We start from the raw sequence: 55,573 nt of genomic DNA on the forward strand, positions 1-55,573 counted from the left end.
ATATCGAGAAACTGCACATTACCCCCGCCAATGCCCATGAGTGCAAACACCTGTCGCCTTTGTTGGAAGGACTGCCCGAAGATACGACCGTCTATGCCGACAAAGGCTACGACAGTGAGGAAAACCGGCAACATCTGAAAGAGCATCGGCTGCAGGACGGCATTATGCGCAAAGCCCACCGCAACCGTCCGCTGTCGGAAGTGCAAACCAAACGCAACCGATATTTGTCGAAGACCCGTTATGTGGTTGAACAAAGCTTCGGTACGCTGCACCGTAAATTCCGCTACGCCCGGGCAGCCTATTTCGGGCTGAGCAAAGTGAGTGCGCAAAGCCATCTGAAGGCGATGTGTTTGAACCTTTTGAAAGCCGCCAACAGACTAAGTGTGCCTGTTGCCGCCTAAAAGGCGGCCCGGATGCCTGATTATCGGGTATCCGGGGAGGATTAAGGGGATATTTGGGTAAAATCAGGAGTAATTAGGAGCGGAAATAGACGAAAACCTGTGTTTGGATTTCGGCTGTCGGGGGAAGGGCTTTTTTGCAAAGGTCTCAGGCCGTCTGAAATCCTATTTTCAGACGACCTTTACTTATTCACCTTCAACTTATTGCGGTTTTTTCTGCTCTTCGCGTACTTTGTCCACCAGTTGGTCAATCGTGGTCATGCCGGACTGCCAGTCTTTAAATTCGACTTGGTATTTGCCGCCGACGATAACGGTTGGTGTACCGCTGATTTGGAATTTATTGGTCAACTCTTCCATTTGAGCCGCACGCGCTTGGCTTTCGGGTGCTTCAAATGCAGCCAATACTTTTTTGCCGTCAAACGCCGTTTGCTCGGACAGCCATTTTTTCAGGGTATCGGTATCGGCCAAGTTGATTTTTTGGTTAACCATCGCATCGAAAATATGGCTGTTGGCTTTATCTGATTCTCCGGCCATTTCCACTGCGGCCGCCAAACGTGCCAAAGGTTTCATTTCATCACCCCACACGACATGCTCCCGGCGCATATAGGTATCGTCTTTAAACGTTTTGATGTGCTCGCTCAAGACAGGCTCAAGATGGGCGCAATGCGGGCAGAAGTAGCCGAAAAATTCCAATACTTCGATTTTGCCGGCCTGCTGTTGCGGAATCGGATTGGACAATACGGTGTAATTGACACCTTCGGTCAATTCGGCAGGGGCTGCCGGAGCAGATGCGCTGCTTTGGGCGCTGTCTGCCGGAACGCTGGTTTCCGCCTGTTTGCCGCAAGCGGCCAATGCCAACAGGGTCAATGAAGTCAAAGCTAAGGTTTTCAGTTTCATAGGTATCTCTTTACATTCAAATCAATCGGCCAATTTTATGGCATTTTGTTGAAGGCGTGTTCAATTTGAGTGAAAAAATGTGTTTAGTTTTATTTCAACCTTTATAAAAGGCCGTCTGAAATATGGCTTAGATCATAGCCTTATTTTCAGACGGCCTTTGCCTGATTTCATCAGAAACGGTAATTTACCCGGGCAGTATAGCCGCGCGGATTACCTGGCATGGCATCCGAACGCCAATATTTTTGATTGAGCAGATTGGCCGCGGCAAAGGTAACGTTGACGTTTTTATGGTTCCAGCCAAGCATGGCGTCAACTCGGGCAAAGCCTGGAAGCGTAGTCACTTCTTTATTTCTTGAGTCGTAACCGTAGCGTTTGCCTGTACCGGTTACGCCGATTTCGCCGTAGAGGTTTTCGGTCGGGGTATAACGGAAAAACAGGTTGCCGGTAACGTTGCTGGTGTTATTCAAATGGATGCCCACTCGGTCGGGATTTTCTTTGTCTTCAACGACTTTCGCCTGCATCACGCCCAACGAACCGCGCAGATAGAGTTTTTTGGGAATGATTTGCCCGATGGCGGACAATTCCACGCCGCGCGAACGGTGTTTACCGCTGACTGCCCAAGTGTAGGGATCATTTTGCGCGTCGGGGCGGTAGCGGATATTGAAGCGTTCGATTTGGTAGGCGGACAACGTAGTGCTGAGGCGGTCGTCCAGCCAACTGCTTTTCACGCCGGTTTCGTATTGGCGGGTGTACTCGGGGTCGGCGTTGAACACGGCAGCAGACGACGTGTCGATACTCAAATAGCCGCCGCGTCCGCCATAAGGCGCGAAGCCTTTGTTATACGAGGCGTAAAGTGTGTGGACTGGGTTGATGTTCCACACTACGCCGATGTTGGGGCTGAACGAGTGGCCGCTGTACTGGCGGCTGCTGCCGGTGAGTTTGTTTTCGGAATTAAAGGTGTATTTGTCGTAACGGCCGCCGAGGACGAATTTCAAATCGGGCGTGGCGGAGAAGATGTTTTGCACAAAGATGCCGTAGGAATCGGCCTTGTGTCGGTTTTGAGTGAGAACGGGCTGCAATCTGCCCGAAGCCGGCCAGCTCGCGCGGTCGTAGGGGTCGATGGAGGCGGAAAAGGCGCGGCTGTAACCCAATGTCGGGTTGCGGTGTTCGCGACTGTAGTCCATGCCTACGGTCAGGTGGTTTTCAAAACGGCCGATGTTGTAGTCGCCGTTGAGTGTGAAGTTGGACGACAGGGTTTTGTTGTCGGTCTGCTGCCAAGCATAGTTACGTTTGATTAAGTTGCCATTTTCGCTGCCTGCATAAAAATGGTCGAAATCCTGCGCCGCCGTGCGGTGGGCAAGCTGCCATTGGGCGCGCCATTTGTCGTTGAAGGCGTATTCGAGGTCGGAACGCCAAACTTGCAGCTTGTCTTTGACAAAATCGTTCCGGTGGGCGAACCCCATGCGGTAAGGCAGTCCGAAGCGGTCGTACACGGACTTGGTCGGACTGCGGTCGGGCGTGCGCTCCACATTGTCGTAGGTGTATTGCCCCGTCCATTTCAAGCCGTTGTCGAGTTTGACGGTAATGCTGGGTGAAACCATGACGTTTTTGCTGTCTATGCCGCTGCGGAACGAATTGGCACGCCCGACTTCGCCGGTGAGGCGGATGGCGACGTTTTTGTTCAGCACTTCGTTGATGTCCATATTCAGGCTGCGGTTTGCCCACGAGCCGTAAACCGCACCGATGTTGCGGCTTTGTTTGAAGTTAGCGTATTTGCTGACCATGTTGATGACGCCGCCGCCGTTGGTGCGGCCGTAAAGCACGGAAGACGGGCCTTTCAGGATTTCCACGCGCTCGATGTTGGCGGTGCTGCGGCGCACTTGTCCGCTTTCGCGCACGCCGTCACGGTAAATATCGGATGCATCGGCTTGAAAGCCACGCAGGAAAATGCTTTCGCCGCGCATATCGTAGGCAGCATCAATGCCAGCATTGCCTTCGAGGATGGAACTCAAATCGTTCGTACCGTAATTTTTGTTTTTCTGGATATTGAGCGTATCGACGGTTTGCGGCGTTTCTTTGATGAGCTGGCCGTTGCGGGTAACGGCGGCTTCGTCGTAATTGATGTAGCCTTTGAGTACGCTGGTGTCGGACTGTCCGACCACGGTAACGGTGGGCAGGGTGGCGGTGTAATGTTCACCATTATCCTGCGTATCGGCGGCAGCAACAGGGAAGGAAGCGATAATCAGCGTGGGTAATAAAGCTAAATGAAATGGTATTTGCATTTTTATACTCAATTTAACGGAACAACCGAATTATATTGCTTCATAAAAGAAATGAGAATAGTTTCTTTTAATTATATTTAACATGATATTTGCAAACAAAGGCCGTCTGAAACACATATCGGTTTCAGACGGCCTTTGTTTATTAATAGACATTTCTAAACTACTTACTCAACAGCATTTCCTGCATCAGCTTCATGCCCCATTGCCAGCCGCCGAGTGCGCCGTTTAACCGGCCGGAATGCGGCGATTGAAGCAGGCGTGCATGCCAGCGGTCGGCCTGTTCTTGCGCCCAATCGCGTGGCGTACCGTTTGTTTCGGCGATAACCAACGCCGTACGGCAAGGACAGCGGACGCGTTGGAACGTATGGATTTCGTCTTCAAGAAAAGCTTCTGGACGCGGCGAGACCAAAATAATATTGGTCAGGCGTTTTTGCGTCATGATGTCGGCTTGGTACAGCCATGCCAAAAATGCGGACACGCCGGCACCATGAGCCACGACAGCAATATTTCTGCTGACGATATGGTCAAAGGCCGTCTGAATAGCGTGTTGCCATTCGGAAATGGTTTGCCGACTATCGGCTTCGGCAGTTTGAACAATCGGATAGCTGACCGCCCAGCGGTCTATCCACATTTCCGCTTCATCCGCATCGCGTATCAGAAACAGTACCATTTCTTCGAGTTCGAAGCTCTGCATTTCAGACGGCCTATTTGAGCAAGTCGTTGAGTGTAAATGCAATCAGCAATGCGGCAGGCACGCTGAGGATGGCACAAGTCGCCAGACAAAGTACGATGTTGGCAACCAACCGCCAGCCCTTCCAAGCAAAGCATTTGGCCGCAATCAGCAGACAGGGCAGGGAAAACAGCAGCCATACCAACACCCAAGTCGGATTGGCCTTAGTCGGCGCAACCCAGCCGGACATCCGCGCCAGCATAAACACCGCCCACACCAGCATAGGCAGCACAAATGCCGCCACGACCCACGCCGCGCCTACGCCGGTTTTGCCGTTTATATTCCAATCATATTTACCAAAAACCTTATTCGGCAACATAGTCATACTCCACAACTAAAGGGGCGTGATCCGAGAATTTCTCGTCTTTATAAACATGTGCGGAAACGGCTTTGGCGGCCAACTCCGGCGTAACCATCTGATAATCGATGCGCCACCCGACATCTTTCGCATATGCTTGTCCGCGGTTGCTCCACCAGGTATAGCCCGGCACATCGGGATAAAGTGTGCGCCACATATCCGTCCAACCGAGCTTGTGGATGACTTTGCCTATCCATTCGCGCTCTTCAGGCAAGAAGCCCGAATTTTTCTGATTGCCCTTCCAGTTTTTCAAGTCGATGTTTTGGTGGGCAATATTCCAGTCACCGCAGACAACGATGTCGCGCCCTTCGTTTTTCATGGCTTCGAGCATGGGATAGAACGCGTCCAAAAAGCGGTATTTCACTTGTTGGCGCTCTTCCGCGCTGCTGCCGCTGGGCAGATACAGCGAAATTACCGACAATTTGCCGAAATCGCAACGGACAAAACGGCCTTCCCTGTCAAATTCTTCAATGCCCATGCCGATTTGCACATTGTCAGGTTTGAGTCTGCTGTACACCGCCACGCCGCTATAACCGCGCTTTTCGGCGCAATGCCAGTAGCCGTGCATACCGTGCGGATTCTTCATATCGTCTGACAGATCAGCCTCTTGAGCTTTCAGTTCCTGCACGCAGACGATGTCGGCACCGGAGGCGGCGATGTATTCGTAAAAACCTTTTTTATAGGCGGAGCGGATGCCGTTGACGTTGGCAGAGATGATTTTCAACATAAGATTTGAGTAATTTTTAAAAACGGATAATAGGATTGAGGTTTTCAGACGGCCTGCAAGTCATAAACAAATACTTTGGAATTGCGGCCGTTGGCATTGTATTCCTGCAGACGTTCGGCAGGCAGGTCATCGGCTGAGGCCGTCTGAAAGCCCCGTTCAACAAACCATTCGCCCGTGTGCGTGGATAAGGCGAAAAGCGTTTTGATATTTAAGGCGCGCGCTTTTTGGAACAGATGTTCCAACAGCAATTCACCGTAGCCGCCATCGCGCGCTTCGGGCGACACCACCAGACAGGCCAATTCGCCGCAGCCTGGTTCGGAAAAGGTTTTCAACGCCACGCAGCCGTAAATGTTTTGATCGTGTTCCAATACGGAAAAACTGGAAATATGGTTTTCCAAATACTCGCGGCTGCGGTGTAACAAGATGCCTTGTTCTTCCAACGGACGGATTAAGGCGATGATGTGCGGAATGTCGTTGCTGCGTGCCTGACGGATGGAAACAAACGGCTCACGGGCAATAGATGTACCGCTGCCCTCGCGGGTAAACAGCTCGCGCAACAGGCTGCCGTCTTCACGGCCGTTGAGAATCTGCACCCGCGATACGCCGTTTTCCAACGCGCCTACCGCCGCATGCAGCAAATCGGCCGGCGCATCGGGATTGTCGTGTATCAGCTCCCGCACTTCGCCGACAGACAAAGTATTGGCCAAAGAGCCGTCGGCACGACGAATACCGGCTTCTTCGGTCAAGAAAACCAGCTTCTCCGCCTGCAAAGCCATGGCCACTTCCTGAGCGGTTTCGCACATACTCAGATTGAAGGTTTTGCCGCTGTACGAATGTCCCAAAGGGCTGATAAGCACCACCGCGCCGCTATCCAAACGCAAACGGATTTCTTCCGCGTCGATTTTGCGGACGGTACCTGTATAGCCCATGTCCACGCCGTCGATAACGCCCAACGGACGGGCGGTAATAAAGTTGCCGCACGCAATAACCGGCGGCTTGCTCCGTTGCTGCGCAGATACGCTGCTGAACAAGGCGGCTTCGACATCGCTGCGGATAATTCCCGCCACCTGCTTCACTTCCATCAAAGTCGCTTCATCGGTAATCCGTCGGCTACCGCTGTATTTCGGAACAAAATTCCGACCCGAAGCCAATTTATCGAGCAAATGCCGCGAACCGTGCACCAAGACCAAACGCAAGCCCAAGCTGGCCAACAGGTTCAAATCTGCGGCCAAACGAATCAAGGTTTCGCCTTCTAACAAGCTGTCGGTCACGCCGACCACCATGGTTTTGCCGCGCAAATATTGTATATAGGGCGCGGCCTCACGAAAGCTGGCAACAAAATGGGCGATGGCACTCATAGCAGGGCAAGATAAAAGAGTTGCATAATCAAAACCGTCAGCGCAATCAACGATGCCAAAGTCCAGTTGAAACCGTCCTTGCGCGTTTTGACTGCCGTCTGCTCTTCCGCCTTAGGCTCTTCCTTGAGCGCGCTATTGAGCAAATCGGAAATTTCTTTGCGCGAGAGTTTGGAATGCTTGAGAATTTGCGCACCGATGTTATGCACGAGGCGCACATCCGTTACCGCCACAGGCAGATGGGCCGGATCGGCCGGCAGGTTGCCCGACAGATAATCCTTGGCCTTAAACATCCCCGAACAACGCGTGCAGACCACGAAACCCTGCGCCACGTTCAACTGGGCATCTTTCACCCAATGCGGTGTTTTACAATGAGGACAAGAACAAGCAGGCATGAGTATTTTCCGTAAGTGTATTGAATCAAAAATATATTTTAGCCAATGCTTCATGCCGTCTGAAAACAGTTTCAGACGACCTGAGCATGATGTTATGGTTTAAACCGCGCCGTAACGTTCGCGATAGGCTTTGACCGGCTCGAAGAAGCCGCCAAATTCGGCATTGTTTTGCAAGAGCGTGAACAAGTCGTTCAGGTTGGCAATCGAAACCACCGGCAGGCCGTATTGTTTTTCGACTTCCTGCACCGCCGACAATTCGCCCGTGCCTTTTTCCATACGGTCGAGCGCAATGGCCACTGCGGCAGGCGTTGCGCCTTCGGCCTCAATCAGTTTGACCGACTCGCGCACGGATGTACCGGCGGAAATCACATCATCGATAATCAGCACGCGGCCTTTCAAAGGTGCGCCCACCAACACGCCGCCCTCGCCGTGGTCTTTGGCTTCTTTGCGGTTGTAGGCAAACGGTACGTTTACGCCTTTTTCCGCCAACATCATCGCTGTTGCCGCCGCCAAAATAATGCCTTTATAGGCTGGGCCGAACAGCATATCGAACTTCACGCCGCTGGCAATAATGGCTTCGGCGTAAAACTTCGCCAGCTGCAAAGTCGATGCGCCGTCATTGAACAAACCGGCATTGAAAAAATAAGGCGACTGACGGCCGGCCTTGGTCGTAAATTCGCCGAATTTCAACACGTTTTGTGCCAAAGCGAATTTGAGGAAGTCTTGACGGAAATCGGACATTTGGGTTCTCCCGAAAGATGTTGATTTATCAAAGAAACGATTATAAAGGATTCATGCGGAAAAATCAGGCCGTCTGAAAGCAGGTTCAACCCCGCTTTAAACCGACTTGCCCTATTCCCTTTCAAACCGACAAGGCGGCATTGCCGTCTTATCCCGGCAATCAAAACAGATTATTCCCGATGATACGGATGATTGTGCAAAATCGAAACGGCGCGATAAAGCTGCTCGGTCAGCAAAACGCGCACCATGCCGTGCGGCAAGGTCAGGCTGGAAAGGCGCATCATCATGTTTGCCTGCTGTTTCAATCGGTCGGTCATGCCGTCTGCGCCGCCGATAATAAAGCAGACGTGTTCGCCGTTTTGCTGCCAGCCTTTCAAATGTTGCGCCAATTCGACCGAAGTCGGCGCTTTGCCGCGCTCATCCAATACCACCAAAAACGCGCCCTGCGGTATGGCTTCCAACAGGCGTTTTTCTTCAGCCGCCATGCCCTGAGCCGCATTCACACCCGCACCGCGTTTCTCTGGCTTGATTTCTTTCAGCGCATAATTGACATCGCGCCCGAAGCGTTTGGCGTACTCGCCGACGGCTTCATCCACCCAACGCGGCATTTTCGTGCCGACAGCCAAGACGGTGATATTCATGGAGTATCCTTTGTTATCGAATTGTCGGTTGGGCATTATGGTCAAGCAAGTTCTCAACCTGTTCAAGCCATGGGAAACTGCCCGCGCAACCGACTGAAAATAAAAGGCCGTCTGAAAGCCGAATGTATCCCGTTCGGCTGTTTCAGACGGCCTTTCAATGATTAGCAGTGAACCAGTGTACCTTCGTTTTCGCCGGTTACCACGCGTTTGAGCGAGCCTTCTTTAGCAATGCCGAATACTACAATATTGAGCTTGCGTTCGCGGCAGAGGGCGAAAGCGGTGGCATCCATCACTTTGAGGTTTTTCAACAAGGCTTCGTCAAAAGTAATGGTTTCGTAGCGTGTTGCAGATGGATCTTTTTTCGGGTCTGCGGTGTACACGCCGTCAACGTTGGTGGCTTTGAGCATCACGTCGCAGTTCATTTCCGCACCGCGCAATGCAGCGGCAGTGTCGGTCGTGAAGAACGGGTTACCAGTACCGGCGGCGAAAATCACGACTTTGCCTTCTTCCAAATATTGAATGGCTTTAGGACGGGCGTAAGTTTCAGCGATTTGCTGCATGGAAAGTGCGGATTGTACGCGCGCTTTGATGCCCAAAGTTTCAAATGCGTCTTTGAGTGCCAACGCGTTCATCACGGTTGCCATCATGCCCATGTAGTCGGCAGTGGCGCGGTCCATGCTGCCTGCTTGTGCAGATACGCCGCGGAAAATGTTACCGCCGCCGACAACGATACCGACTTGCACGCCCATTCTCACGATTTCGGCAATTTCGCCGACAGTTTGAACGATGGTATCGTGATTGATGCCGAATGGATCAGAGCCCATCAGGGATTCACCGGAGAGTTTCAGTAATACGCGTTTGTATTTGATTTGCTGTGTCATGGGATACCTTGCTTTCTTGAATGTCGTCGGTCGGGGGTCGGGCCGTCTGAATTTTCAAACGGTCGGAATATTAATGATAGAGTGTGTCGGTTTATTATTGTTTTGGTTTTCAGACGGCCTGAATATTCGGCTGTCTTAAATTAGGTACCGTAAACGGTTTTCTCAAAAAAAAGCACCCTGATTCGTTTGGAATCTAGGTGCTTTCTTTTTCATAAGTGCCTTACACTTTAGCAGCGGCAGCAACTTCGGCCGCGTAGTCAACAACGGCTTTCTCGATACCGTCGCCTACTTTGTAGCGTACGAAGCTGATCACTTCAGTGCCGTTTTCTTTAGCGAATTGGGCAACAGTTTGGTCAGGGTTCATCACGAACGCTTGGCCGTTCAGAGTGATTTCAGCCAAGAATTTGCGGATACGGCCTTCAACCATTTTAGCGGCGATGTCGGCAGGTTTGCCTGAAGCGATAGCTTGTTCGGTGTAGATGTGGCGTTCTTTTTCAACGGTTTCAGCATCTACTTCGGCTTCGCTTACGCATTGTGGTTTAGCGGCAACGATGTGCATACCGATTTTGCGTGCTACGTCTTCAGAGCCTTTGTACTCAACCAATACACCTTCGGTAGCCAAAGCACCGTGGATGTAGGCAACCAGTTGGTTGGCGGTGTCGATCACTTGGAAGCGGCGAACAGACATATTCTCGCCCAATTTAGCGATGATGGCTTTGCGTTCTGCTTCAACCAGTTCGCTCAGTTCTTCAACGGTAGCCGGTTTTTTCTCGGCAGCAGTTTTCGCAACGAAGTTGGCAAATTCTACGAAGCCAGCGTCTTTAGCAACGAAGTCGGTTTCGCAGTTTACTTCAACCAATGCACCAACATTACCGTTGATTGCATAAGCCAATACGCCTTCGGCAGCAGTACGGCCAGCCAGTTTACCGGCTTTCGCACCAGATTTAATACGCAGGATTTCTTCGGCTTTGTCGAAGTTGCCTTCAGCTTCAACCAAGGCTTTTTTGCATTCCATCATGCCCAGGCCGGTAGCGGCGCGCAGGTCGGCAACCATTTTTGCAGTAATTTCTGCCATTTTGAATCTCCTAGATTTTTGGGAACACGGCCATTGCCGTGTTTGGAAATAGTGGCCGTCTGAAACAGAATTTCAGAACGGGATTTGAGAAAAGGGGCGTAACGCCCCTCTTCTGTGTACCGAATTACTCGGCAGCAGCTTCTTGGGCAGCGGCTACAGTTTCTTGCAGCGCTTGGTTTTTGCCTTCCAAAACTGCGTCAGCGATGCCGCGGCAGTACAGGCGGATAGCTTTAGCGGAGTCATCGTTACCAGGGATAACGTATTTCACGCCGTCAGGGCTGTTGTTGGTATCGACTACGGCGATAACAGGGATGCCCAGTTTTTCAGCTTCAACCAGAGTACCTTTTTGGTAGCCGGTATCGATAACGAAAATCGCGTCAGGCAGGCCTTTCATGTTTTTGATACCACCCAAAGAACGTTCCAGTTTTTCAACGTCGCGTTGCATTTCCAGAATTTCTTTTTTGTTGAAACCGCCTTCAGCAGCGTTTTCCAGAGCAGCAGTTTTTTCTTCCAGGCGTTTGATGGATTGCTTAACGGTTTTGTAGTTAGTCAGCATACCACCCAACCAGCGGTAATCAACGAAAGGCATACCGGCACGGGTAGCTTCTTCGCGGATGATGTCGCGGGCTTGGCGTTTGGTACCTACGAACAATACTGTACCTTTGTTGGCAACCAGACGACGTACGGCTTCTTGCGCCTCTTGGAACATCGGCAGGGTTTTTTCCAAGTTTATGATATGGATTTTGTTGCGCGCACCGAAAATGTATTGAGCCATTTTCGGGTTCCAGAAACGGGTTTGGTGACCGAAGTGAACACCGGCTTCAATCATCTGACGCATAGTAATTTGAGACATGTTATTTCCTTGAAAGGGTTAAAGAGCACACATTCAATCGCATAGAACTTGATAGGCGGCGCCTATTGTCAAGCACCCTTCGGCGAAAGTGGGCATAAGTTTTAAAAAATAAAAGAGTGTTTCCGAAATGGAAAACTTATGGATTATAGCGGATAAGAGGCCGTCTGAAAAGGGATTTTATACCTTTCCGTCCTGTTTTTCATCCGCCTGTACCGCCTTTTGGCGGGCCGCTTCAAACTCCGCCTGCTCCTGCCGTTTCATCAGGCGGTTGCGGCGGCGGATGGTCACAATGAATACCGTGAACACAGTGGGCAACACCGCCCAAAAAACCAAATAAATCAACGCGCGCGCAATACTCGGCTGCGCGGCGGAAAACATCACGGCAACAAAAAGATAGCCGATGGCGACAATGTGCCACATTGTGTGCGTCCTGTTTGAATGTTAACAAAATCGTTATAATCACAACATTCTACCGCAATCCCGAAAGGCCGTCTGAAAATGAGGAATCCCGACAAATCGGCATTACGCAAACAGTTCCGCCGCGCACGCGCCCAAATGAGCGCAGACGAGCGCAACGCCGCCACCGAAACCATCAGCCGCCTGCTCAAACCCTACATCAAAAAAGGACGGAAAATCGGAGTGTATTGGCCGATAGGCAAAGAATTGCGTTTGGACGGCTTTATCCGTACCGCACAAAAACGCGGCGCAAAACTCTACCTGCCCTATATCGAACCGAACACGCGGCGGATGTGGTTCACCCCCTATCCTGCCGACGGCGCAAAACAAGAACGCAAACGCGGCCGCGCCAAATTGAGCGTTCCCCAATTTACCGGCAAAAAAATCCGCGTCTACCAACTCAGCCTGCTGCTGGTCCCCATCGTCGGCATCGACAAACGCGGCTACCGCCTCGGACAGGCCGGCGGCTATTACGACGCCACCCTCTCCGCCACGAAATACCGCCTGCAAACCCAAACCCTAGGCGTAGGCTTCGGCTGCCAGCTGACCGACACCCTGCCGACCGAACCCCATGATATCCCCCTAAACGGCTTTGTCTCCGAACTTGGTGTATTGAAATTTAGAAAGCCTTGAGCGTGACAATCTATAGTAGCTTAGAGATTATCCCATCTCAAAATCATCAATTTATTAACAATACATATGCAGATAAATAGTCTTTTTCAAATTAACTTTACATTATAAAAAATAAATTTATGTATATGAAAATGATTGTTGCTCCTGTTCAGCTTAATCAATTTAAGAGCAACACCTTCTCATAATGAGAAGGTTGGATCTTTGCTTCTCCACCACAAGATTTAATAAACAAGGCAGTCTAAACATTTTTAGGTTATTTTCAATCTTGCTCCCACAGGCTTATCTACTCATGCCATAGGATTGTGATTGATCCAACTGCCTTTGCAGCACTTCATATTCAAACTTCTGTTCCGTTTGTCGAATGTTTTTAATACTCTCTTCAATCGATGTGGATCCAGCACTATTTACGTCCATAGTAGCCTTTATCAAAATAGGAGTAAGTTCGCCGATTAAATAGTGTCCATCCTTAATATTGAACAGTAGTTCTGCATTCCCTTTACCCATTGTTTTAGAATACCCCAAAGCAGCTAACGACATTGCAGCATTATTCATTGCCTCCTCATTCTTCGTTGGAAGGCCATGTTTTTCATGATATTCACCAAGTCGCTCTTTAATAGAATGGAAAAGTTTTTGTGCTGGCAGAGGCAAATCTTCAATTCTTGACAAACTCCCTTCGGCAACTGCCATCCGCTCCATCTCAAAATCCCGGCGGTTCTGCGACATTTTGTTCCAATCTCTATCTATGTTCTCCCTTGTCTTTTGGTACATCTCCATTATCGATACACCACTGCCAGACATATTTTTTTTCGGCTCCTCCAAACGGATGCCCAAATCGCCGTTTTTGAAGTTTTCGATTTTTAGACCGTTAACATCCAAAGTCCCCGTTTTTTTATTCCAGTCGTAAACTGTATTGCCGTCTCGGAAAATCGTACGGTCGTGTTCGGACAAATCGCGCACACCACCGTGCAACCTACGTCCGTCCAAAAACACTTCTCCTTTGCCGTCTTCATCACGGATAGTATCGTATCTGTCGGCACGGTAGGTGTCGTAACCTCTGCCCCCGTACAGCTCGTCTTTACCCTCATTACCAGCCAAAAGGTCATTGCCGTCCCCACCTTTAAGCTTATCGTCCCCACTGCCGCCCAGCATCCTGTCGTTCGATTTTGTCCCCGTCATCACATCATTACCCGCATCACCGTACATAGACGCACCGCCGTTCAGACGGGTAGTTGGTTTGCCGTGCAGTAGGCTTTGACGGTCGACCGCGCCGTTTGCATTGACGCTGTTGCCTCTACTATCGCCGAAAGTATCGTAATTTGCCATATGCTTGACGAAACCGACCATGTCTCTTTGCCTTAATCCTGCCTCGGCAAAATCTTTTTCAAAAGCGGTCCGGCGGTGCATAAAGAAGAGAATGTCGTTTTCGTAGTAAGACAACCTGACCGACCCGTTCGTACTCGGATACATCCCATACATATTTTCACGGGCAAGCAAATCTTTGACCTGCTCATAACTTTTACCTTTGACTTGGGGATAAAGACCGCCGCTGATATGGGTGTTGTACGCTCTGCCGTTGCGCCGCTCTTCGTAAGCGACCATACGCGCCTCGTTGTAAATCGCTTCGGCTTCGCCGTAGCCTCGGGCTTGGGCGTAGGATTTGGCAGTAAGGTAGTAATCAACCGATTTGGCTTGATTTTTACCTAATGCATGTCCAACTTCATGGGCTAAAATTCGGGCAGTAATGTATTGAGAATTTGGCTCAAAATAGATATTTCCTTTTTTAGGGCTGTAATAGGCACCTGAGCCTTTATTAGGAATTTCAAGAAAACTTTTCCCTTTCCCAATAAATTCATTGATTTGCGCAACCAATTCTTCATCAGCTTTTATCCTGTCCAACTCCGTCATGGTAGAATTAGGCATTCTTTTATTATGGAAACCAAGTTTCTTTAATTCAGCTTCTGCCTGTTGATTTAATATTATATTTGCCATAAAAACTCCTTAATTCATCGGACTCATTTCAAGATTGCTATAAAAAGAAAGAGCTAAAATAGCACCAGTACCTGAATTTGTAGCAATCATCTCTCTACCATTTTCTCTCCAATAATAATGAAACCGTTCTTTAATTGAATCACTTTCTTTTCTATCCACAAAGATTGTGTCCGTATAATAGGAATCTGGCATTTCATCTTCTGTAGGAACAGGAAGAAAAGCAGGAAAGGTATTCTCAGGAAAAATACTTCCTTTTTTTTCTCGATATTTTTTTGTCATTGATATGTATATATTTGTTTTATAAGACGTATGCTCGATAACAACATACATTCCAATTGGTGACTCTATATCTAAATACTTTGGCATCTCAGGGTAGCTGTCTATTACTGGAACTTTCCATATTTCTTTCAATTCTTCGGCATGCATCACATACAGACAGTCATCTTTAAACGCTGTTTCGTACATCTGTTTAATCAAATCATCACGACTTTCCACTTTATGCAACATTCTGCGGCAGCGATTTCGTACCTGTTCCATCATCGTTTCTTTCTTTACAGTTTGGGTATTTGGGGAATGTTCTTTGTTCCTACTACTACTTACTTGTTGAGTGCAGGAACTCAATAAAAAAACAGTTAATACGGCAGTTGACGACAGTTTCATGCATAGTCTCCTTTTTAGACTGTATATTTAAATAAATTTCTTCCGAGAAGTTTAGACAACTTTGATTTCTATTGCGCATCTTTAAACCCGCGTTTCAAATGCACCATCAGCAATGCGACGGCGGCAGGGGTCACGCCAGAAATACGGCTGGCTTGGCCGACGGTTTCGGGTTTGTGCTGGTTGAGCTTTTGCTGCACTTCGGCCGACAAACCTTTGACTTTGCTGTAATCGATATCCTCGGGCAGCTTTAAGGTTTCGATGTCGCGGCGGCTGTCGATTTCTTCGTTTTGGCGGTCGATATAGCCTTGGTATTTGACTTGGATTTCGACTTGTTCGACCACGCTGTCGGCAAGCGCGGCTTCAGGTTGTGCGTCGGGCAGGGTCATCAGCGCGGCATAGTCGAGGTTCGGGCGGCGCAGGAGGTCGTGCAGGTTGGCTTCTCGGCTGAGTTTTTGGCCGAATACGCGCAGTTGCTCTTCTTCGGCGAGTTTTTGCGGCGTGTACCACGTTGTTTTCAAACGTTGGATTTCGCGTTCGATGGCTTCGCGTTTTTCGTTGAACATGCGCCATTGTTCTTCACCCACCAAGCCGATTTTGTAGCCGTCTTCGGTCAGGCGCATGTCGGCGTTGTCTTCCCTGAGTTGCAGGCGGTATTCGGCGCGACTGGTGAACATTCGGTAGGGTTCGTTCACGCCTTTGGTGATGAGGTCGTCCACCAATACGCCGAGGTAGGCTTGTTCGCGGCGCAGCAGGAGCGGATCTTGTTCGCGGATGTATTGCACGGCGTTCGCGCCTGCGAGCAGGCCTTGTGCGGCGGCTTCTTCGTAGCCGGTCGTGCCGTTGATTTGTCCGGCGAAAAAGAGGCCTTGGATGGTTTTGGTTTCGAGGCTGGCTTTGAGGTTGCGCGGGTTGAAGTAGTCGTATTCGATGGCGTAGCCGGGGCGCAGGATATGGGCGCTTTCGAGACCTTTCATGCTGCGCACGAGCGCGATTTGAATGTCGAACGGCAGGCTGGTGGAAATACCGTTAGGATAGTATTCGTGGGTGGTCAGACCTTCGGGTTCGAGGAAAATCTGGTGGCTGTCTTTGTCGGCGAAGCGGTTGATTTTGTCTTCGATAGACGGGCAGTAGCGCGGGCCGACGCCTTCGATTTTGCCGGTAAACATGGGGCTGCGGTCGAAGCCTGAACGGATGATGTCGTGGGTTTGCGTGTTGGTATGCGTAATCCAGCAGGACACTTGGCGAGGGTGCATATCGGCGCTGCCGCGTACGGACATTACGGGAACGGGCGTGTCGCCGGGCTGTTCGGTCAGTTGGGAGAAGTCAATCGTGCGCCCGTCGATGCGCGGCGGCGTGCCGGTTTTCAGACGGCCTTGAGGCAGGTTCAATTCGCGTAAACGGCCGCCCAAGGATTTGGCAGCGGGGTCGCCTGCGCGGCCGCCTTCGTAGTTTTCCAAACCGATGTGGATTTTGCCGGACAAAAACGTGCCTGCGGTCAACACGACGGCGCGTGCTTTAAACTCCACGCCCATCGCGGTAACCACGCCGCTGATGCATTCGCCGTCGAGCGTGACGTCTTCGACGGCTTGTTGGAAAAGATCGAGGTTTTCTTGGTTTTCCAACATCTCGCGGATGGCGGCTTTATATAGGATACGGTCGGCCTGCGCACGCGTGGCTCGCACTGCCGCGCCTTTACTGGCATTCAAGCGGCGGAACTGGATACCGGATTTGTCGGTAGCCAACGCCATTGCGCCGCCCAATGCGTCGAGTTCGCGCACGAGGTGGCCTTTGCCGATACCGCCGATGGAGGGATTGCACGACATTTGACCGAGGGTTTCGATGTTGTGTGAGAGCAGCAGGGTTTGCGCACCCATGCGTGCGGCGGCAAGCGCGGCTTCGGTACCGGCATGGCCGCCACCGACGACAATCACGTCGTAGGTTTTGGGGTAAATCATGTAAGTCATTTTTATGTGTTCTGTAAAGGTTTCAGACGGCCTTTTGTTGATCAGGCCGTCTGAAAAATGGAATCAAATCTTAAAAAACCAAGCTTAAAAGGTATAGCCTGTTTCCAATTCGTCATCGCCGACCAATTCGACCAGCAACGCATAAAGCGGCGCCAAATCATTGTAACGGCGGGATACGCGACGCAGGTAGTTCAAGAAGCGCGGGATTTCAGGACGATATTTGTCTTTGCCGTCGCGGTAGTACAGGCGGGCAAAAATACCGGCTACTTTCAAATGGCGTTGTACGCCCATCCATTCAAACCAGCGGTAGAACTCGTCAAACTCGGCAGGCACGGGCAACTCGGCAGCGCGTGCTTTTTCCCAGTAACGGATGACCAAGTCCAATACAAATTCTTCTTCCCATTCGATAAACGCATCGCGCAGCAGCGACACCAAATCATAGGAAATCGGGCCGTAAAGCGCGTCTTGGAAATCCAATACGCCCGGACGACCTTTTGCCAGCATCAGGTTGCGGACGATAAAGTCGCGGTGGACATATACTTTGGGCTGAGCCAACAGGGGCGGCAGCAGCGTATCGACGGTTTGCTGCCACAACTGGCGTTGCTTGAAGGTCAGCTCGCGGCCTAATTCTTTGGCCACAAACCATTCGGGGAACAAATTAATCTCGCGCAGCATGACTTCGCGGTCGTATTCCGGCAATTTGCCGGGTTGGCTGGCTTTTTGCAGCTCGATCAGTTCGTCGATGGCTTCGAGCAGCAGGGCTTTATGGGCGGTTTCGCTGTTTTCCTGATTCATGGCGGTCAGGAATGTGGTATTGCCCAGATCGTTCAACACCATAAAGCCCAACGCTTCATCCACATGAAGCACCTGCGGCACATTGACCATGTTAAACAGTTTTTGCACTTTCAAATAAGGCGCAACACTCATCTTCTCAGGAGGCGCGTCCATACAGATAACGGTCTGGCCGTCTGAAAACGTTGCGCGGAAATAACGGCGGAAGTCGGCATCGGCTGCCGCAAAGCTCAATTCGAACGGCTGGTTCGGGTAAACAGACTCCAGCCAGTTTTGTAATTCGGTTTGTCGTTGCATAGCGGTATCGCAGAATTTCAGGTTACAATAACCGCTATTCTAACTGGCAAACCGATTTAAGGGGCGATTTTGGCTCGTTTATTTTCACTCAAACCCTTGGTACTCGCCTTAATTATGGGCTTTGGCGCAACAGCCGTGCGCGCGGAAGATGCTTCTGTTCCGCAGGCGGAAGACTATACCCCTGCCCACGCCGCCTCATCCAAACCGGCAAAAACCAGCCAAAGCGAAGCCGATCCGCTTTCCTTGGGCAGCACTTGCCTGTTTTGCGACCACGAAGATACCAAGCCGGCCGAAACTGCCGAAATAAAACGCAGCGGCGAGCCTGCCCTGCCCGCCGACTACACCCGCGTTAACGCCGATAAAATAGAAGGTCAGACCCAGGTCGGCGTCCGTGCCGAAGGCGACGTTATTGTCGAGCGCAATGCCGACGTTCTCAACGCCGATTGGGCGCAATACGACCAAGCCACCGATACCATTACCGCCGGCGACCGTTTTACCCTGTATCAAAACGGTTCGACCGTATCCGGCGACCAATTGGTTTACAACCTCAAAGACCAAACCGGTTCCGGCACTGCCGTACGCCTCAATACCGAACAAGGCGGCCGCCGCCTTCAAAGTGTCAGCGAAAAAGCCGAACTCAAAGGCAAAGGCCTCTACAAGCTCATCAATACCAAATTCAACACCTGTTCGCCCGGCGATGCCAGCTGGTATATCCAAGCGCAAAGCATCGAAGCCGATGAATCGACAGGCATCGGCGTGGCCAAACACGCTTCGCTGGTATTCGGCGGCGTCCCCGTCCTCTACACGCCTTGGGCGGACTTTCCCATCAACGGCAACCGCAAAAGCGGCCTGCTCGTTCCGACCATTGCCACAGGTTCAGACGGCCTTGAGCTGAGCCTGCCCTACTACTTCAACCTTGCCCCAAATTTGGATGCCACCATCCGCCCGGGCATTATCAGTAAACGCGGCGTGCAATTGGGTGGCCAAGTCCGTTATCTGCAACCGAATTACAGCGGCGAAGTCGATGGCGACTGGATGCCCAACGACCAAAAAAGCGTCCACAACAACCGCTACCAGTTCAAATGGAAACACCAGCAGCAGCTGAACAGCAAAATCAGCGGCGGCATCAACTACAACCAAGTTTCCGACGACGATTACTACCGCGACTTCTACGGCCGCGAAGACATCGCGCGCAACGTCAACCTTGACCGTCAGGCATGGCTTAATTACAGCGACAAACTGTTGGGCGGCAGCTTCGACGGCTCGTTGCGCGTACAAAAATACCAAACGCTTGCCAACCAAGACGGTTATAAAGACGAGCCTTATGCCATCATGCCCCGCCTGACCGGTCGTTGGCAAAGCCATCTCGGCAAAGCGCAACTCAACGTGTTCGGCCAATTTACCCGCTTTGACCACGACACCAAGCAAGACGGTAGCCGCGTGGTACTCTACCCGAGCATCAAATGGGACTTCCACAACCAATGGGGCTACATTCGACCTAAAGTCGGCGTGCATGCCACTTATTACAGCCTCAACAGCTTCAACGGCCAAAGCAGCCGCAATGTCAGCCGCGTCCTGCCGATTATCAACGTCGACAGCGGCCTGACTTTCGAGCGCAGGGCCCGGCTCTTCGGCGGGGAATACCTGCAAACGCTTGAACCGCGCCTGTTTTACAACTACATTCCGACCAAGTCCCAAAACGACCTGCCTAATTTCGACAGCTCCGAAAACAGCTTTACCTATTCGCAGCTGTTCCGCGAAAACCTGTATTCGGGCAACGACCGCATCAATTCGGCCAACAGCCTGACGCTAGCCACACAAAGCCGTATCCTCGACCCCAATACCGGTGCGGAACTCTTCCGTGCAGGTATCGGCCAGAAGTTTTATTTCAAAAAAGACAACGTCCTGCCTGACGGCAATGTCAGCAATTATCCGCGCAGCCAATCCGACTGGGTAGCCTTTGCACACGGCAACCTTACTCCGAGTACACGCATTGATTTGGACATCCACTACAACCAAAACCTAAGCCGTGCCGAGAGCTACGCCGCAGGGATTACCTACAACCCCGAACCCGGCAAAGTCTTAAGCGCGCGCTACAAATACGGACGCAACGAGCGCATTTATCTGCAAGCCAACGGCGACTATTTCTACGACAGGCTCAGCCAAATCGACCTTGCCGCCCAATGGCCGTTGAGTAAAAACCTGTATGCCGTTGCCCGTTACAACTACGAAATCGAAGCCAAAAAACCGCTGGAAATGCTCATCGGTGCAGAATACAAAAGCAACTGCGGCTGCTGGAGCGCAAGCTTGGTCGGCCAACGCTATGTTACCGGCGAAAACAGCCACAAAAACGCCGTATTCTTCAACCTCCAACTCAAAGACTTGAGCAATATCAGCAACAACCCATTCGAAAAACTCCGCTTAGCCATCCCCGGTTACAGCAAAACCAACGAGGTAGTCAAACAATGAACTTCAAACCCCTGATTCTCGTCGCCGCACTCACTCTCGCAGTAGGCGCACACGCCGCCCCTAAAGCCAAAGCAAGCAAAGCGCGTGCAGCCAAAGCAGCTGCCGTCAGCGCAACCACCATGCCTGCCGTACAAAGCGGCGTACATCTTTCAGACGGCATTGCCGCGGTTGTCGACAACGAAGTCATTACCCACCGTCAAGTAGAACAAGCCGTGGCACAAGCGCGTCAAACCATGCCTAAAGGCACACAAATGGACGCCAACGAGCTGCGCCAACAAGTTTTGGCACAAATGATCAACCAATCCCTGATCCTCCAAGCCGGCAAACGCCGTAATATCCAAGCAACCGATAGCGAAATCGAAGCCGTTATCGCGCACAACCCCAACATCAAAAATCCGTCTGCCGCCGTCCGTCAAGACATCGCCGACAGCATTATTGTTGAAAAAGTGCGCCAACAAGCCATCATGCAAAACAGCCGCGTGAGCGACTCCGAAGTGGCACGCTACATCGAGCAGGCCAAACAACAAGGCGTAACCCTGCCTGAAGCAGACCCTGTGCGCCAATACCATGCCCAACACATCCTCATTAAAGCCGACAACGACAATGCCGCCGTCGGCGCAGAAAGCACCATCCGCAAAATCTACTCACAGGCCCGCAGCGGCGCAGATTTCGGCGGTTTGGCACGCCAATACTCGCAAGACAGCAGCGCCGGCAATGGCGGTGATTTGGGCTGGTTTGCCGACGGCATGATGGTTGCCCCATTTGAAGAAGCCGTCCACAAACTCAAACCCGGCCAAATCAGCGCCCCTGTCCGCACCCAATTCGGCTGGCACATCATCAAGCTGAACGACGTCCGCGAAGCAGGTACACCTGAAGAGCGCCAACAAAACGCCGTCCGCCAATACCTGTCCCAACAAAAAGCACAACAGGCGACCACCAACCTCCTGCGCGAACTGCACAGCAGCTCATACGTTGACGTACGCTAATCGCGCGTATTGTTAAAAAGGCAGAAATCCGTACAATAAGGCCGTCTGAAATCCATTGTTCAGACGGCCTTTTCTCCTTTTACTTAAGCAACCCATTGATTAAAGCACCCCATCATGCCCATCCGTCCCAACTGGCAAACCGCTACCCTGCTGCAAGCCGAAGAAACCTCCATTACCTCCGCCCACACCGGCCGCACCTACCGCATTCAAGCCGCGACACTCGGCGAGCGTCCGGCAGGCGGCTATCCCGTGCTGTATATCCTTGACGGGGATGCCTTTTTCCCCGCCATCCTCAATATGGCGCAATCCCTGCTCATCAACCCCATCACCAAAAGCCATGCAGCCTGCCTGATTGTCGGTATCGGCTACACCGGCGGCACCATCCGCGACTTAAACCAACGCGCCCTCGACTACACGCCGCCGCTGCCCGACAACGCGCCCGAATCCGAACGCAAACAATACGGCCAAGCCGACCGCTTCAGCCGCTTTATCGATGACGAACTCTCCGCCCTGCTCAACAGCAAATACCGCATCGATACCCAAAACCAAGCCGTCTTCGGCCATTCGTTCGGCGCCTTGTACGGCCTCTATTCCCTGTTCACCCGCCCCGAACGATTCCGCCATTATTTGCTGGTTTCGCCGTCTATCTGGTGGCAAGACCGCCGCGTGCTCGATTGGCTGCCCGGCACATTGCCGCAAGGAATCGGCATCCGCCTCGGTGCAGGCGAACATGAAGGCAGAAACAACCGCCCCGACCAAACCAGCCGCGGCATGGTTGCACAAGCAAAAATCCTTGCCGGCACTTTGCACCACCTCGGCGCGGATGTCCGCTTCACCCTCTACCCCAACGCCAATCACGGCAACGCCCCGTTTTACGCCCTGACCGACTGCATCGAATATTTGCGCAGCGCATGGCAGCGTTAAAACAGGTTTGCCAAACATTGAGGCCGTCTGAAACGCAAACACCAAAGCGTATTGAACCTATTGGGTCAATTTAAAACCTCTAAAGTCCAATCAAAAAAGGCCGTCTGAAATCTATTGTTCAGACGGCCTTTGATATACGGTTTGCCAATCAGCCATTATCCCTGCTTTTTCCATTCCAAAGCCAAATCATACAGCACCTTTTTATTCTCGCCGGTAATCTTGGCGGCAAGCTCGGCAGCCTGTTTGGTTGGCAACTCGGCCGCAAGGATTTTCATGGTATTTTGTGCTGCCTCGGGCAAATCGCTGTGCTTCTCTTTCACGGCAGGGTGCAACACCAGCACCATCTCGCCGCGCGTTTGGTTGCTGTCGTTTTTGAGGGCGGCTTGGATTTCGGCAACCGTACCGCTGAGAAAGGTTTCAAACGTTTTGGTGATTTCGCGCGCCAAAGTCAAACGGCGTTCGGGGAACTGTGCAGCCATATCCGCAAGACTTGCTTCGATACGGTGCGGCGTTTCAAACATCACAATCGGAAAATCGGCTTCTGCCCATTTGGCCAGCAGCTTTTGGCGTTCGCCGGCCTTAGGCGGCAGGAAACCATTGAAGTAAAAATCGGATTCCGTCACACCAGCCACGCTCAACGCCCCCATGACCGCGCTTGCGCCGACCACAGGCACCACTTTAAATCCGGCTTCGCGCACGCGGGCGGCAAGTTTCGCACCGGGATCGCAAACCGCAGGGGTACCCGCATCCGAAACTTGGGCGACGCTCAGGCCGTCTGAAAGATGGGCGATGATTTTATCGGCCATTTGCTGCTCGTTGTGTTCACGAACGCTCACGAGTTTGCCCTGAATACCGTACGCACTCAAAAGCTGGGCGGTAACACGGGTATCCTCGGCGCAGATAATGTCGGCCTTTTGCAGAACGGCCAGCGCGCGCAGCGTTATGTCGGCTAAATTGCCGATGGGTGTGGCGACAACGTATAATGTCTGTTTTTCGATGCTGTCGACGGCTTTTTGCAGGTGTTTTGTGTACATAGATTCAAGGCCGTCTGAAACGGCGTCTCTTTAAAAACAATGATTATATAACGGGTAAACTTTTCATGCGCTTAAACCACAAACAGGGGGCGGCGGCCGAAGATGCGGCGCTGGCATTCCTGCTGGACAAAGGCTGCTCGCTGTTGGCGCGGAACTGGCATTGTGCCTACGGCGAAATCGATTTAATCGTCAAAAACGGCGGTACGATTGTGTTTGTTGAAGTAAAATACCGCAAAAACCGAGGTTTCGGTGGTGCCGCATACAGCATCTCGCCGTCCAAATTATTGAAATTGCAACGAAGTGTAGAGTATTATCTGCAAAAGCACGGGTTAAACCATGCGCCCTGCCGCCTAGACGCGGTACTGATCGAGGGCGACGGCCCGCCCGAATGGATTCAAAATATTACAGGTTAACCTCATGAAAACATTACAAGAACGCGTTTCCGCACATTTTGCCGAGAGCATCCGCGCCAAGCAGGAAGCTGAAAAAGTACTAGTCGAGCCGACTGCACAGGCTGCCGAGCTGATGCTGCAATGCCTGATGAACGACGGCAAAATCCTGGCCTGCGGCAACGGCGGTTCGGCTGCCGACGCGCAGCACTTCGCCGCCGAAATGACCGGCCGTTTTGAAAAAGAACGCATGGAATTGGCTGCTGTCGCGCTGACGACGGACACTTCCGCCCTGACCGCCATCGGCAACGACTACGGTTTCGACCACGTATTCAGCAAACAAGTGCGCGCGCTCGGACGTGCCGGCGACGTATTGGTCGGCATCTCCACCTCCGGCAATTCCGCCAACGTCATCGAAGCCATCAAAGCGGCACACGAACGCGACATGCACGTCATTGCCATGACCGGCCGCGACGGCGGAAAAATCGCCGCCATGCTCAAAGATACCGACGTTTTGCTCAACGTCCCTTATCCGCGCACTGCCCGCATTCAGGAAAACCATATTTTGCTGATTCACGCCATGTGCGACTGCATCGACTCCGTCCTGCTTGAAGGCATGTAACCCTTTCTTTTCAGACGACCCCCTTAAAGGCCGTCTGAACACCCAACCGTCCATACCCAAGGAAAAGGATATGAAGAATATCAAACGCTACGCCCTCCCCGTTCTGACTGCGACCCTCTTGAGCCTGAGTCTGAGTGGCTGCGTCGGCGCACTGATCGGCGGTGCAGCCGTCGGCACCAAATCTGCCGTCGACCGCCGCACCACCGGTGCGCAAACCGACGACAACGTTATGGCCCTGCGCGTCGAAACCACCGCACGCTCCTACCTGCGCCAAAACAACCAAGTTCAAGGCTACAAGCCCAAACTGAACGTTGTCGGCTACAACCGCCACCTGCTCCTGCTCGGCCAAGTGGCTACCGAAGGCGAAAAACAATTTGTTGAACGCATCGCCCGTTCCGAACAAGCCGCAGAAGGCGTGTACAACTACATCACCGTTGCCTCACAAGCGCGTTCGCTCGGCGATGTGACTAACGATACCTGGGGCACATCCAAAGTCCGCGCCACCCTGTTGGGCCTCAGCCCGGCCACCCAAGCACGCGTCAAAATCGTGACTTACGGCAACGTAACCTATGTGATGGGCATCCTCACGCCTGACGAGCAAGCCCGCGTGACCCAAAAAGTCAGCACGACCGTTGGTGTACAAAAAGTCGTGACCCTCTATCAAAACTACGTTGCCAACTGATTCACAGGCAACTCAGGCCGTCTGAACATTCAGACGGCCATTCCTCCAATAATTACCTGCCACATCATGTCCAAGAATAATAAAACCCCTTTCCAACTTAAGCCCAAACACCTAATCCGCGCTTTATTCCTTGTCAGCTTTATCGCCGTCGCTGCCCTTGTCGCCGGTGTATTCAGTACCCTAAACTCCGGCAAAACCGACGTACCCGAAAAAAGCCCTACCGAACAAACCGACACACGCATTGAAGTTTGGCGCCCCAACGGCACTGTCGAACCTGAAACCGTTCAGCCTACCAAAGACAGCGACGCAAAAACCGCCTCCGGCAATCCTGTCGTCCCACAGAACGAAAAAAGCGACAACGCCGAAGAAGGTGCAAAAAACGACCGTCCTGCCGCACACCGCGGCAAACGCACAGAAAACAAACGCGCCGAAACCGACAAATCAGAAAAAACACAATCCGACAACAGCAGCCCTGCCGCTCAAAACACACCTCAAGCAGACAGCCAGCCGGTAGCAAACAAAGCCGCAGACAGCAAACCGGCCACACAAGCAGTAGAAAACAAACCGGAAAAAGCCAAAGCCCCCGAGTCCAAACCGACTCCGAAAGCCGAGCCTGAGGCCAAACCACAAGCCAAACCGCGCAATAAAGACAATCTCGACAACCTGTTTTAAACAGACGGCACACCCGTCCCGTTCAGACGGCCTCCATGCCGTCTGAAACAAGAAGGAAACCTCATGGACAAAGTCATCATCAAAACCCCCGAAGAAATCGAAAAAATGCGCGAACTCGGCCGCTTGGTCGCCGAAGCCCTCGATTACATCGGCCAATTCGTCAAACCCGGCGTAACCACCAACGAAATCGACAAACTCGTTTACGACTACCACGTCAACGTTCAAGGCGGTTATCCGGCCCCCCTCAACTACGGCAACCCGCCCTACCCGAAATCCTGCTGCACTTCCGTCAACCACGTCATCTGCCACGGTATTCCCGATGACAAGCCACTGAAAGAAGGCGACATCGTCAACATCGACCTGACCATCAAAAAAGACGGCTTCCACGGCGACTCCAGCCGTATGTTTACCGTCGGCAAAGTCTCCCCGATTGCCCAACGCCTGATCGACGTGACCCACGCCTCCATGATGGCGGGTATCGAAGCGGTCAAACCCGGCGCCACCCTCGGCGACGTCGGCTATGCCTGCCAACAGGTTGCCGAAAATGCCGGCTACTCCGTCGTACAGGAATTCTGCGGACACGGCATCGGCCGCGGTTTCCACGAAGCGCCGCAAGTGGTCCACTACGGCCGCAAAGGCGAGGGCCTCGTCCTCAAACCAGGCATGATTTTCACCATCGAGCCGATGATCAACCAAGGCAAACGCCATCTGCGCATCCTGAACGACGGTTGGACAGTGGTCACCAAAGACCGCTCCCTCTCCGCCCAATGGGAACACGAAGTTTTGGTTACCGAAACCGGCTACGAAATCCTCACCATCAGCCCTGCCAGCGGTAAGCCTTAACCTTGAAAAAACCTTCAGGCCGTCTGAAAATACAGATTCAGACGGCCTGAAATTTATTCGCATTCTCAACTTAGGAAACCGAATAAAAACTCGAAATTAAGTTTTTATCCAAATTGAATTGTTTAATTATGTAAAAATTTGCTTACGCCATATTTAAGATAAACGCATAATTTGATGATTTATATAATGAAAATTTACCGAAATAATGAATTAAGAAATATTTACACAAATTATGGCAGACAGCGGAAAACTTCTTTCGAATATACTGTCTAATTATCTAGATCAGTCATTTGCAATACGCCCACATATCACCCCAAAAGCCTACAGGAAAGGGATGCCGGCATTCTTGCAGACCTATTTTTATGCCTAGAGGCATGCAACAAATACCACAATAAGGAAGATTCATGAAATCGTTCGAAAAAATTGAAAACATCCGCGATATCCGTAAAAAACTCGGCCTGAACCAAATGGACTTCTGGAGCCGCATTGGTGTGACTCAATCCGGTGGTTCCCGTTACGAATCCGGCCGCAATATGCCTAAACCTGTACGCGAATTGCTGCGTTTGGTACACATCGAGCGCGTAGATTTGGCTAAAGTAAACCGTGACGACTTGGCCGTTGCGTCCCTGCTGAAAAACCGCGATCCTGAGTTGTACGCTTCTCTGAAAAAAGAAGCCAAAGCCGACAACAAAGGCAAATAATCAAACCATTCAAAAAGGCCGTCTGAAATTCGTTTTCAGACGGCCTTTTTACTTTCTACACTCTAAGGGCGTGTCGCATATATGCCCTTTTTCATTTACGGCTGATACTGTTTGAAATAGTCCAACACTGTTTGCGGCAGCCATTGCAGATTCAGACGGCCCCGATCGCGGCTAACGAAGCCGACATGACCGCCGTATGCCGGTTGCAGCAGCGTAACGGCCGAGGACACGTCCCGCCCGGTCGGCAGGGCTTCCGGCGGCAGGAAAGGGTCATTGACGGCATTGAGCAGCAGCAGCGGCGTCTCCACGCCTTTCAGAAACGGTTTGCAAGAATTGCGGCGGTAGTAATCGTGGCGGTCGGCAAAACCGTGTAACGGCGCGGTAAAGCGGTCGTCAAAATCGCCAAGCGTTTTGCAGTTTTGCTGGCTTAAGGCCGCCTGAAACCGGGGAATCGCCTGGGCTTTCGGCAACAGCGAATTTAAAAAATAGCGCGTGTAAATCAAGCGCGTCATGCCCTGATCAAAACGCGTACCTGCCGCTACCGCATCAACCGGTGCGGAAACGACGGCAGAAGAGCGCGGAACGGCATTGCTGCCCTGCTCGCCCAAATATTTGGCCAGGGCATTGCCCCCCAAAGAAACGCCGACGGCATAGATGGTTGAATAGCGTTGTGCCAGCGTGTTGAGCATAAAGGCGATTTCGGGCGTATCGCCTAGGTGGTAGAACACGGGCGCGGTGTTTTCTATGCCGCCGCAACTGCGGAAATGGGCAACCACGCCGTTCCAACCGCGCTGCTGTACGGCTTTCATCAACTCGACCGCGTAATGGCTCTCGCTGCTGCCTTCCAGTCCGTGGAACAAAACCACCAACGGCGCATCGGGGTCGGCACTGTCGACAAAATCGTAGGCAACTTGGGTTTTGCCGGTACTGTCGGGCAGAAGCTCGCGGCGGTAGTCGGGCGCCTTGCCTTGCAGCAACTTGGCAAATAGAGTGTCGGCATGGCCGTTTCTGAGCCAATAAGGCGTGTTGGGTGAACGTGTATTCATAATTCGTTTCTTCTATTTTTCAGACGGCCTGAAGATGAGCATATACACCAACAAGGCAGTCAGCGTGCCGTTGGTCCAGCCTGCCCAAACGTCGGTGGGATAATGCACGCCCAAATAAATGCGCGAAAACCCGGTCAACAGGGCAAAGGAAATACCGCCTATCCAAGCGGCGCGGCGGTAGCGCGTGCGGCGGCAAAGCAATATCAGCATGACGGCAATGGCGGCGGAAAACGTACTGTGGCCGCTGGGGAAGGAAAAATTGCTCTCTTCAATCAGGCGCGGCCAAAGCAGCGGACGTTCGCGGGCAAACCAAACCTTCACAATCAGCATGTTCAAAGTCGGCACCAATGCCGCCAACACGCAAAACAGTGCTTCGCGCTTCTTATCGGCAAAATACAGGGCTGCAGCGACTGCACCGATCAGCGGCACGGCAATCGCGGTTTTGCCCAGATAGTGCAACACGGTGGCAATCGGGTCAAACCATGTTCCTGCGTGGGCATGGACGGCGTGCATCAGCGGCGGCTCAAAAGCAAAGCCGCCATATTGCGCCAGCCAAATGCCGATGATGAGGGTCGGCGGCAAAAACAGCAAAGAGACAAAAGTCAGTGCGCGTCTGGATTGGGCTGGGGATAAGTGCATTATTCCACCGTTTCTTTCAAAGTCGCGCCAATCGCCTGCAAACCCTGCAACGCATCTTCCCACGCAGCATCCAACAAGCGGCAGGCCTCGCCTTCCGCTTTGATGCCGAATTCGATATGCGGCGGAGTATAACGGCCGTCTGAATCGGTACGGCCCACGGTGGGCAGACTGTACGAACGAACACCGGCGTAGGTACGCTCAAGATGTTCCATAATCGGCGTAATGCGCGATTCGGGTTGGTCGAACACATACACGCTACGGCTGCCGCGTTCGGTTTGGTTGAAGCGGTCGGCGTAATAAGTTTCCAATACCCACTCCGCCATCGGGTGCGCCATCACGGGGAAACCGGGGAAGAAATAATGCTCGCGGATGGAAAATCCGGCGATGTTGTTAAACGGATTGGGCACCAATTCCGCGCCCTCGGGAAAATCCGCCATCTTCAGGCGTTGGGCGTGTTCCGGCGAATCAAGCGGCTCGCCGCGTTTCCGGGTCACGCCTTCGATAAACTTGGCGGCTTCAGGATGGCGGACGACAGGCAAATCCAAAGCGGCCGCTGCGGCTTGGCGTGTGTGGTCGTCAGGCGTAGAACCGATACCGCCGGTCACAAAAGTCGGCAGGCCGTCTGAAAAACTGCGGCGCAGTTGTTTGACCAGCAAATCGGGCTCGTCAGGCAGATATTGCACCTGATTGAGCTTCAGCCCGTGCGATTCCAATAAGGATTTGAAAAAGGCGAAATGCTTGTCTTGACGGCTGCCATGCAGGATTTCGTCGCCGATGATGATGAGGTTAAAAGCGTTCATGATGAGGTTTCTTTAATACGGCCCTCCGAACATTCAGACGGCCTAATTGCTGACAATGTATTCCATTTATAAGATAATGGTTTCAACTTTTCAAGTCTGGAGGAATCCCAATGAGCCAAAACCATACCATTTTACAAAATCTCCCCGTCGGTCAAAAAGTCGGCATCGCCTTCTCCGGCGGTCTTGATACCTCTGCCGCACTGTTGTGGATGAAACTCAAAGGCGCGCTGCCTTACGCCTACACCGCCAACCTCGGCCAACCTGACGAAGACGATTACAACGCCATTCCTAAAAAAGCGATGGAATACGGTGCAGAAAACGCCCGCCTGATCGACTGCCGCGCGCAGTTGGCACACGAAGGCATCGCTGCCATCCAATGCGGCGCGTTCCACGTTTCCACCGGTGGCATCGCCTACTTCAACACCACGCCTCTGGGCCGCGCCGTTACCGGCACCATGCTCGTTTCCGCCATGAAAGAAGACGATGTAAATATCTGGGGCGACGGCAGTACCTACAAAGGCAACGACATCGAGCGTTTCTACCGCTACGGCCTATTGACCAATCCGGCGTTGAAAATCTACAAACCTTGGCTCGACCAACAATTTATCGACGAACTCGGCGGCCGTCACGAAATGAGCGAATTTCTGATTGCCAACGGCTTCAACTACAAAATGTCGGTTGAAAAAGCCTACTCTACCGACTCCAATATGCTGGGTGCCACCCACGAAGCCAAAGACTTGGAATTCCTCAACAGCGGCATCAAAATCGTTAAGCCCATCATGGGCGTTGCCTTCTGGGACGAAAGCGTCGAAGTCAAACCCGAAGAAGTCAGCGTACGCTTTGAAGAGGGCGTGCCGGTTGCATTGAACGGCAAAGAATACGCCGACCCCGTCGAACTCTTCCTCGAAGCCAACCGCATCGGCGGCCGCCACGGCTTGGGCATGAGCGATCAAATCGAAAACCGCATTATCGAAGCCAAATCGCGCGGCATCTACGAAGCCCCGGGCATGGCATTGTTCCACATCGCCTACGAACGTTTGGTGACCGGCATCCACAACGAAGACACCATCGAACAATACCGCATCAACGGTCTGCGCCTCGGCCGCCTGCTCTACCAAGGCCGCTGGTTTGACAGCCAAGCCCTCATGTTGCGCGAAACCGCCCAACGCTGGGTTGCCAAAGCCATTACCGGCGAAGTTACCCTCGAGCTGCGCCGCGGCAACGACTACTCGATTCTGAACACCGAATCGCCCAACCTGACCTACCAACCGGAACGTCTAAGCATGGAAAAAGTCGAAGACGCAGCGTTCACACCGCTCGACCGCATCGGCCAACTGACCATGCGCAACCTCGACATCACCGACACCCGCGCCAAACTGGGTATTTACTCGCAAAGCGGTTTGTTGTCCTTGGGCGAAGGCTCCGTATTACCGCAATTGAATAATAAGGAGTAGAATAAGGGGGCTTTAAAGCCCCCTTATTTTCAAGGAATAAAATGAAAGAATATAAAGCCGTCATTTATCAAGAGAACCTGCTGTCCAGTTTGGTTTTCGGCAGCGCCAAAATCAATCCGGTCAAATTCAGCGATTTCCTCAACAGCCACGCTTCGCAAGGCTGGAAGGTCGTTACCATGGAAAAAGACCAGCGCCGCATGCTGCTGTTTTTCGTGCGTGAAGCCTACGTCGTCATTTTGGAAAAAGAACGTGTTTAAACTCGGCGTCTATGCCTGTCTCGGATTGTTCGTCGGCTGGGTGTTGCTCTTGATTTTGCAACTTTGGTTTTCCTTCGTCGATGCCGATTTGTTTCTCAAAATCACCCTGACCATGGCAGGTCTTTTCATTATCATTCTGGCCAGCTTACTGGTCATCAGCCAGTATTTTGCCGAAAAGAAAATGAAAGACGACGGATTTATCAACTGATACCGCTTTAAAAACACCTTATTTTGAAAACTTAACGCAACATCCTTGTTTCATAGACAAGGCCGTCTGAACTGTAAGTTTCAGACGGCCTTATTACCCTCCTTAAAGCTAACGAATATCATGAAATTCTTTTCCCACTTTTATCTTGAAAATCATATGTATTTCAACGACTACTTGAAATACGTCCTGATTTTCGCCGCCCTCGTCATCCTCTTGCTCGCCGTATCGCAATACCTGCGCCACCGCATGGACACCAAATACCGCGACCTGAGCATTATTGCGCTGCTGTTGCTTATCCTCATCTGCGGCACGCAATATCTTTCATACAGCGAGCGTCAAAACTTTGCCGCCGATACTTCGCGCATGGTGGGTTTTCTCAATGCCTTGATTGAAAACCAAAAAGTTGAAAAACAAGATATCATCGTCAACAGCACGCGCCTGTTCAACGGCATGATTATCGGCATCAAAAACCAATACTACGAAGTACATTTCAATCAAGACTTCTCCGCCTACACGCTGACGCCCATCAATTTGGTCAACAACAATATCGAACTCATCGATAAAGAATAACAGGATACACACATGGAAGCATACTCCCTGCTCGCCCTCAAACTACTGATGGGTATTTTAGGTTTGATTTTGCAAATCAACCTCTTAGGTAAAGGTAACCTCGCGCCGACCTCCGCCATGGACCAAGTGCAAAACTATGTACTCGGCGGCATCATCGGCGGCGTGATTTACAGCGACAGCGTCGGCCTGTTGCAATTTTTCCTCGTGCTGATTTTGTGGACGCTGTTGGTCTTGAGCCTGAAATTCATCAAAAACCACAACCGCTGGGTCAAATCCGTAATTGACGGCAAATCCGTCTGGGTTATCGTCAACGGCAAAATCCAAACCGATGAATGTATGAAAAACGGCATCAGCGCACACGACCTCATGTTCAAACTCCGCGCCGCCGGCATCTACGAAATCTCTGCCGTCAAACGCGCCGTGATGGAACAAAACGGCCAGCTCGCCGTCATTAAGTACGGCGACGAAAGCCTGCGCTATCCGCTGATTACAGACGGCCAAGTCGACCCCGACATCCTCGAAATCATTAAGCGTGACGAAGAGTGGCTGCAACAAGAACTCGACCGCCTCCACCTTGAAGCCTCGCAAGTCTATATCGGCGAATACATAGACGGAAAATTGGTGGCACACCGTTATCCTTCTTGATTTGAAAATAGCAGGCCGTCTGAAACCTTGTTTTCAGACGGCCTTTTTGTATCCGGTGCAAATACTGTTTTTTAATCGCGATATTCAAACGTTGTGCCCAAAAATTGAGCCAGTGCGGAGACGTGGGAATGTCGGGGGTCTTTGACGGCGGTCAGCAACAAGATATTGCCATGCTGTTTTTCCAAATCCAGCAGCCGCTTGATGGCGGCCTGCTCGGCATCGCCTTGCAGCTCTTCGTGATAACGGCTGACAAAACCGTCAAAATTTTGAGCCGGATTTTCATGATACCAGCGGCGCAGGTTTGCGCTGGGTGTAATGTCTTTCAGCCAAAGCGTAGTGGCGAAAACTTCTTTATGGACGCCGCGCGGATAGAGGCGGTCAATAAAGACGGCGGTTTGTTTAGAATCGGGTTGATAGGCGTAAATGCGCTGTACGGTAAACATTTTTTCTCGTCTCCAATGGATTCAGGCCGTCTGAAAATTCAGACGGCCTGATGTTTTTTAGGGTTTAGAACAGTTTTTTAACTTCGGCTTCGATGTCGTCGGCACGCATAAAGGTTTCGCCGATCAGGAAAGTATGCACGCCGTGGCCGCGCATGAAATCGACGTCTTCTTTGTTGCGGATGCCGCTTTCGGTGACAACGGTTTTGCCGTTTAATTCGGGCAAGAGGTCGAGGGTTTGTTGCAGGCTTACTTCAAACGTACGCAGGTTGCGGTTGTTGACGCCCCACAACGGCGTGGTCATGTTGCGGCATTTTTCCAGCTCGGACGCATCATGCAATTCCAACAATACGGTCATGCCCAATTCGTGGGCAACGGCTTCAAAACGCTCAAGCTGCCCGGCTTCCAGTGCGGCGGCAATCAGGAGAATTGCATCCGCACCCCACGCGCGCGCCTGATAGATTTGGTATTCGTCGATGATGAAATCTTTACGCAAGACCGGCAACGCCACAGCCGCACGCGCCTGTTTCAAATATTCGGGCGAGCCTTGGAAGTAAGGTTCGTCCGTCAACACGGACAAGCAGGCCGCGCCGGCTTTTTCATAGGCGGCGGCGATTTCGGCAGGATGAAAATCAGGGCGGATCAGGCCTTTGCTCGGGCTGGCTTTTTTGACTTCGGCAATAATGGCAGGCAGATTCTGCGCGTGTTTTGCACGGATCGAGCCGATAAAGCTGCGAACCGGCGCGGCTGCCTGCGCTTGGGCTTTGATGTCTTCCAAGGAAACGGCGGCTTTTTGGGCGGCCACTTCTTCTGCTTTGGTGGCAAGGATTTTGTTGAGAATATCGGTCATGGCGTTTTTCTACTGAGCTGATTTTCGGGTTTGAATCGTGCAACATGCCGTTGCCGATTAGGTTTCAGACGGCCTGAATGCCGTTATTTTAATGGTTTGAAAAAAGGCGGGCAAGAATGCCCGCCTTTGTGCTTGCTTCAATTAGTGGTGGATGCCCAAAACGGTCGCGTTGTGGCTGATGATTTCGTCTGCCAAAGACGGATTGTCGTTCAGCTTGATGCCGTAACCGGGCACCAATTCTTTCAGACGGCCTGACCATGATTCGGCATGATCGGGGAAGCATTGGTGAACAAGTCTGATCATCAGCGGAACTGCTGTCGATGCACCGGGAGACGCGCCCAGCAATGCGGCCAGCGAGCCGTCGGCATGGGCGACGATTTCGGTACCGAATTGGAGTACACCGCCTTTTTTCGGGTCTTTTTTGATGATTTGTACGCGTTGACCGGCGGTAATCAGTTCCCAATCGTCAGGATTGGCTTCCGGATAATACTCTAAGAGCGAAGTGAAGCGTTCTTCTTTGGTTTTGCGCAATTCGCCCAAGAGGTATTTGGTCAGCGGCATATTAGCCCAACCGGCGCGGAGCATAGGATAAAGGTTGTCCATGTGGATGGACATCGGCAAATCCATGAGCGAGCCTTGTTTGAGGAAGTTGGGGCGGAAGCCTGCATACGGGCCGAACATCAAATGGCGTTGACCGTCCACGTTGCGGGTATCCAAATGCGGAACGGACATTGGGGGTGCGCCGACGGAGGCTTGGCCGTACACTTTGGCGTTGTGTTGCGCGGCCGTTTCGGGATTGCTGTTGCGGAAGAAGAGGCCGGAAACCGGAAAGCCGCCGTAGCCTTTGCCTTCGGGGATACCGGATTTTTGCAGCAGGGTCAGTGCGCCGCCGCCTGCGCCGAGGAAGACGAAACGGGTGCGGAGTGTCAACGGGTCGTCATCGTCTTTGGTGCTGCTGGTTTTCAGCACCCATGCGCCGTCCGATTCGCGGTTGAGGTCGTCGACATGACGGTTGAATTTGATTTTTACGCCTTTGTCGCTCAAGTATTTGACCATCTGGCGGGTCAGGCTGCCGAAATCGACGTCTGTGCCTTCGGCGGAGTAGTTGGCGGCGATGGATTGGTTTTCATCACGGCCGTTGACAACCAGCGGCGCCCATTCGGCAATTTTGGAGCGGTCGGTAGAAAACTCCATTTTTTCAAAGAGTTTTTGGTTTTTGAACACGTCGAAACGTTTTTGCAGATAACTGCAATGGTCGGCGTTCATCACCAGCGACATATGGGGGACGGAATTGATGAAAGTGCGGTCGGTCAGTTTGCCTTCTTCGACCAAAGTCGCCCAAAATTGGCGGCTGATATGGAATTGTTCGGCAATATTGAGGGCGCGGGTCGGATCGATCGTGCCGTCGGCAGTCAGGGGCGCATAGTTCAATTCACACAGCGCAGAGTGTCCCGTACCGGCATTGTTCCATGCATTTGATGATTCCAACGCTACATCTTCCAAGCGTTCGATCAGGGTGATTTCCCAAGATGGTTCGAGTTCTTTGAGCAATACGCCCAAAGTGGCGCTCATAATGCCGCCGCCTACTAATACGACATCGGTTGCTTCAGCCATGGTTTTACTCCTACTAAAGTCAGGCATGGTTTGCCTTGTGGTTATCTATCATTATAAACAACTGATTTCATAGGAATTATTTTGTATTTTTGTTGTGTGTGAAACTTTTTTGCCTGCTGAGTTTCCGAGCGTAAATGGCGGAAGGCAGTTTCGGTTTGGGTTCCAGATTTCAGGTCTTTATAATATGTTATTGAGAATTTAGTAGATTTTACGGAGAAATGCAAAGATTTTCTGTTCGGTTCATATAAAAATAAGAGATTATGCCGTCTGAAAACGTTTTCTTAACCTTTATCTGCCAACGTTTGCCAAGAAAAAAGAATTTTTCATTTCTTTTTTAATTGACCGTTTTTGTCAGCAATTTCAGCGCTAACAAACGTGAATCAACCGCCAATCTGCTATCATTTCGACTTATCCCACAACAAGGCAAGCCGCCATGTACCTGACTCAAGAAAAGCCCTACCGCCCCCTATTGGTCGCACTGATGTTCCTCACCCTGCCGCTGGCGATGATATTGCACAATATCGTGCAAATCGCCTTTTCAGACGGCCAAGGCCTGCTGGTCACGGTCAAAGACGGCTCGTGGGCATGGCAAAGCGGCTGGCAGGATTCCGTTACATGGTTTGTCTGCGGCATGTTTGCCTTCCTCAACCTGCCAATTGCCGGTGGACTGACCAAGCTGGCGTATAAAAAAATGATGCGCCGGTATTCGCGTTACGCCATCTTCCTTGCCGGTGTAGCAGCGTGTGCCTCGGCGGCGGCAGGCTTGATTTTTGAAGCCATCTTAGGCAATGCCGCATTGGCCGGTATGCGCGGACAAGGCGTGTTCTACTACACCCTCTCCGTGTGGATTATCGCCATGCTGACCCTGCCCAAACAGCTCACGCGCGCTCCGGAGCAGCCCATCGTCTTTCACAAGATGAAACGTTGATTCAACAGGCACAAACATTTTCAGACGGCATGCTTTCCGTTACCATTACATCCAACGCGTTTTAACCAATAAGGAATAACAAATGAATCAGGCGCAACAGCTCCGCGACGGCATACAGGCACTGGGTTTGGACATCGACGAAGCCAAACAAGCCAAACTGCTAGACTATGCCGCCCTGCTGCAAAAGTGGAACAAAACCTACAACCTGACCGCCCTGCGCGATCCCGCCCAAACCGTCAGCCATCATCTGCTCGACAGCCTGACCCTCTTGCCCTACATCGAACACGCCCAAACCATGCTCGACGTCGGCTCCGGCGGCGGACAGCCCGGCATACCCACCGCCATCTGCCGCCCCGACCTCGACATCACCCTCCTCGATGCCAACACCAAAAAAACCGCCTTTCTGCAGCAAGCCGTCATCGAACTCGGCCTTAAAAACGTCCGCGTCATCAGCGGCCGCGTAGAAGTCGCCGCCGACTGCCGAGCCGACGTCATCACCAGCCGCGCCTTTGCCGAACTCGCCGACTTCGTCAACTGGACAGAGCACCTCATCAAAGACAGCGGCTACTGGGCGGCCATGAAAGGCGTATATCCGCAAGAAGAAATCGACAAACTGCCCGAAAGCGTCGCCGTCGAAAAAGTCGAAGCATTGCACGTCCCCCAACTCAATGCCGAACGCCATATCGTCATCATCCGCAAAAAGGCCGTCTGAAAATAACCCAAGCATACCGAATAACGGTACAATCCAGCCATCCACACTTAACACGACAGCAAAGCACATGAGCGCACAAATCCTCGCCGTCGCCAACCAAAAAGGCGGAGTCGGCAAAACCACCACCACCGTCAACCTAGCCGCCTCCCTAGCCTCAAAAGGCCGCCGCGTCCTCGTCGTCGACCTCGACCCCCAAGGCAACGCCACCACAGGCAGCGGCATCAACAAAGCCACCATCGAAAACGGCGTTTACCAAGTTGTCCTCGGCGAAACCGACATCCCCAACACCGTCGTCCGCAGCAAAGAAGGCGGCTACGACGTATTGGGCGCCAACCGCACACTGGCCGGCGCAGAAGTCGAACTCGTCCAAGAAATCGCACGCGAAATCCGCCTCAAAAACGCCCTGCAGCTCGTTGCCGACAACTACGACTACGTCCTCATCGACTGCCCCCCATCCCTGACCCTGCTCACCCTCAACGGCCTTGTCGCCGCCAACGGTGTTATCGTCCCCATGCTTTGCGAATACTACGCCCTCGAAGGCATTTCCGACTTAGTAGCCACCGTCCGCAAAATCCGCCAAGCCATCAACCCCGACCTCGACGTAACCGGCATCGTCCGCACCATGTACGACAGCCGCAGCCGCCTCGTCGTCGAAGTCAGCGAACAGCTCAAACAACACTTCGGCAACCTGCTCTTCGACACCGTCATCCCCCGCAACATCCGCCTCGCCGAAGCCCCCAGCCACGGCCTCCCCGCCCTCGCCTACGACGCCCATGCCAAAGGCACACAGGCTTATTTGGACTTGGCCGATGAACTGATTGCACGGTTGGAAAAATAAACAGAAATATGAATATAAAAAGGCCGTCTGAAAGGTAGAAAGTACTTTCAGACGGCCTTTGGTTTGATGGGAAAGAACTTTTTTAAAAAGATCGCGTGCGTGCGTACCGCACACACCCTACGCATAAATTTCAAACTCTTTATGATTCATAGGTAGGGTGTGTGCCCAAAGGCACGCACGCGGTTTGATGTAGGCTACAGCTTGCTAAAGGTACACACAGATAGAGTATTTGAAACGGTTTGTTACTGTTTGCTTGCATGTTATGAGGACTTGGGGTAAAGTGAATAAAATCCATTTTTCGGAAAATATATCATGATTATTACTCGACTTAATATTGATAATCTATATGGCTTCTCAAATATTGAAATAGATCTAAGCTATAAACGGAAAAATCCAAAATCCAGCATTCCGAATGAGTTTTTACCTAAGCGACCTAATTTTAATTTTAAACGAGTCTGTATTATTTCAGGTACAAATGCTAGCGGTAAAACTTCACTAGGTAAAATAATTTGTGGATTAGAAAATTTTATAAAAAGGAAGAATATCATCAAATATCTTAACGCTATTTGTGATAGAACACGTCCTGCAACTATCTTAATAGAGTTCGTGACCCCATCTACCAATGAAATGCATCAATTAGAATTAGAGTTTGTAGATAGTGGCATGGCGATTCGCAAATTAAAATATATAACGACTCCAATTGGCATGAAAGATAGCTGTACTAATGTAAGGAAACGATTACAAACAATCAAAGAAAAGCAGAAGAATCCAAATGGCAAATATATCGATAGTGATATTTCTGGAGTTTCTCAAGCATTTGATGATTTTTCCGAAATCGAGATTGATGATTTAGGTTGGATGTTTATGTTCTCAGAAAATAAAAGTGAAGATAAAGCAAATTCAACGCATCATGCATCCCAAGATTTGGTCTTTAGAATTCTAAATAGTTTCGATTCATCCATAAAATCAGTAGATGCCGTTATTCCACAATCTGAAACCAAAAAATCAGCTAAATCAAGGAATAAAGATATTACAGGTTATATTATAAAATTCCATAATGATGATTCTGTTTTGATCAATGCATCAGGTGAAATTGCGGGCTCTCAAGAATCTGCAAATAGATTCTCCAAAGGTACTTATGATGCAATTAAATTAACCAATTTTATTGGTCGCATTATTGCAGAGGGCAAGGCTAAAAATAGTTGCACCCATTTTCTTGATGAGCAAATGGCATATAGCCATTCCTATCTGGAGCAACATATATTAAATTTAATTATTGAGAAATTGAGTCCTACTGCGCAGTTCTTTTATACAACTCATAATTATGATGTATTAGATATGGGCTTTCCTTCACATTCCTTTTTATTCATGAGGAAAGAGGGTAACTACACTTCTATTGTTCAGCCAGAAAATAGTTTCAGCAAAAATGACAGAAGCTTAATAAATTATGTTAAAAATAACTATTTTAATACATTGCCTGATACTTCTAACTTAGATAAATTGATGTGGGAAGATTAATAATGCAGTATATTTTTTTAGTTGAAGGAGAAACGGAAGAAAAACTTGTTAATAGTTTGTTTGTTGGGCAAATTAAAAAGGTCAATTTATGGAGTTTATCTCATAAGAAAATAGGTACAATAATTCGACAAATTCCTCAAAATAATACAAAAGTGATTATTATATGCGACACTGATCAGACAGTTTGTCATGAAAATTTCATTAAAAATTTTCATGTAATTAAAGGGCATGTAGGAAAGAATAATATTTTTTTACTTCCACAAACACAAAATTTTGAACATGAAATGCTCTTTTGTTTAAACACAAAGCGCAAAGATTTGCAGGAAATGTTTAACAAAGCTTCAGGTGAGCAGCAATTAAAAAAACATTTCATTGAGGAAAAAAGATTGCTCGAAAAGCTGGAGAGTCAAGGATTCAATTTATCAAAACTTTGGTCTAGAGAATTATGTTCTGTATTGTCTGAATTAAAAGACTTTAGAAAAGAATTAAGAAACTGTTGCCGTCTACGTCCTGAAATTTCAGAAAAAAAATTTCCTAATTTGTATTCAACATTTAGAAATTCTTAAAAATGGACACCGTTTGTAAAGTTTCAAACGGTGTCTATGGTTATCTTAACCCCTCCCACTCCTTCATCAACCTCTTCACCGACACCGGATACGGTGTCTTCAATTCCTGTGCAAACAGCGACACTCTCAATTCTTCAATCATCCATTTAAACGCGGCAAGGTCGTCTGAAACGGGTAGTCCTTGTTTTACTAAGCCGTCGGTTTTTTCCTGCCACATTTGTTCCAGCTCTTGAATATCGGCTTCGCGGGCTGCGTCGCGGGCGGGGTTGCCGCTGTATTTTTCAAGGCGCAGGGTCATGGCTTTGAGGTAGATGGGGAGGCGCGGCCATTGTGCCCATGGGGTATGGCTGGCGAAGCCGGGTGCAAGCAGGGTTTGCAGGCGTTGGCGTATGAGGTGGGTGAGCGGGTGTTTGCCGAGTTTGCCGTTCAGTTCGGCGTAGGCGGCAGCGGTTTCCTGTAAGTAGCGGCTGAGGGCTTCTTTGACGGCGGGCAGGCGGCTGCGGGCGCGTTTGATTTGTTCTTTGAAGGCTTTTTCGTTGCGCGGCAGCTCGTCTTCGCCGATAAAGGCGCGGTCGCAGACGGCCTGTGTGAGGTCGTCGCGCAGGGTGTCGGCGTTGATGTGTTTGAGCAGCATGGCGGCTTGGGTGAAGCCTTGGATGCCTTTGTTCAAATCTTTTACCTGCTCTTTTAATTGCAGTTTCATCAATTCGATTACGCCTTGACGGTGTGCCTGTTCGGCGGCTTCTGTGGTGTCAAACAGGCGCAGGGCGATGCGGCCGTCTTTTTCTTTTTGCAGGCCGAGGTAGCCGGTGAGCTGTTGTTTGCCGCGGGCGAACTTGATGGATTCGGGCAGGGTGCCGATGTCCCATGCGGTAACGTTGTCACGCTCGAATTCTTGGGTGTTGTCGCGGAAGGTAACGGCGGCGGCTTGGCCGAGTTGTTGTTGCAATTCGTGTAGTTTGCGGCCGCCGGCAAGCTCTTGTCCGCCGTCGTCGATAATGCGCAGATTCAGATAGCAGTGTTCGGGCAATTCTTGCGCCGCCCATGCGTCTTGGTCGATTTGCTCGAGAATCCGCATATCGCCGGCACTTTTGGCAATAAAGTGCGCCAACTGGGGAATGATGGCTGCTTGGCGGTCAGGATTGCTTTCGAGAAATTTGGTGATGAAATCAGGGACGGGCACGCAAATGCGGCGGATTTGCTTCGGCAGTGCTTTAATCAGCAGCTGGATTTTTTCACGCAACATACCGGGCACCAGCCATTCAAGCGACGGCGCGTGCAGGCGGTTGAGGACGGTCAGCGGCACGGTCATGGTCACGCCGTCGAGCGGATGGTGCGGCTCGAAGCGGTAGGAAAGTTTGAACTTGCCGTCTGCGGTTTGCCAGAATTTGGGGAATTGCTCTTCGGTAATGTGCGCGGCGGCGTGTTGCATCAGATCGTCACGACTGAGGAACAGCAGGCGCGGATTGTCGCGTTCGGCGGTTTTGAGCCAGGCTTCAAAGGTGCGGATATCGGCAAGGGGCAAAGGTTTCAGACGGCCTTTTTGGGATACGGGCTGCTTTTGGGGTTTGGGGTCGTCTGAAACATTTTGTCGGTTGTGTACACTCAGTTCACGCTCACGGTTGTTCTCATCTTTGGAATCTGCGTGCGCGGTTTGCACCACACGCCCTGCGTTGCGCTGGTTTGCTTGTCCGTTTTGTCCGACTGTCTTGTCCGACTGGGTTTGTCCGCCCTCTTCGCTTCCCCAAACGCCGCCTTTCGCATCTTTCCACACCAGCTCGGGCAGGCGTTCGTTATAAAACGCAAACAGAGCTTCGTCATCGACCAATACGTCTTGCTTGCGCGATTTGTGTTCGAGTTCGGTAATTTCTTTAATCAGCTTTTTATTGTGGACAAAAAAGGCCGTCTGAAGATTGCTTTCCTGCGCCACCAATGCGCCGCGGATAAAGATTTCGCGCGCTTCTTCGGGCGCAACTTTGCCGTAAGACACGGGGCGGCGCGGCAATACGGTCAGGCCGTAAAGCGTCACGCGTTCGCTGGCGACGACTTCGCCGCGTTTTTGCTCCCAGTGCGGCTCGAAATAGTGGTAGCGGACAAGGTGCGGCGCTTCCTGCTCGACCCATTCGGGCTGGATAACGGCGACATCGCGCGCGTAAAGGCGCGTTGTCTCAACCAATTCTGCCGCCATCACCCATTTGGGTTTGGCTTTGAACAGGGCTGAGGCGGGGAAAAGGTGGAAGCGGCTGCCGCGCGCGCCGGTGTAGTCGTTGCCGTCGGACGATTTTATGCCGACGTTGGCGATAAGGCCGGTCAGCAGGGCGCGGTGGATTTGTTCGTAGCCGGCTTCTTTGGCGGCGCGGATTTGGGCGCGGCGTTGCTTTTTATCCAGTTGTTTTTGTTTGAGTTTGGCCGCCAAATCTTGGTCGCCTTGGCTTTCAGACGGCCTTAATTGTTCTTGGGAAGGAGGTTGTCTAAACGCAGCTTCTTTGGTGGTCAAACCCATTTCAATCGCGGTTTGGGCAAGCTGGTGGTGCAGCTCGCGCCATTCGCGCATACGCAGGTGCGACAGGAAATATTGGCGGCACCATTGCACCAGCTGCTTGTTGGACAAACCTTTATCGCGCTCGCGCTGGAAGCTGTCCCAAATGTTCAGGTAGGCAAGGAAGTCAGATTGTTTGTCGGTAAAACGCTCGTGCGCCTTGGCCGCGGCATCGCGCGCTTCCAACGGCCGCTCGCGCGGGTCTTGAATCGACAGCGCGGACGCGATTACCAATATTTCCGCCATGCAGTCGTGCTTCTTCGCCGCCAGCAAAATGCGCGCGATTTTCGGGTCGATGGGCAGGCGCGCCATTTGTTCGCCGAGCTTGGTCAGGCGGTAGCGCGTGTTGGCACCGATATGGCCCGAACTGTTTTGCAGGCCGTCTGAAACATTGGCTGGGTTGGATCGGACATCCGTGCCTGATCCGCGTACTTGGTTTTTCATATTTTGCATAGTCTTGTCGGTCGGGCATCTTCCCCGACATCATCTAAATTTGTCTTTATTGGTTTCACGCCGCTTATTGCGGATAAACATATTCCGCCTTGCCGTCGCGAATGTTCAAGCTGCCTGCATCGCCTGTAATCAGGTTGCCCGTTACCGAGCCTTCGCTACAACCTGAAACCTTCATATCGTAGCCCAGCGTGTGAATCAGAAACGTTGAAAGCTGCTGATGGAAGGCAATCTCGCAAGGCGCAAAAGCTTGGTTGGCAGCCTGTTGCACGGCCTTATCCGGGCTGTACAACACCAGCGGCACGAGATAGCTGTCGGGCTGCACCGTGCCTTGATTGTAGGTATCTTGGCGCACATACTGGCCATGATCGGAGGTATAGGCAAACAGCCAGTTGCCGTCAGGCTGCTTTTGCAGCTGCTCGAATACGGTTTGAATCATTTTGTCGGTTTTATGGATGGTGTTGTCGTACTTATCCACAATATTGGCTTCGCCGAATACTTTATCTTGAGGCTGCAACAATGCGCCGTATGGGACGTGCGAACCGCGTTGGTGCAACACAATAAAATGCTTGCCCTGCTGCAAGTTGATTTTGTCGAACAGCGGCAGCAGCTTCTCATCGGGCATATTGTCGCCGTTGCCGTAGCCAAGCTGCGTCGGCTGAATCAGATGGTCTATCCATTTCTTACCGATTAAGTTCAAAATCGCCATCTCGTTTTCAGCCTGCGCGCTGTAAAAATACGTTTCGTAACCCTGCTCTTTGGCAAGGCGGAACATATTGGTATCGCCGCTGCTGATTTGTTCGTAGCCGTTGGCATGCGGTATCGCATTGAAAAAGCTGGGCAGGGACACAGCCGTCATCAAAGCGGCAGAATAGCTTTGTTTCACAATCGGCTTAAAGTCGGCTTGCGAAAGCTGGGTTAAAAACGGCGAAGTCTCGCGCCCATAACCAAACAGTTTCAGATGCGCCGCGCTTTCGCTTTCGCCCATAATCAGGATAATATTTTGAACACTGCCCTGCCCGATTTTGCTTGGCGCTGGCTGTTTGAACACAGGAATCTTGCTTAAATCAAACAACTGATACGGCAACACGCGCCCGATAAAATAGCCAAAGCTGAAATAATTGGCTTTAATGCGGCTGTATGTCGGTTTGGGAGAAATACCGTGTTCCTGTGTCGTACCGAATGAGCGTCCAAAAATCAGCAACATCGCCACAATAAACAAAATATCGGCAGCAAAATGCGTCTTACGGCGGAACTTGGCAAGGCTGCAAAACAACACGACTTCCGCCACGCCCCACAACGCAGGCAACCACAACTTATCCAACATCGACGCGCCCGCACTGCCGACTTCGGTAACCTCTTTCAGCATCAGCCAATAATTAATGCCCGTCATCCAACTTTGATAAACCGCGTAATGCACATTGTTGGCAATAATACTGAGCGCGAAAAACACCGCAATCAACAAACGCGTCACCTTATAACGCGCAAACAGATACAGCGCTGCAATTACAAATGTCAGCGCAAACGTTTCTGCCATTTTTGCCGCCGGGAGGGTTTCAATCCCGAATACAAAGCGATAGGCAATTTCGCTGGCAGTAAGTAAAGATGAATAGATAAAGAGAACGAAAAGGGATTTTTTCATAATGGGAAATTTCACAATAAAAGTTGCAGGCCGGGTTTAGGGATTCGGCAACGGTATTCTTCAGCAGCTATCTGTTTACAGATTGTTTCTCAAAAAACGAGAAGTAAATCTTAAATCCATAGAATGTCTATCTTTAAACCATTAAATATCAATGAATTACAAAGTATCATAAAATATCAAAATTTATCAAATTTTTATCAATGGAACTTTTGCTACGAATTTTTTATGATGCTACCTATCGTCATGGGGGTAATCATGAAAAAATTTAGCACCAATTCAAAAATCAATTCTTTTATTCATTCACTACTAAATAGGGGGGTGGAAAATACAAAATAGGAAAAAGCACAATATTTTGGTAGCACCAAATAACCGTAGAATTGCAATCCCATCAACACCGAGCGATTGCAAAGCAATTCACAGTTTCACCAAGCAGATTAAATATCTTTTTCAGGAGTAGAACTAAAATGAGTAATAAACAAGCCAATCATCAATCAAACATGAGCAATGCTAATAAAGGCACGTCAGGAACAAATAAAACGTATTCACAAAATCAGGGAAATCGTGGCTGGCAAATGAATCCACAAAATCCTGCGAATAGCGGTAAAGGCAAAAAATAGCCTTTGCCTTGCCTATTAATGGCGATATTATACTTGGTATCGCCATTTTAATTGGCATATTGGGGGTATTATGGAAAACAAACAAACCAAAAAGACAGAAACACAATCTGAAAAGACAAAGAAAAAACCATTTAAGCAGACGAGAGAACTCGTCAGGTTGGCATTGAATAATGGTTGGACGCAAACTGAAATTGCTAAAACTTGCCGAACACAACAATCAGTTGTGAGTGCATGGAGCAAGGGCGAAAAATTGGCAACAGAGCAGCAGCTCAAACCTTTATTGGATTTATTCGGATACAAGTTACGCAGGAACACATTCAAACTGTATTGGCGCAAAAATGCAGAGACATCTAAAATTGAATTTATTAAAGTAGAAGGAAAAATAATTTTTAGTCTTCTTATTGGTAAAAAAGATGGCTATAATAAATTTGTACCAAAATATAAATTTATCATTCATTATCAAGGGAATGAACAATTTTATGTAATCTTAAAAGAGAAAATTTATGACGATTATGATAAAAGTTTAGAAGCAGCGACATGGCAAACTATTTTAAATCAATCAATAGGAATTAGCGAGTTACTTCGATTTTTTGATAAATTAAGCAGTAAAGATATTGAAAATATAGATGAGTTTTGGTTGTACTTTTGTCATAAATTCCCTGAATATACTCAATCTTTACCTTTTCTCATTCGGCAAGCCTTGTTAAATCATGGATTCTCTGTAAACGATATTATTGAATATCAGGCTTCATGGTAAAATACCTTAAACCCCCAAGGCAGGAAAGCAGCCTTAAATAAAATGCTATCCATTGGGCAATATTAAGCCTGACGATTTATCATCATGATTATTGATTAAGCCCTATGAAATGCCTGTTTGCATTCATAGCGCAAAGGTAAATCAAAATCTCGGCTTACAACTGTTGCTGTGAATACAGCTAGGAGAAAGGGAAACCGAATACCTGAAATACCGTTGTAAGAATTAGGGTCAGGGGTGGGTCAAAAACCAAGCCGTCAGTCAGCTGACCGCTTGGTTTTCTACATTTAAGTCACCTGAACTTTACTCAATCTAATCAAAAAGTGCAGGTCTCTTGCATATTTTCGGGTAGCCTGACCCTCAACCTACTTCTCCTCCACCGCCCCCAACTCCAGCAACACCTGAAAACCGTCATTGATATACCGTGAATCGGGCATTTCTAAAAACGGGAATGCTGCTACGTCGCCCAGTTTCAACGCTGCCATGCGCAGGATGACGGCGGCGAGGTTGCTGCGGACGATTTCTGGGTCGGTAAATTCGGGGCGGCTGTTGAAATCTTCTTCTGAAAACAGTCGGATACACACGCCTGCGGAGACGCGGCCGCAGCGGCCGGAGCGTTGGCGGGCGGCGGCTTGGGAGATTTTTTCGACATGAAGCTGCTCCACTTTTGCCCGCGCGGAATAGCGTTTGACGCGCGCGAGACCGGTGTCGATGACGTATTTGATGCCCGGCACGGTGAGCGAGGTTTCGGCGACGTTGGTTGCCAGTACGATGCGGCGTTTTGCGCCTGTGGGGTGGAAGATTTTGTGCTGTTCGGCGTGCGACAGGCGTGCGAATAGGGGCAGGATTTCGTCGTTGCGGCGCAGCGTGGATTTGCGTAGGGCTTCTGCGGCTTCGCGGATTTCGCGTTCGCCCGGCAGGAACACCAAAATATCGCCTTCGCCATAGCGTGCCAATTCGTCGGCTGCATCGACAATCGCGTCGGTCAGCTCGACTTCTGCATCGTCTTCATCTTTGCTGGTCAGCGGTCGATAGAGGATTTCAACAGGATACGTCCGTCCGCTTACTTCCAGCACAGGCGCGCCGTTGAAGTGTTGGGAAAAGCGTTCTGCGTCTATCGTTGCCGAGGTGATGATGACTTTCAAATCGGGGCGGCGCGGCAGCAGTTGTTTCAAATAGCCCAAGAGGAAGTCGATGTTTAGGCTGCGTTCGTGCGCTTCGTCAATGATAATCGTGTCGTAGGCGGCGAGATAACGGTCAGTCTGGGTTTCTGCCAACAAGATGCCGTCGGTCATCAGCTTGACGCAGGCATCGCGCGAGGTGTGGTCGGTAAAGCGCACTTTATAGCCGACCGCGCTGCCGATTTCGGATTTCAGCTCTTCGGCAATACGCTCTGCCACGGAACGCGCGGCCAAACGGCGCGGCTGGGTGTGCCCGATTAGCCCCACTGCCCCGCGTCCGAGTTCCAAACAAATCTTGGGCAACTGCGTGGTTTTGCCCGAACCGGTTTCGCCGCAGATAATCGTAACCTGATTTTCGGCAATGGCTTTTTTAATTTCATCGAGCTTCTCGTGAACGGGCAGCGTGTTGTCGAATTCGGGCTTGGGCAGTTTGGACAGGCGTTGCAGATAGAGGTCGTGCGATTTTTTGTATTTTTCCTCAACCTTGGCCAAGCCGCCGTATTTATTGGGGTTTTTAAAGGCAGATCGCAGAAAATGGCGGTCTTTGGAGAGGGTTTGGGCGAAATCGGGTTGCGGCATGATGGTGCAATAAATTAAATAATGTGAAAAGAATGGAATTATAGCAAAAGGCCGTCTGAAACTTGCTTGCTTTCAAGTTTCAGACGGCCTTTGTATGGGTAAACCGTTTTAGTCGGCGGCGTGCCAAGGTTTTTGCATACCGGCGTGGAAACTCGGTTTTTCTCCGCCCCACAAGGTGTCGATGTCGTAGAAGTCGCGCACGGCAGGGAGCATGACGTGGACAACGAGGTCGCCTGCGTCGACAAGCGTCCATTCGCCGGTGTCGCCTTCGGTGCTGAGGATTTCAAAACCGGCTTCTTTCAAATCGACGGCAACGTTGTTTGCCAGTGCTTTGACTTGGCGTGTGCTGTCGCCGCTGGCAATAATCATACGGGCGAACAGGGAGGTTTTGTCTTGGGTTTCCAAAACAGAGATGTCTTTGGCTTTAATGTCTTCGAGGGCGTTTACGGCCACTTCGACCATTTTTTGCAGGTCTTGCAATTCTTGTTCGTTCATTGTTTTCCTAGTTGAAATGTTTTCAGACGGCATTATAGCTTATCTGCCTGAATAAACGCTATTTTTCATAGAGTTTGTGTTGGCGGATGTATTGGGCGACTGGTTGTGGCAGGCCGTCTGAATGGTGCGTTTTGGCGAGATTGGCGCGGATTTGGGTGGAGCTGGTGTTGTGCAGCGGCGCGTTGAGGATGCGGACACTGCCGTTTTGCAGGGCTTCGCCGAGCCATGCGTGCAATTCACGCGGGGTTTTGTTGAGGTTGTCGCCCTGTCGCATGGCGATGGCGATATGGGTCTGGCGCACGAGGGTTTGCCATTTTTTCCATGTGTGCAGCTGCATCAGGCTGTCACTGCCCATCAGCCACCACAGTTGCGCGCCGGGAAATTGCTGGCGGAAGATTTGGACGGTGTCAAACGTATAGGTCGCACCATCGCGGACGATGTCGCAGTCGCTGGTAGCGAATTTCGGCTCGTCGGCGATGGCGAGTTCGACCATATTGAGGCGCTCTTGTGCCGGCGTGCGCGTGCTGTCTTTGTGGTACGGATCCCCTGCCGGCAGGAAGACGACGAGATCCAAACCAATTTCGTCGGCGAAGGCGCGGGCGATGTGGAGGTGGCCGTTGTGGATGGGGTCAAACGTGCCGCCGAATAATCCGATGTTTTTCATTTCGTGGTGGGGTCTGCGTTAGATGTTTTGGCCGTCTGAAACAGGCAGGCTGCCGTCAACAATCAGGTTGAGCTTGCCTGTGGTCGGGTGGATGACCAGGCCGTGGATGGCGATGTTGTCGGGCATCAGCGGATGTTTGCGAATCAGCTCGACGGTATGGCGCACGCTGTCTTCGACGTTGTCAAAACCGGTCAGCCAGCCGTCCAAATCAATACCGGCATTGCGCAGGGTTTCGATGCGGTCGTCGGGGATATTGCTGTCGTGTACGCGTTGGAGGAACTCTTCGGCGTGCAATCCGCGCATACCGCAGTCGTGGTGGGCAATGACCATGATTTCTTTGACTTTGAGTTCAAATACGGCCACCAACAAACTGCGCATCACCGAACCCCAAGGGTGGGTCACCAGCGCGCCGGCGTTTTTGATGAGCTTGGCGTCACCGTTTTTCAAGCCTAACGCATTGGGCAGCAATTCGATAATGCGTGCGTCCATGCAGGAGAGGATGGCCAGCTCGCGGCCGGGGTATTTGTTGGTAAAGTATTTTTCGTATTCGCCCGTTTCGACGAAATGTTGGTTATAGGCGAGGATTTCGCTCAATTCGCTCATGATGTGCTCGTTTCGGATGGTTTACTCTATTATAGCGGTTTTCGGGTAGTGCGGTTGTTTTGCAAATTCGCCGTAAACGGCTAAAATCGACGTATCTTTAGTTCTTTTGGAGGATGCGCCGTGTCTCAGTCTTTCCGTTTTGAACAGGTATTCGCGTCCGATGTCCACGACGCATTGTGGGATTGGGCGCAAACCAGCTATGGCGCATCCGACGATTGGTGCATTCTGTATCTCAACGGCCTGCCTTTAGGCCGTCTGAACCCGTTATGGCGCGAACGCCTCGGGCAAGATTGGACAGGCAGGCAGTCGACCCTTTCAGACGGCCTGAACTTGAAAACCGACGGCTGGGCAGAAATGGGCGACAGTTTGCAAACGCTGGCGCGACAATGGCGCGAGTGTGGTTGGCTCAAAGGTTGGCGCGGTGAAAAGTTCGACATCTGCGACCAGTCGGGCAAGCCTTTATGCGCACTCGAACGCGCCGCCTTCCGTCCGTTCGGCCTGATGAGTCAGGCAGTGCATTTGAACGGATTGGTCGAAACAGAAGACAGTCTGCGCTTTTGGATAGGCCGCCGCAGTCCGCACAAAGCCGTTGATCCGAACAAACTCGACAACCTGACCGGCGGCGGTATCAGCAGCGGCGAGAGACCGTCTGAAGCCGTCTGCCGCGAAGGCGAAGAAGAAGCTGGTATTCCCGCTTCTCTGACACCCCATATCCGACCGACTGCCCAAATATATAGTTTGCGCCCCGTTAATCGCGGTGTCCACAACGAAATCCTGTATATTTTCGACATCGTCCTGCCCGAAGGCTTCCAACCCGCCAACCAAGACGGCGAAGTCGCCGGTTTTGAACTGATGGACATCCCCACCCTGCTCGATGCCATGTTGGGCGGGCACATGATGCACGATGCCCAGCTGGTCACGATCGAAGCCTGCCGGCGATACGGCCTGATCGACCCCAAACATCCGCTGTCCGCATGGCTCGACAGCATCCGTTGCCGACCCCATTTTTAAAGGCCGTCTGAAACCATGTTGCAACTCAAAAACATCAACAAACGCTTCGGCAGCAAAACCGTTGCCCAAGACATCAACCTAAACGTCGAAGCAGGCGAAATCCTCGCCGTACTCGGCCGCTCCGGCTGCGGTAAATCCACCCTGCTCAAAACCATCGTCGGCCTGGTGCGTCCCGACAGCGGCGAAGTCTGGCTCAACGGCGACAACATCACCGATATGCCGTCTGAAAAGCGCAATATCTCGCTGATGTTTCAAGACTACGCCCTTTTGCCGCATTTAACCGCCCTCGACAACGTCGGCTTCGGCCTCAAAATGCGCCGTCTGCCCCAAGCCGAAATCGAAGAACAATCCATGCAGGCCTTGCGCGACATCGGCTTGGAACACGAAGCGCAACGCAAACCCGAAAGCCTCTCCGGCGGTGAACAGCAACGCCTCGCCCTCGCACGCGCCCTCATCACGCGCCCGTCGCTGTTGCTCTTGGACGAAGCCTTCTCCAGCCTCGACACCCACCTGCGTCACCACCTGCGCACCCTGACCGCCGAACGCATCCGCAGTCAAAACATCCCCGCCATCCTCGTGACCCACTCCGCCGAAGAAGCCTGCACCATGGCCGACACCATCGCCATCATGCACGAAGGCCGCATCCTCCAACACGGCACGCCGGAAACCCTTATCCGCCGCCCCGTCAACGCCCAAGCCGCCCTGCTGCTCGGTTTGGCCAACACTAACGACACACGCTACATCCCCCAACACGCCATCCGATTCGACCCGGACGGCACGTCCATCCGCATCAGCGAAGCCGTCCCCCTCGCCGAAGGCATACGCCTCACCCTCACCCATCCGCAATACGGCGATTTAATTTGGTATCCCCACGCCGACCACGATACGGACAAACCGCAAACCGGACAGGAAATCCGCATCAGCGTGGATGAAAGTCAGATTGTTTGGTTTGACTCAAATTGTTTGGTTTGATTGTAAATTACTGTTGAAAATACTTTCAAAAAGCAGTTATATTCTTCTTGAAGTTTTCTATAAGGTTTGATATATATTGCAACTTCATCTATACATTTTTTAGGAAAATTGGAATGAGTGTTCTAAAAACAGCCTTCGGCTTGGTTAAACAGGTTGTTAACCCTAAAAATTATACAGCTCTTGATGATGCTAAAAATCGTACTACAATGCCGGACACATTGACTCTAGATGCCAGTGGGCGAGTAAAGGTAGATTACCGTAATGAAAAAGTACGCCGTAGAGTGCGTACAGTGTTTTCTGATTTACAAAAATTCCAACCGATAGATTCTTCTACCACCCGGCATACTAGATAGGAATGGGAAATAATGGCTGTTCTATTTACTATGTTGGTGTTAGTGATTGGCTATCACTATGCTCGTAATCTCCCCTCAGAAAAAGTAAATTTAAAACGAAGCGCAGGCTGGGAGACCTATGTCTATTTGGGGTTTCATGGCCTGCGTTTTCTTATTTTAGCGCTTTTTAGCTCAATTATCTTATGGGTATTAGCTTTCATTGTTTTGAGCACCATTGACTGTATTTTCAATTCTTCAATACAAATTTATCTACAAAGACAAATAACACGTATACTTTTTGATGATATTCAGGTCTATCACGTCCTTATTGCAGCGTTTTCATGGGCTATTTGCCAAAGTGAAATCCAAGATAAAACCAAAAAACGCAATACGCTGATTATTGAAAATATCAAAAATTACGACGGACTACTTCGTCTAGTTATTGAGGCAGCAGCCAAGCAAAAGCCTATACGTTTATCCTTAAAATCCCGAAAGATATATGTCGGGCTAGTTATGGAAGAACAGTTTGAATCAGGTGATTTGGATTATGTACTGATTGTTCCCTTGGTCAGTGGATATCGTGATAAGGATACGCTGGATATTTTCTTTGATTGTAGCTACTTGAGTGTTTATGAAAAACATGAGTTACTCTCTGGAGATGAAGAACTAAGCGAGGAGAAACTATTGAAACTCGATGATTTTCGATTGGCAATTAAGGCCAGCGAAATCGAAAGTGTAGCGTTTTTTGAATTTAGCGTGCTTAACGAATTTGAAAGATACAAAAAGCCTCCTGAAGTGCTAGAGAAATAATTTATAAATAGAAAGGCCGTCTGAAAAAACATTTTTCAGACGGCCTTTCTATTCAATCAAAATCAGTCTTTCAACTTAGCCAACTGAGTTTGAACTTTCGCCATTTTGTCTTCCAATTCCGCCAAATCGGCTTTGTCTTTTTCCACCAAATGCGCCGGGGCTTTTTCGGTGTAGCCGGGTTTGGAGAGTTTGGCATTGAGTTTGTCCAAGGCTTTTTGCAGCTTCTCGGCTTCTTTGCTCAAACGGGCGGTTTCGGCGGCTTTGTCGATTTCGACTTTCAGCATCAGGCGCGCGCCGTTGCAGACGGCGACAGGTGCGTCTTCCGCTTCCGGCAAGCTGTCCACCAGCTTGGCTTCGGTCAGTCGGGTCAGCGACGGCAGGTATTTGAGCAGGCCTTCGAGTTCTGCGTTGCCTTCGACAAAGAGCGGCGCTTTGACGTTTGGCGCGATACCCATTTCGCCGCGCAGTTTGCGCACTTCTTCCACCAAGTCTTTCAATGCGGCCATTTTATCGAAGGCCGTCTGAACGATTTTTTCTTTATCGGCTTGCGGATAGGCGGCCAACATGATGCTGTCGGCGGTTTTGGCATTCGCCAGAGGCGCAACGACCTGCCACAACTCTTCGGTAATGAAAGGCATGATTGGGTGCAGCAGGCGCAGGATGGTTTCGAGTACGCGCACGAGGGTGCGGCGTGTGGTGCGTTGGGTTGTCGGGCAACCGGTTTGGATTTGCACTTTTGCCAGCTCGATGTACCAGTCGCAATATTCGTTCCACACGAATTCGTACAGCGTTTGCGCGGCAAGGTCGAAGCGGTAGGTTTCAAAGGCTTCGGCAACGGCGGCTTCGGCCTGTTGCAGTTTGCCGATAATCCATTGATCGGCAAAGGTAAACGCCAACGGCTGCATTTCGTCTTGACCGCAGTCTTTGTCTTCGGTGTTCATCAACACGAAATTGGTGGCGTTCCACAATTTATTGCAGAAGTTGCGGTAGCCTTCGGCGCGTTTGAAGTCGAAGTTGACGCTGCGTCCGAGGCTGGCGTAGCTTGCCATGGTGAAGCGCAATGCGTCCGCGCCCATGCTCGGAATGCCTTCGGGGAAGAGTTTTTTGGTCGCTTCTTCCACTTTCGGCGCGGTTTCGGGTTTGCGCAGGCCGGTCGTGCGTTTTACCAGCAGTTTTTCCAAGTCGATGCCGTCGATCAAATCCACTGGGTCGATGACGTTGCCTTCGGATTTGGACATTTTTTTGCCTTCGTGGTCGCGCACGATGCCGTGGATGTACACGTCTTTAAACGGTACTTTGCCGGTAAAGTGGGTGGTCATCATAATCATGCGCGCCACCCAGAAGAAGATGATTTCGTAGCCGGTGACCAAGACGTTGGACGGCAGGAAGGCTTTGAGTTCGTCGGTTTCAGACGGCCAGCCGAGCGTGGAGAACGGCACGAGCGCGGAGGAGAACCATGTATCCAATACGTCTTCTTCGCGGGTCAAACCGGTTTTGCCGGCTTGTTTTTCGGCTTCCGCCTGATTGCGGGCGACGTACACATTGCCTTCGTTGTCATACCACGCGGGGATTTGATGGCCCCACCACAGTTGGCGCGAAATACACCAGTCTTGGATGTTGTTCATCCATTGGTTGTAGGTATTGACCCAGTTTTCAGGGATAAAACGTACCGCGCCGCTATCAACGGCTTTTTTGGCTTTGTCGGCGAGGCTCAAGCCTTTGAATTCGCTGTCAGGCTCGCCGCCGTTTGGTGTGGCGGACATGGCGACAAACCATTGGCTGGTCAGCATCGGCTCAATTACCGAACCGGTACGGTCGCCTTTCGGCGTCATCAGCGTGTGCGGTTTGATTTCGACCAAAAAGCCTTGTTCCTGCAAATCGGCAACCATTTGTTTACGCGCGGCAAAGCGGTCTAAGCCTGCGTATTTTTCAGGCAGGGCAAAGCCTTGTTGCGCTTCGCCTTTAAAGTTGAACACTTCGGCGTTTGCCAGCACTTTGGCTTCTAAATCGAACACATTAATCAGGCGCGTGTCGTGGCGTTTGCCGACTTCGTAGTCGTTGAAGTCGTGCGCAGGCGTGATTTTCACGCAGCCGGTGCCAAAATCTTTTTCAACGTATTCGTCGGCGATAACAGGAATGGTGCGGCCGGTCAGCGGCAGGATTAATTCTTTGCCGATTAAGTGGGTATAACGTTCGTCTTCGGGATTGACGGCAACAGCCACGTCGCCCAGCAGCGTTTCAGGACGGGTGGTCGCCACGATAACGGCTTCAGCAGGATTGTCGGCCAGCGGATAGCGGATGTGCCACATGGAACCTTGTTCTTCCACGCTTTCTACTTCCAGATCAGACACTGCCGTACCCAAAACCGGATCCCAGTTCACCAAGCGTTTGCC

The 55,573-nt window shown here is 51.0% G+C and carries 58 protein-coding genes (1 of these 58 cut by a window edge); 27 read left to right on the forward strand and 31 right to left on the reverse strand.

Features of this window, described 5'->3' with window-relative positions:
• A partial coding sequence (locus tag ACTHS4_RS05880; protein ID WP_440365590.1) for a transposase occupies positions 1-401 on the forward strand: 401 nt, incomplete at its 5' end.
• Positions 402-599: 198 nt separating this feature from the next.
• On the opposite strand, the gene ACTHS4_RS05885 is transcribed toward ACTHS4_RS05880, so the two are convergent.
• The 13 genes from ACTHS4_RS05885 to ACTHS4_RS05945 all read right to left on the reverse strand — a co-directional run bounded on the left by ACTHS4_RS05885 (position 600) and on the right by ACTHS4_RS05945 (position 11,753).
• On the reverse strand, positions 600-1,295 hold the full coding sequence (locus ACTHS4_RS05885; RefSeq protein WP_070825828.1) for a thiol:disulfide interchange protein DsbA/DsbL: 696 nt from the start codon (positions 1,293-1,295) through the stop codon (positions 600-602).
• Positions 1,296-1,465: 170 nt separating this feature from the next.
• Positions 1,466-3,577 (reverse strand): TonB-dependent receptor, encoded by a 2,112-nt coding sequence (locus ACTHS4_RS05890; RefSeq protein WP_440365591.1) that lies wholly within the window; start codon positions 3,575-3,577, stop codon positions 1,466-1,468.
• A 160-nt stretch (positions 3,578-3,737) separates the two neighbouring features.
• Positions 3,738-4,271 (reverse strand): alpha/beta hydrolase, encoded by a 534-nt coding sequence (locus tag ACTHS4_RS05895; RefSeq protein WP_440365592.1) that lies wholly within the window; start codon positions 4,269-4,271, stop codon positions 3,738-3,740.
• Between the two features lie 10 nt (positions 4,272-4,281).
• A complete protein-coding gene (locus tag ACTHS4_RS05900) occupies positions 4,282-4,626 on the reverse strand; it encodes a hypothetical protein (RefSeq protein ID WP_440365593.1) in 345 nt (114 codons plus the stop codon).
• The gene (locus ACTHS4_RS05905) at positions 4,613-5,392 is read right to left on the reverse strand and encodes an exodeoxyribonuclease III (RefSeq protein ID WP_440365594.1); all 780 of its coding nucleotides are present in this window, start codon (positions 5,390-5,392) and stop codon (positions 4,613-4,615) included. The genes ACTHS4_RS05900 and ACTHS4_RS05905 overlap by 14 nt, the downstream gene beginning before the upstream one ends.
• 44 nt (positions 5,393-5,436) lie before the next feature.
• Complete coding sequence (argA, locus tag ACTHS4_RS05910) at positions 5,437-6,750, reverse strand: amino-acid N-acetyltransferase (RefSeq protein ID WP_440365595.1); 1,314 nt, start codon at positions 6,748-6,750, stop codon at positions 5,437-5,439.
• Positions 6,747-7,142 carry an MJ0042-type zinc finger domain-containing protein gene (locus ACTHS4_RS05915; protein WP_371460518.1) on the reverse strand — a complete coding sequence of 132 codons (396 nt, stop codon included), beginning with the start codon at positions 7,140-7,142 and terminating at the stop codon, positions 6,747-6,749. Before ACTHS4_RS05915 ends, argA begins: the two co-directional genes overlap by 4 nt.
• Positions 7,143-7,241: 99 nt before the next feature.
• Entirely contained in the window at positions 7,242-7,883 is a 642-nt protein-coding gene (gene pyrE / locus ACTHS4_RS05920; RefSeq protein WP_003682682.1) for an orotate phosphoribosyltransferase, read from the reverse strand.
• A gap of 170 nt (positions 7,884-8,053) precedes the next feature.
• The gene (gene rlmH, locus ACTHS4_RS05925) at positions 8,054-8,524 is read right to left on the reverse strand and encodes a 23S rRNA (pseudouridine(1915)-N(3))-methyltransferase RlmH (protein WP_003682681.1); all 471 of its coding nucleotides are present in this window, start codon (positions 8,522-8,524) and stop codon (positions 8,054-8,056) included.
• A 161-nt stretch (positions 8,525-8,685) separates the two neighbouring features.
• A complete protein-coding gene (gene pyrH, locus ACTHS4_RS05930; RefSeq protein WP_003708812.1) occupies positions 8,686-9,405 on the reverse strand; it encodes a UMP kinase in 720 nt (239 codons plus the stop codon).
• Between the two features lie 220 nt (positions 9,406-9,625).
• A complete protein-coding gene (tsf, locus tag ACTHS4_RS05935) occupies positions 9,626-10,480 on the reverse strand; it encodes a translation elongation factor Ts (RefSeq protein ID WP_002238802.1) in 855 nt (284 codons plus the stop codon).
• Between the two features lie 124 nt (positions 10,481-10,604).
• Positions 10,605-11,333 carry a 30S ribosomal protein S2 gene (gene rpsB, locus ACTHS4_RS05940; RefSeq protein ID WP_063076189.1) on the reverse strand — a complete coding sequence of 243 codons (729 nt, stop codon included), beginning with the start codon at positions 11,331-11,333 and terminating at the stop codon, positions 10,605-10,607.
• 177 nt (positions 11,334-11,510) lie between these two features.
• On the reverse strand, positions 11,511-11,753 hold the full coding sequence (locus ACTHS4_RS05945) for a hypothetical protein (protein WP_314598266.1): 243 nt from the start codon (positions 11,751-11,753) through the stop codon (positions 11,511-11,513).
• 78 nt (positions 11,754-11,831) lie between these two features.
• Between ACTHS4_RS05945 and ACTHS4_RS05950 the strand changes: the two genes are divergently transcribed.
• Positions 11,832-12,422 carry a 5-formyltetrahydrofolate cyclo-ligase gene (locus ACTHS4_RS05950; RefSeq protein ID WP_314598264.1) on the forward strand — a complete coding sequence of 197 codons (591 nt, stop codon included), beginning with the start codon at positions 11,832-11,834 and terminating at the stop codon, positions 12,420-12,422.
• A gap of 279 nt (positions 12,423-12,701) precedes the next feature.
• On the opposite strand, the gene ACTHS4_RS05955 is transcribed toward ACTHS4_RS05950, so the two are convergent.
• The 4 genes from ACTHS4_RS05955 to amgK all read right to left on the reverse strand — a co-directional run bounded on the left by ACTHS4_RS05955 (position 12,702) and on the right by amgK (position 18,124).
• Positions 12,702-14,411 (reverse strand): calcium-binding protein, encoded by a 1,710-nt coding sequence (locus ACTHS4_RS05955; RefSeq protein ID WP_254323392.1) that lies wholly within the window; start codon positions 14,409-14,411, stop codon positions 12,702-12,704.
• 9 nt (positions 14,412-14,420) lie between these two features.
• The gene (locus tag ACTHS4_RS05960) at positions 14,421-15,071 is read right to left on the reverse strand and encodes a hypothetical protein (RefSeq protein WP_254323393.1); all 651 of its coding nucleotides are present in this window, start codon (positions 15,069-15,071) and stop codon (positions 14,421-14,423) included.
• 68 nt (positions 15,072-15,139) lie between these two features.
• Positions 15,140-17,035, reverse strand: a complete 1,896-nt coding sequence (gene mnmG, locus ACTHS4_RS05965) for a tRNA uridine-5-carboxymethylaminomethyl(34) synthesis enzyme MnmG (RefSeq protein WP_314598261.1) — start codon at positions 17,033-17,035, stop codon at positions 15,140-15,142.
• Between the two features lie 84 nt (positions 17,036-17,119).
• On the reverse strand, positions 17,120-18,124 hold the full coding sequence (gene amgK / locus ACTHS4_RS05970; protein WP_003749406.1) for an N-acetylmuramate/N-acetylglucosamine kinase AmgK: 1,005 nt from the start codon (positions 18,122-18,124) through the stop codon (positions 17,120-17,122).
• 69 nt (positions 18,125-18,193) lie between these two features.
• Between amgK and ACTHS4_RS05975 the strand changes: the two genes are divergently transcribed.
• The 3 genes from ACTHS4_RS05975 (at position 18,194) to ACTHS4_RS05985 (ending at position 22,503) form a co-directional block, all read left to right on the forward strand.
• A complete protein-coding gene (locus ACTHS4_RS05975; RefSeq protein ID WP_440365596.1) occupies positions 18,194-20,593 on the forward strand; it encodes an LPS-assembly protein LptD in 2,400 nt (799 codons plus the stop codon).
• A complete protein-coding gene (locus ACTHS4_RS05980; protein WP_049336860.1) occupies positions 20,590-21,579 on the forward strand; it encodes a peptidylprolyl isomerase in 990 nt (329 codons plus the stop codon). Before ACTHS4_RS05975 ends, ACTHS4_RS05980 begins: the two co-directional genes overlap by 4 nt.
• A gap of 114 nt (positions 21,580-21,693) precedes the next feature.
• Entirely contained in the window at positions 21,694-22,503 is an 810-nt protein-coding gene (locus ACTHS4_RS05985) for an alpha/beta hydrolase (protein WP_440365597.1), read from the forward strand.
• A 155-nt stretch (positions 22,504-22,658) separates the two neighbouring features.
• Here the strand turns inward: ACTHS4_RS05985 and rsmI are convergent, their stop codons facing one another.
• Positions 22,659-23,537, reverse strand: coding sequence for a 16S rRNA (cytidine(1402)-2'-O)-methyltransferase (rsmI, locus tag ACTHS4_RS05990; RefSeq protein WP_440365598.1), 879 nt, complete (start codon positions 23,535-23,537; stop codon positions 22,659-22,661).
• 65 nt (positions 23,538-23,602) lie between these two features.
• Here rsmI and ACTHS4_RS05995 point away from each other — a divergent pair, with 65 nt between their 5' ends.
• The 6 genes from ACTHS4_RS05995 to ACTHS4_RS06020 all read left to right on the forward strand — a co-directional run bounded on the left by ACTHS4_RS05995 (position 23,603) and on the right by ACTHS4_RS06020 (position 27,446).
• Positions 23,603-23,950 (forward strand): YraN family protein, encoded by a 348-nt coding sequence (locus tag ACTHS4_RS05995; RefSeq protein WP_070712220.1) that lies wholly within the window; start codon positions 23,603-23,605, stop codon positions 23,948-23,950.
• A gap of 4 nt (positions 23,951-23,954) precedes the next feature.
• On the forward strand, positions 23,955-24,548 hold the full coding sequence (locus ACTHS4_RS06000) for a phosphoheptose isomerase (protein ID WP_440365599.1): 594 nt from the start codon (positions 23,955-23,957) through the stop codon (positions 24,546-24,548).
• A 70-nt stretch (positions 24,549-24,618) separates the two neighbouring features.
• A complete protein-coding gene (locus ACTHS4_RS06005; RefSeq protein ID WP_039862284.1) occupies positions 24,619-25,230 on the forward strand; it encodes a BON domain-containing protein in 612 nt (203 codons plus the stop codon).
• Positions 25,231-25,296: 66 nt separating this feature from the next.
• The gene (locus tag ACTHS4_RS06010) at positions 25,297-25,902 is read left to right on the forward strand and encodes a hypothetical protein (protein ID WP_440365600.1); all 606 of its coding nucleotides are present in this window, start codon (positions 25,297-25,299) and stop codon (positions 25,900-25,902) included.
• Positions 25,903-25,944: 42 nt separating this feature from the next.
• Positions 25,945-26,745 carry a type I methionyl aminopeptidase gene (gene map / locus ACTHS4_RS06015; protein ID WP_223168821.1) on the forward strand — a complete coding sequence of 267 codons (801 nt, stop codon included), beginning with the start codon at positions 25,945-25,947 and terminating at the stop codon, positions 26,743-26,745.
• A 404-nt stretch (positions 26,746-27,149) separates the two neighbouring features.
• Positions 27,150-27,446 (forward strand): helix-turn-helix domain-containing protein, encoded by a 297-nt coding sequence (locus tag ACTHS4_RS06020; RefSeq protein ID WP_003680641.1) that lies wholly within the window; start codon positions 27,150-27,152, stop codon positions 27,444-27,446.
• 95 nt (positions 27,447-27,541) lie between these two features.
• On the opposite strand, the gene ACTHS4_RS06025 is transcribed toward ACTHS4_RS06020, so the two are convergent.
• The 3 genes from ACTHS4_RS06025 to ACTHS4_RS06035 are packed head-to-tail and all read right to left on the reverse strand — an operon-like array spanning position 27,542 to position 29,931.
• Complete coding sequence (locus tag ACTHS4_RS06025; protein WP_070588215.1) at positions 27,542-28,492, reverse strand: YheT family hydrolase; 951 nt, start codon at positions 28,490-28,492, stop codon at positions 27,542-27,544.
• 12 nt (positions 28,493-28,504) lie between these two features.
• On the reverse strand, positions 28,505-29,131 hold the full coding sequence (locus ACTHS4_RS06030) for a phosphatase PAP2 family protein (RefSeq protein ID WP_070588213.1): 627 nt from the start codon (positions 29,129-29,131) through the stop codon (positions 28,505-28,507).
• Positions 29,131-29,931, reverse strand: coding sequence for a competence/damage-inducible protein A (locus ACTHS4_RS06035; RefSeq protein WP_070588212.1), 801 nt, complete (start codon positions 29,929-29,931; stop codon positions 29,131-29,133). Before ACTHS4_RS06035 ends, ACTHS4_RS06030 begins: the two co-directional genes overlap by 1 nt.
• A gap of 110 nt (positions 29,932-30,041) precedes the next feature.
• Here ACTHS4_RS06035 and argG point away from each other — a divergent pair, with 110 nt between their 5' ends.
• From argG to ACTHS4_RS06060, 5 genes are all read left to right on the forward strand, one after another.
• Complete coding sequence (gene argG / locus ACTHS4_RS06040; protein WP_440361268.1) at positions 30,042-31,385, forward strand: argininosuccinate synthase; 1,344 nt, start codon at positions 30,042-30,044, stop codon at positions 31,383-31,385.
• A gap of 41 nt (positions 31,386-31,426) precedes the next feature.
• On the forward strand, positions 31,427-31,642 hold the full coding sequence (locus ACTHS4_RS06045) for a DUF4177 domain-containing protein (RefSeq protein WP_003749376.1): 216 nt from the start codon (positions 31,427-31,429) through the stop codon (positions 31,640-31,642).
• Positions 31,635-31,850, forward strand: coding sequence for a hypothetical protein (locus tag ACTHS4_RS06050; protein WP_440365601.1), 216 nt, complete (start codon positions 31,635-31,637; stop codon positions 31,848-31,850). Before ACTHS4_RS06045 ends, ACTHS4_RS06050 begins: the two co-directional genes overlap by 8 nt.
• 120 nt (positions 31,851-31,970) lie before the next feature.
• Positions 31,971-32,420, forward strand: coding sequence for a DUF3290 domain-containing protein (locus ACTHS4_RS06055; RefSeq protein WP_049330865.1), 450 nt, complete (start codon positions 31,971-31,973; stop codon positions 32,418-32,420).
• Positions 32,421-32,432: 12 nt separating this feature from the next.
• Positions 32,433-33,065 (forward strand): DUF421 domain-containing protein, encoded by a 633-nt coding sequence (locus tag ACTHS4_RS06060; RefSeq protein WP_250581037.1) that lies wholly within the window; start codon positions 32,433-32,435, stop codon positions 33,063-33,065.
• 71 nt (positions 33,066-33,136) lie between these two features.
• Here the strand turns inward: ACTHS4_RS06060 and ACTHS4_RS06065 are convergent, their stop codons facing one another.
• The 3 genes from ACTHS4_RS06065 to ACTHS4_RS06075 all read right to left on the reverse strand — a co-directional run bounded on the left by ACTHS4_RS06065 (position 33,137) and on the right by ACTHS4_RS06075 (position 35,969).
• A complete protein-coding gene (locus tag ACTHS4_RS06065; protein WP_314273370.1) occupies positions 33,137-33,508 on the reverse strand; it encodes a DUF488 domain-containing protein in 372 nt (123 codons plus the stop codon).
• Positions 33,509-33,572: 64 nt separating this feature from the next.
• Positions 33,573-34,355, reverse strand: a complete 783-nt coding sequence (trpC, locus tag ACTHS4_RS06070; RefSeq protein WP_440365602.1) for an indole-3-glycerol phosphate synthase TrpC — start codon at positions 34,353-34,355, stop codon at positions 33,573-33,575.
• Positions 34,356-34,496: 141 nt separating this feature from the next.
• Entirely contained in the window at positions 34,497-35,969 is a 1,473-nt protein-coding gene (locus ACTHS4_RS06075) for a malate:quinone oxidoreductase (RefSeq protein WP_440365603.1), read from the reverse strand.
• 433 nt (positions 35,970-36,402) lie between these two features.
• Here ACTHS4_RS06075 and ACTHS4_RS06080 point away from each other — a divergent pair, with 433 nt between their 5' ends.
• From ACTHS4_RS06080 to ACTHS4_RS06100, 5 genes are all read left to right on the forward strand, one after another.
• Positions 36,403-36,897 carry a hypothetical protein gene (locus tag ACTHS4_RS06080; protein ID WP_070825804.1) on the forward strand — a complete coding sequence of 165 codons (495 nt, stop codon included), beginning with the start codon at positions 36,403-36,405 and terminating at the stop codon, positions 36,895-36,897.
• Between the two features lie 82 nt (positions 36,898-36,979).
• A complete protein-coding gene (gene rsmG, locus ACTHS4_RS06085) occupies positions 36,980-37,609 on the forward strand; it encodes a 16S rRNA (guanine(527)-N(7))-methyltransferase RsmG (RefSeq protein WP_070825803.1) in 630 nt (209 codons plus the stop codon).
• A gap of 67 nt (positions 37,610-37,676) precedes the next feature.
• Positions 37,677-38,447 carry a ParA family protein gene (locus ACTHS4_RS06090; RefSeq protein WP_070825802.1) on the forward strand — a complete coding sequence of 257 codons (771 nt, stop codon included), beginning with the start codon at positions 37,677-37,679 and terminating at the stop codon, positions 38,445-38,447.
• 312 nt (positions 38,448-38,759) lie between these two features.
• Positions 38,760-39,965 (forward strand): ATP-binding protein, encoded by a 1,206-nt coding sequence (locus ACTHS4_RS06095; protein WP_070825801.1) that lies wholly within the window; start codon positions 38,760-38,762, stop codon positions 39,963-39,965.
• A gap of 2 nt (positions 39,966-39,967) precedes the next feature.
• A complete protein-coding gene (locus ACTHS4_RS06100; RefSeq protein ID WP_070825800.1) occupies positions 39,968-40,531 on the forward strand; it encodes a hypothetical protein in 564 nt (187 codons plus the stop codon).
• A gap of 40 nt (positions 40,532-40,571) precedes the next feature.
• Here the strand turns inward: ACTHS4_RS06100 and ACTHS4_RS06105 are convergent, their stop codons facing one another.
• Both ACTHS4_RS06105 and ACTHS4_RS06110 read right to left on the reverse strand, forming a co-directional pair.
• Positions 40,572-43,523 (reverse strand): DUF3418 domain-containing protein, encoded by a 2,952-nt coding sequence (locus ACTHS4_RS06105; RefSeq protein ID WP_440365604.1) that lies wholly within the window; start codon positions 43,521-43,523, stop codon positions 40,572-40,574.
• A gap of 64 nt (positions 43,524-43,587) precedes the next feature.
• On the reverse strand, positions 43,588-45,165 hold the full coding sequence (locus tag ACTHS4_RS06110; protein WP_440365627.1) for a phosphoethanolamine transferase: 1,578 nt from the start codon (positions 45,163-45,165) through the stop codon (positions 43,588-43,590).
• Between the two features lie 461 nt (positions 45,166-45,626).
• Here ACTHS4_RS06110 and ACTHS4_RS06115 point away from each other — a divergent pair, with 461 nt between their 5' ends.
• Together ACTHS4_RS06115 and ACTHS4_RS06120 are read left to right on the forward strand one after the other, a co-directional pair.
• Complete coding sequence (locus ACTHS4_RS06115) at positions 45,627-45,779, forward strand: hypothetical protein (RefSeq protein ID WP_003754616.1); 153 nt, start codon at positions 45,627-45,629, stop codon at positions 45,777-45,779.
• A 70-nt stretch (positions 45,780-45,849) separates the two neighbouring features.
• Positions 45,850-46,536 carry a helix-turn-helix domain-containing protein gene (locus ACTHS4_RS06120; protein ID WP_295863275.1) on the forward strand — a complete coding sequence of 229 codons (687 nt, stop codon included), beginning with the start codon at positions 45,850-45,852 and terminating at the stop codon, positions 46,534-46,536.
• Positions 46,537-46,898: 362 nt separating this feature from the next.
• Here the strand turns inward: ACTHS4_RS06120 and hrpA are convergent, their stop codons facing one another.
• From hrpA to ACTHS4_RS06140, 4 genes are all read right to left on the reverse strand, one after another.
• Entirely contained in the window at positions 46,899-48,293 is a 1,395-nt protein-coding gene (hrpA, locus tag ACTHS4_RS06125) for an ATP-dependent RNA helicase HrpA (RefSeq protein ID WP_440365605.1), read from the reverse strand.
• 108 nt (positions 48,294-48,401) lie between these two features.
• Complete coding sequence (gene rsfS / locus ACTHS4_RS06130) at positions 48,402-48,788, reverse strand: ribosome silencing factor (protein ID WP_049322451.1); 387 nt, start codon at positions 48,786-48,788, stop codon at positions 48,402-48,404.
• A 58-nt stretch (positions 48,789-48,846) separates the two neighbouring features.
• Positions 48,847-49,452: a nicotinate-nucleotide adenylyltransferase gene (nadD, locus tag ACTHS4_RS06135; RefSeq protein WP_440365606.1), complete on the reverse strand. Its 606-nt coding sequence runs from the start codon at positions 49,450-49,452 to the stop codon at positions 48,847-48,849.
• An 18-nt stretch (positions 49,453-49,470) separates the two neighbouring features.
• Positions 49,471-50,055, reverse strand: coding sequence for a beta-class carbonic anhydrase (locus ACTHS4_RS06140; RefSeq protein WP_440365607.1), 585 nt, complete (start codon positions 50,053-50,055; stop codon positions 49,471-49,473).
• A gap of 120 nt (positions 50,056-50,175) precedes the next feature.
• Here ACTHS4_RS06140 and ACTHS4_RS06145 point away from each other — a divergent pair, with 120 nt between their 5' ends.
• The 4 genes from ACTHS4_RS06145 to ACTHS4_RS06160 all read left to right on the forward strand — a co-directional run bounded on the left by ACTHS4_RS06145 (position 50,176) and on the right by ACTHS4_RS06160 (position 53,180).
• Positions 50,176-51,066, forward strand: a complete 891-nt coding sequence (locus ACTHS4_RS06145) for an NUDIX domain-containing protein (RefSeq protein ID WP_440365608.1) — start codon at positions 50,176-50,178, stop codon at positions 51,064-51,066.
• Between the two features lie 15 nt (positions 51,067-51,081).
• On the forward strand, positions 51,082-52,038 hold the full coding sequence (locus tag ACTHS4_RS06150) for an ABC transporter ATP-binding protein (protein WP_440365609.1): 957 nt from the start codon (positions 51,082-51,084) through the stop codon (positions 52,036-52,038).
• 113 nt (positions 52,039-52,151) lie between these two features.
• A complete protein-coding gene (locus tag ACTHS4_RS06155; RefSeq protein WP_315038647.1) occupies positions 52,152-52,391 on the forward strand; it encodes a hypothetical protein in 240 nt (79 codons plus the stop codon).
• A gap of 12 nt (positions 52,392-52,403) precedes the next feature.
• A complete protein-coding gene (locus ACTHS4_RS06160; protein WP_315038648.1) occupies positions 52,404-53,180 on the forward strand; it encodes a hypothetical protein in 777 nt (258 codons plus the stop codon).
• Positions 53,181-53,242: 62 nt separating this feature from the next.
• Here the strand turns inward: ACTHS4_RS06160 and ACTHS4_RS06165 are convergent, their stop codons facing one another.
• A protein-coding gene (locus ACTHS4_RS06165; protein ID WP_440365610.1) for a valine--tRNA ligase crosses the window boundary here: on the reverse strand, positions 53,243-55,573 show its 3' portion. The gene runs 501 nt beyond the window's last position; the window shows 2,331 of its 2,832 coding nt (coding positions 502-2,832); the start codon falls outside the window, past its right edge; its stop codon occupies positions 53,243-53,245.

Origin of the sequence: Neisseria sp. P0014.S009, from assembly GCF_051958155.1 — a bacterium.
Classification (GTDB): domain Bacteria; phylum Pseudomonadota; class Gammaproteobacteria; order Burkholderiales; family Neisseriaceae; genus Neisseria; species Neisseria flavescens_C.

What these genes read in the sequence shown, in the direction of transcription:
- rsfS (WP_049322451.1), bottom strand. Translation starts at nt 48,788, where the DNA reads ATGAACGAACAAGAATTGCAAGACCTGCAAAAAATGGTCGAAGTGGCC.
- nadD (WP_440365606.1), bottom strand. Translation starts at nt 49,452, where the DNA reads ATGAAAAACATCGGATTATTCGGCGGCACGTTTGACCCCATCCACAAC.
- ACTHS4_RS05905 (WP_440365594.1), bottom strand. Translation starts at nt 5,392, where the DNA reads ATGTTGAAAATCATCTCTGCCAACGTCAACGGCATCCGCTCCGCCTAT.
- ACTHS4_RS06105 (WP_440365604.1), bottom strand. Translation starts at nt 43,523, where the DNA reads ATGCAAAATATGAAAAACCAAGTACGCGGATCAGGCACGGATGTCCGA.
- tsf (WP_002238802.1), bottom strand. Translation starts at nt 10,480, where the DNA reads ATGGCAGAAATTACTGCAAAAATGGTTGCCGACCTGCGCGCCGCTACC.
- ACTHS4_RS06155 (WP_315038647.1), top strand. Translation starts at nt 52,152, where the DNA reads ATGAGTGTTCTAAAAACAGCCTTCGGCTTGGTTAAACAGGTTGTTAAC.
- argA (WP_440365595.1), bottom strand. Translation starts at nt 6,750, where the DNA reads ATGAGTGCCATCGCCCATTTTGTTGCCAGCTTTCGTGAGGCCGCGCCC.
- ACTHS4_RS05890 (WP_440365591.1), bottom strand. Translation starts at nt 3,577, where the DNA reads ATGCAAATACCATTTCATTTAGCTTTATTACCCACGCTGATTATCGCT.
- ACTHS4_RS06055 (WP_049330865.1), top strand. Translation starts at nt 31,971, where the DNA reads ATGAAATTCTTTTCCCACTTTTATCTTGAAAATCATATGTATTTCAAC.
- ACTHS4_RS05900 (WP_440365593.1), bottom strand. Translation starts at nt 4,626, where the DNA reads ATGTTGCCGAATAAGGTTTTTGGTAAATATGATTGGAATATAAACGGC.
- ACTHS4_RS06095 (WP_070825801.1), top strand. Translation starts at nt 38,760, where the DNA reads ATGATTATTACTCGACTTAATATTGATAATCTATATGGCTTCTCAAAT.
- pyrE (WP_003682682.1), bottom strand. Translation starts at nt 7,883, where the DNA reads ATGTCCGATTTCCGTCAAGACTTCCTCAAATTCGCTTTGGCACAAAAC.
- hrpA (WP_440365605.1), bottom strand. Translation starts at nt 48,293, where the DNA reads ATGCCGCAACCCGATTTCGCCCAAACCCTCTCCAAAGACCGCCATTTT.
- ACTHS4_RS05895 (WP_440365592.1), bottom strand. Translation starts at nt 4,271, where the DNA reads ATGCAGAGCTTCGAACTCGAAGAAATGGTACTGTTTCTGATACGCGAT.
- ACTHS4_RS06140 (WP_440365607.1), bottom strand. Translation starts at nt 50,055, where the DNA reads ATGAGCGAATTGAGCGAAATCCTCGCCTATAACCAACATTTCGTCGAA.
- ACTHS4_RS05950 (WP_314598264.1), top strand. Translation starts at nt 11,832, where the DNA reads ATGAGGAATCCCGACAAATCGGCATTACGCAAACAGTTCCGCCGCGCA.
- ACTHS4_RS06045 (WP_003749376.1), top strand. Translation starts at nt 31,427, where the DNA reads ATGAAAGAATATAAAGCCGTCATTTATCAAGAGAACCTGCTGTCCAGT.
- ACTHS4_RS06160 (WP_315038648.1), top strand. Translation starts at nt 52,404, where the DNA reads ATGGCTGTTCTATTTACTATGTTGGTGTTAGTGATTGGCTATCACTAT.
- ACTHS4_RS06000 (WP_440365599.1), top strand. Translation starts at nt 23,955, where the DNA reads ATGAAAACATTACAAGAACGCGTTTCCGCACATTTTGCCGAGAGCATC.
- ACTHS4_RS06080 (WP_070825804.1), top strand. Translation starts at nt 36,403, where the DNA reads ATGTACCTGACTCAAGAAAAGCCCTACCGCCCCCTATTGGTCGCACTG.
- ACTHS4_RS06115 (WP_003754616.1), top strand. Translation starts at nt 45,627, where the DNA reads ATGAGTAATAAACAAGCCAATCATCAATCAAACATGAGCAATGCTAAT.
- mnmG (WP_314598261.1), bottom strand. Translation starts at nt 17,035, where the DNA reads ATGACTTACATGATTTACCCCAAAACCTACGACGTGATTGTCGTCGGT.
- ACTHS4_RS06120 (WP_295863275.1), top strand. Translation starts at nt 45,850, where the DNA reads ATGGAAAACAAACAAACCAAAAAGACAGAAACACAATCTGAAAAGACA.
- ACTHS4_RS06010 (WP_440365600.1), top strand. Translation starts at nt 25,297, where the DNA reads ATGTCCAAGAATAATAAAACCCCTTTCCAACTTAAGCCCAAACACCTA.
- ACTHS4_RS06060 (WP_250581037.1), top strand. Translation starts at nt 32,433, where the DNA reads ATGGAAGCATACTCCCTGCTCGCCCTCAAACTACTGATGGGTATTTTA.
- ACTHS4_RS06075 (WP_440365603.1), bottom strand. Translation starts at nt 35,969, where the DNA reads ATGGCTGAAGCAACCGATGTCGTATTAGTAGGCGGCGGCATTATGAGC.
- ACTHS4_RS06020 (WP_003680641.1), top strand. Translation starts at nt 27,150, where the DNA reads ATGAAATCGTTCGAAAAAATTGAAAACATCCGCGATATCCGTAAAAAA.
- ACTHS4_RS06005 (WP_039862284.1), top strand. Translation starts at nt 24,619, where the DNA reads ATGAAGAATATCAAACGCTACGCCCTCCCCGTTCTGACTGCGACCCTC.
- ACTHS4_RS06025 (WP_070588215.1), bottom strand. Translation starts at nt 28,492, where the DNA reads ATGAATACACGTTCACCCAACACGCCTTATTGGCTCAGAAACGGCCAT.
- rlmH (WP_003682681.1), bottom strand. Translation starts at nt 8,524, where the DNA reads ATGAATATCACCGTCTTGGCTGTCGGCACGAAAATGCCGCGTTGGGTG.
- ACTHS4_RS06100 (WP_070825800.1), top strand. Translation starts at nt 39,968, where the DNA reads ATGCAGTATATTTTTTTAGTTGAAGGAGAAACGGAAGAAAAACTTGTT.
- ACTHS4_RS05995 (WP_070712220.1), top strand. Translation starts at nt 23,603, where the DNA reads ATGCGCTTAAACCACAAACAGGGGGCGGCGGCCGAAGATGCGGCGCTG.
- ACTHS4_RS06065 (WP_314273370.1), bottom strand. Translation starts at nt 33,508, where the DNA reads ATGTTTACCGTACAGCGCATTTACGCCTATCAACCCGATTCTAAACAA.
- rsmG (WP_070825803.1), top strand. Translation starts at nt 36,980, where the DNA reads ATGAATCAGGCGCAACAGCTCCGCGACGGCATACAGGCACTGGGTTTG.
- ACTHS4_RS06150 (WP_440365609.1), top strand. Translation starts at nt 51,082, where the DNA reads ATGTTGCAACTCAAAAACATCAACAAACGCTTCGGCAGCAAAACCGTT.
- ACTHS4_RS05955 (WP_254323392.1), bottom strand. Translation starts at nt 14,411, where the DNA reads ATGGCAAATATAATATTAAATCAACAGGCAGAAGCTGAATTAAAGAAA.
- ACTHS4_RS05915 (WP_371460518.1), bottom strand. Translation starts at nt 7,142, where the DNA reads ATGCCTGCTTGTTCTTGTCCTCATTGTAAAACACCGCATTGGGTGAAA.
- ACTHS4_RS05985 (WP_440365597.1), top strand. Translation starts at nt 21,694, where the DNA reads ATGCCCATCCGTCCCAACTGGCAAACCGCTACCCTGCTGCAAGCCGAA.
- ACTHS4_RS05980 (WP_049336860.1), top strand. Translation starts at nt 20,590, where the DNA reads ATGAACTTCAAACCCCTGATTCTCGTCGCCGCACTCACTCTCGCAGTA.
- ACTHS4_RS05960 (WP_254323393.1), bottom strand. Translation starts at nt 15,071, where the DNA reads ATGAAACTGTCGTCAACTGCCGTATTAACTGTTTTTTTATTGAGTTCC.
- trpC (WP_440365602.1), bottom strand. Translation starts at nt 34,355, where the DNA reads ATGACCGATATTCTCAACAAAATCCTTGCCACCAAAGCAGAAGAAGTG.
- pyrH (WP_003708812.1), bottom strand. Translation starts at nt 9,405, where the DNA reads ATGACACAGCAAATCAAATACAAACGCGTATTACTGAAACTCTCCGGT.
- ACTHS4_RS05885 (WP_070825828.1), bottom strand. Translation starts at nt 1,295, where the DNA reads ATGAAACTGAAAACCTTAGCTTTGACTTCATTGACCCTGTTGGCATTG.
- rpsB (WP_063076189.1), bottom strand. Translation starts at nt 11,333, where the DNA reads ATGTCTCAAATTACTATGCGTCAGATGATTGAAGCCGGTGTTCACTTC.
- ACTHS4_RS06090 (WP_070825802.1), top strand. Translation starts at nt 37,677, where the DNA reads ATGAGCGCACAAATCCTCGCCGTCGCCAACCAAAAAGGCGGAGTCGGC.
- amgK (WP_003749406.1), bottom strand. Translation starts at nt 18,124, where the DNA reads ATGCAACGACAAACCGAATTACAAAACTGGCTGGAGTCTGTTTACCCG.
- rsmI (WP_440365598.1), bottom strand. Translation starts at nt 23,537, where the DNA reads ATGTACACAAAACACCTGCAAAAAGCCGTCGACAGCATCGAAAAACAG.
- ACTHS4_RS05945 (WP_314598266.1), bottom strand. Translation starts at nt 11,753, where the DNA reads ATGTGGCACATTGTCGCCATCGGCTATCTTTTTGTTGCCGTGATGTTT.
- ACTHS4_RS06035 (WP_070588212.1), bottom strand. Translation starts at nt 29,931, where the DNA reads ATGAACGCTTTTAACCTCATCATCATCGGCGACGAAATCCTGCATGGC.
- argG (WP_440361268.1), top strand. Translation starts at nt 30,042, where the DNA reads ATGAGCCAAAACCATACCATTTTACAAAATCTCCCCGTCGGTCAAAAA.
- ACTHS4_RS06030 (WP_070588213.1), bottom strand. Translation starts at nt 29,131, where the DNA reads ATGCACTTATCCCCAGCCCAATCCAGACGCGCACTGACTTTTGTCTCT.